The organism is Dinghuibacter silviterrae (assembly GCF_004366355.1).
GTDB classification, from domain to species: domain Bacteria; phylum Bacteroidota; class Bacteroidia; order Chitinophagales; family Chitinophagaceae; genus Dinghuibacter; species Dinghuibacter silviterrae.
This window is the reverse complement of the sequence record NZ_SODV01000001.1, coordinates 3,853,240-3,910,910: the sequence shown is the minus strand read 5'-3', so window position 1 is coordinate 3,910,910 and position 57,671 is coordinate 3,853,240. Positions and strand designations below refer to the sequence as shown.

General features: G+C 54.6%; 46 protein-coding genes, 1 tRNA gene and 1 pseudogene (2 of these 48 only partly in view). 27 read left to right on the top strand and 21 right to left on the bottom strand.

The window, feature by feature from the left end; translation table 11 throughout:
- Together EDB95_RS16865 and EDB95_RS16860 are read right to left on the bottom strand one after the other, a co-directional pair.
- A protein-coding gene (locus EDB95_RS16865; RefSeq protein ID WP_133994969.1) for a TonB-dependent receptor crosses the window boundary here: on the bottom strand, window positions 1-777 show its 5' portion. Its footprint begins 1,617 nt before the window's first position; 777 of the gene's 2,394 nt are visible here — the first part of the coding sequence; the start codon lies at window positions 775-777; the stop codon falls past the left edge of the window.
- Complete coding sequence (locus EDB95_RS16860; protein WP_162852640.1) at window positions 774-2,933, bottom strand: PQQ-dependent sugar dehydrogenase; 2,160 nt, start codon at window positions 2,931-2,933, stop codon at window positions 774-776. Before EDB95_RS16860 ends, EDB95_RS16865 begins: the two co-directional genes overlap by 4 nt.
- 183 nt (window positions 2,934-3,116) lie before the next feature.
- On the opposite strand from EDB95_RS16860, the gene EDB95_RS16855 reads away from it, so the two are divergent.
- Together EDB95_RS16855 and EDB95_RS16850 are read left to right on the top strand one after the other, a co-directional pair.
- Window positions 3,117-5,456, top strand: a complete 2,340-nt coding sequence (locus EDB95_RS16855) for an ABC transporter permease (RefSeq protein ID WP_133994967.1) — start codon at window positions 3,117-3,119, stop codon at window positions 5,454-5,456.
- Between the two features lies 1 nt (window position 5,457).
- Window positions 5,458-7,845, top strand: coding sequence for an ABC transporter permease (locus EDB95_RS16850; protein WP_133994966.1), 2,388 nt, complete (start codon window positions 5,458-5,460; stop codon window positions 7,843-7,845).
- Here EDB95_RS16850 and EDB95_RS16845 read toward each other — a convergent pair whose 3' ends face one another.
- Complete coding sequence (locus tag EDB95_RS16845) at window positions 7,846-8,070, bottom strand: hypothetical protein (protein ID WP_162852639.1); 225 nt, start codon at window positions 8,068-8,070, stop codon at window positions 7,846-7,848.
- 1 nt (window position 8,071) lies between these two features.
- Here EDB95_RS16845 and EDB95_RS16840 point away from each other — a divergent pair, with 1 nt between their 5' ends.
- The gene (locus EDB95_RS16840; protein ID WP_133994964.1) at window positions 8,072-10,483 is read left to right on the top strand and encodes an ABC transporter permease; all 2,412 of its coding nucleotides are present in this window, start codon (window positions 8,072-8,074) and stop codon (window positions 10,481-10,483) included.
- A gap of 20 nt (window positions 10,484-10,503) precedes the next feature.
- Window positions 10,504-11,937, top strand: coding sequence for a hypothetical protein (locus EDB95_RS16835; protein WP_133994963.1), 1,434 nt, complete (start codon window positions 10,504-10,506; stop codon window positions 11,935-11,937).
- Between the two features lie 10 nt (window positions 11,938-11,947).
- Here EDB95_RS16835 and EDB95_RS16830 read toward each other — a convergent pair whose 3' ends face one another.
- On the bottom strand, window positions 11,948-13,069 hold the full coding sequence (locus EDB95_RS16830; protein ID WP_133994962.1) for a hypothetical protein: 1,122 nt from the start codon (window positions 13,067-13,069) through the stop codon (window positions 11,948-11,950).
- An 86-nt stretch (window positions 13,070-13,155) separates the two neighbouring features.
- On the opposite strand from EDB95_RS16830, the gene EDB95_RS16825 reads away from it, so the two are divergent.
- Window positions 13,156-13,665: a hypothetical protein gene (locus EDB95_RS16825; protein ID WP_133994961.1), complete on the top strand. Its 510-nt coding sequence runs from the start codon at window positions 13,156-13,158 to the stop codon at window positions 13,663-13,665.
- A gap of 110 nt (window positions 13,666-13,775) precedes the next feature.
- Here EDB95_RS16825 and EDB95_RS16820 read toward each other — a convergent pair whose 3' ends face one another.
- The 4 genes from EDB95_RS16820 to EDB95_RS16805 all read right to left on the bottom strand — a co-directional run bounded on the left by EDB95_RS16820 (window position 13,776) and on the right by EDB95_RS16805 (window position 20,818).
- Window positions 13,776-14,687, bottom strand: a complete 912-nt coding sequence (locus EDB95_RS16820; protein WP_133994960.1) for an RpnC/YadD family protein — start codon at window positions 14,685-14,687, stop codon at window positions 13,776-13,778.
- 143 nt (window positions 14,688-14,830) lie between these two features.
- The gene (locus EDB95_RS16815; RefSeq protein ID WP_133994959.1) at window positions 14,831-16,348 is read right to left on the bottom strand and encodes a RagB/SusD family nutrient uptake outer membrane protein; all 1,518 of its coding nucleotides are present in this window, start codon (window positions 16,346-16,348) and stop codon (window positions 14,831-14,833) included.
- A gap of 10 nt (window positions 16,349-16,358) precedes the next feature.
- On the bottom strand, window positions 16,359-19,433 hold the full coding sequence (locus EDB95_RS16810) for a SusC/RagA family TonB-linked outer membrane protein (RefSeq protein WP_133994958.1): 3,075 nt from the start codon (window positions 19,431-19,433) through the stop codon (window positions 16,359-16,361).
- A 113-nt stretch (window positions 19,434-19,546) separates the two neighbouring features.
- The gene (locus EDB95_RS16805; RefSeq protein WP_133994957.1) at window positions 19,547-20,818 is read right to left on the bottom strand and encodes a hypothetical protein; all 1,272 of its coding nucleotides are present in this window, start codon (window positions 20,816-20,818) and stop codon (window positions 19,547-19,549) included.
- A gap of 108 nt (window positions 20,819-20,926) precedes the next feature.
- On the opposite strand from EDB95_RS16805, the gene EDB95_RS16800 reads away from it, so the two are divergent.
- From EDB95_RS16800 to EDB95_RS16790, 3 genes are read left to right on the top strand one after another with little or no spacing between them, the layout of a single operon-like run.
- Window positions 20,927-23,926 (top strand): sensor histidine kinase, encoded by a 3,000-nt coding sequence (locus EDB95_RS16800; protein ID WP_133994956.1) that lies wholly within the window; start codon window positions 20,927-20,929, stop codon window positions 23,924-23,926.
- Entirely contained in the window at window positions 23,859-24,578 is a 720-nt protein-coding gene (locus EDB95_RS16795; protein ID WP_162852638.1) for a LytR/AlgR family response regulator transcription factor, read from the top strand. The genes EDB95_RS16800 and EDB95_RS16795 overlap by 68 nt, the downstream gene beginning before the upstream one ends.
- Window positions 24,579-24,638: 60 nt before the next feature.
- Window positions 24,639-25,343 carry a hypothetical protein gene (locus EDB95_RS16790; RefSeq protein WP_133994954.1) on the top strand — a complete coding sequence of 235 codons (705 nt, stop codon included), beginning with the start codon at window positions 24,639-24,641 and terminating at the stop codon, window positions 25,341-25,343.
- On the opposite strand, the gene EDB95_RS16785 is transcribed toward EDB95_RS16790, so the two are convergent.
- Window positions 25,327-25,818, bottom strand: coding sequence for a hypothetical protein (locus EDB95_RS16785; protein ID WP_133994953.1), 492 nt, complete (start codon window positions 25,816-25,818; stop codon window positions 25,327-25,329). The genes EDB95_RS16790 and EDB95_RS16785 overlap by 17 nt on opposite strands.
- Before the next feature lie 50 nt (window positions 25,819-25,868).
- On the opposite strand from EDB95_RS16785, the gene EDB95_RS16780 reads away from it, so the two are divergent.
- Both EDB95_RS16780 and EDB95_RS16775 read left to right on the top strand, forming a co-directional pair.
- Window positions 25,869-26,300 carry a GNAT family N-acetyltransferase gene (locus EDB95_RS16780; protein ID WP_133994952.1) on the top strand — a complete coding sequence of 144 codons (432 nt, stop codon included), beginning with the start codon at window positions 25,869-25,871 and terminating at the stop codon, window positions 26,298-26,300.
- Window positions 26,297-26,590: a DUF1330 domain-containing protein gene (locus EDB95_RS16775; protein WP_133994951.1), complete on the top strand. Its 294-nt coding sequence runs from the start codon at window positions 26,297-26,299 to the stop codon at window positions 26,588-26,590. Before EDB95_RS16780 ends, EDB95_RS16775 begins: the two co-directional genes overlap by 4 nt.
- A gap of 9 nt (window positions 26,591-26,599) precedes the next feature.
- On the opposite strand, the gene EDB95_RS16770 is transcribed toward EDB95_RS16775, so the two are convergent.
- From EDB95_RS16770 to EDB95_RS16760, 3 genes are read right to left on the bottom strand one after another with little or no spacing between them, the layout of a single operon-like run.
- A complete protein-coding gene (locus EDB95_RS16770) occupies window positions 26,600-27,808 on the bottom strand; it encodes an RNA polymerase sigma factor (RefSeq protein ID WP_211352111.1) in 1,209 nt (402 codons plus the stop codon).
- On the bottom strand, window positions 27,789-28,139 hold the full coding sequence (locus tag EDB95_RS16765; protein WP_133994950.1) for a YciI family protein: 351 nt from the start codon (window positions 28,137-28,139) through the stop codon (window positions 27,789-27,791). The genes EDB95_RS16770 and EDB95_RS16765 overlap by 20 nt, the downstream gene beginning before the upstream one ends.
- A complete protein-coding gene (locus EDB95_RS16760) occupies window positions 28,136-28,693 on the bottom strand; it encodes an FMN-dependent NADH-azoreductase (protein ID WP_133994949.1) in 558 nt (185 codons plus the stop codon). The genes EDB95_RS16765 and EDB95_RS16760 overlap by 4 nt, the downstream gene beginning before the upstream one ends.
- A 450-nt stretch (window positions 28,694-29,143) precedes the next feature.
- Here EDB95_RS16760 and EDB95_RS16750 point away from each other — a divergent pair, with 450 nt between their 5' ends.
- The 3 genes from EDB95_RS16750 to EDB95_RS16740 are packed head-to-tail and all read left to right on the top strand — an operon-like array spanning window position 29,144 to window position 31,111.
- Window positions 29,144-29,911, top strand: a complete 768-nt coding sequence (locus EDB95_RS16750; RefSeq protein ID WP_133994947.1) for a hypothetical protein — start codon at window positions 29,144-29,146, stop codon at window positions 29,909-29,911.
- A 34-nt stretch (window positions 29,912-29,945) separates the two neighbouring features.
- Window positions 29,946-30,395 (top strand): GNAT family N-acetyltransferase, encoded by a 450-nt coding sequence (locus EDB95_RS16745; protein ID WP_133994946.1) that lies wholly within the window; start codon window positions 29,946-29,948, stop codon window positions 30,393-30,395.
- Window positions 30,392-31,111: an SMI1/KNR4 family protein gene (locus EDB95_RS16740; RefSeq protein ID WP_133994945.1), complete on the top strand. Its 720-nt coding sequence runs from the start codon at window positions 30,392-30,394 to the stop codon at window positions 31,109-31,111. Before EDB95_RS16745 ends, EDB95_RS16740 begins: the two co-directional genes overlap by 4 nt.
- A gap of 30 nt (window positions 31,112-31,141) precedes the next feature.
- On the opposite strand, the pseudogene EDB95_RS16735 reads toward EDB95_RS16740, so the two are convergent.
- Window positions 31,142-31,252: pseudogene (locus tag EDB95_RS16735) on the bottom strand (YidH family protein); the annotation flags it as partial.
- Between the two features lie 38 nt (window positions 31,253-31,290).
- Here EDB95_RS16735 and bluB point away from each other — a divergent pair.
- Window positions 31,291-31,962: a 5,6-dimethylbenzimidazole synthase gene (bluB, locus tag EDB95_RS16730; protein ID WP_133994944.1), complete on the top strand. Its 672-nt coding sequence runs from the start codon at window positions 31,291-31,293 to the stop codon at window positions 31,960-31,962.
- Between the two features lie 52 nt (window positions 31,963-32,014).
- Window positions 32,015-32,536: a hypothetical protein gene (locus tag EDB95_RS16725; RefSeq protein ID WP_133994943.1), complete on the top strand. Its 522-nt coding sequence runs from the start codon at window positions 32,015-32,017 to the stop codon at window positions 32,534-32,536.
- Here the strand turns inward: EDB95_RS16725 and EDB95_RS16720 are convergent.
- The 3 genes from EDB95_RS16720 to EDB95_RS16710 form a co-directional block, all read right to left on the bottom strand.
- On the bottom strand, window positions 32,533-33,462 hold the full coding sequence (locus EDB95_RS16720; protein ID WP_133994942.1) for a DUF2268 domain-containing putative Zn-dependent protease: 930 nt from the start codon (window positions 33,460-33,462) through the stop codon (window positions 32,533-32,535). The two genes, EDB95_RS16725 and EDB95_RS16720, sit on opposite strands and share 4 nt — an antisense overlap.
- Window positions 33,463-33,536: 74 nt before the next feature.
- Window positions 33,537-34,757 carry a hypothetical protein gene (locus tag EDB95_RS16715; RefSeq protein ID WP_133994941.1) on the bottom strand — a complete coding sequence of 407 codons (1,221 nt, stop codon included), beginning with the start codon at window positions 34,755-34,757 and terminating at the stop codon, window positions 33,537-33,539.
- A 13-nt stretch (window positions 34,758-34,770) separates the two neighbouring features.
- Window positions 34,771-35,982, bottom strand: coding sequence for a hypothetical protein (locus tag EDB95_RS16710; RefSeq protein WP_133994940.1), 1,212 nt, complete (start codon window positions 35,980-35,982; stop codon window positions 34,771-34,773).
- A 206-nt stretch (window positions 35,983-36,188) separates the two neighbouring features.
- On the opposite strand from EDB95_RS16710, the gene EDB95_RS16705 reads away from it, so the two are divergent.
- From EDB95_RS16705 to EDB95_RS16695, 3 genes are read left to right on the top strand one after another with little or no spacing between them, the layout of a single operon-like run.
- Window positions 36,189-37,496 carry a cytochrome P450 gene (locus EDB95_RS16705; protein WP_133994939.1) on the top strand — a complete coding sequence of 436 codons (1,308 nt, stop codon included), beginning with the start codon at window positions 36,189-36,191 and terminating at the stop codon, window positions 37,494-37,496.
- 4 nt (window positions 37,497-37,500) lie between these two features.
- Window positions 37,501-38,238, top strand: coding sequence for a methyltransferase family protein (locus EDB95_RS16700; RefSeq protein ID WP_133994938.1), 738 nt, complete (start codon window positions 37,501-37,503; stop codon window positions 38,236-38,238).
- A complete protein-coding gene (locus EDB95_RS16695; RefSeq protein WP_133994937.1) occupies window positions 38,235-39,491 on the top strand; it encodes a glycosyltransferase in 1,257 nt (418 codons plus the stop codon). Before EDB95_RS16700 ends, EDB95_RS16695 begins: the two co-directional genes overlap by 4 nt.
- Here the strand turns inward: EDB95_RS16695 and EDB95_RS16690 are convergent.
- Together EDB95_RS16690 and EDB95_RS16685 are read right to left on the bottom strand one after the other, a co-directional pair.
- Window positions 39,466-40,224: a hypothetical protein gene (locus EDB95_RS16690; protein WP_133994936.1), complete on the bottom strand. Its 759-nt coding sequence runs from the start codon at window positions 40,222-40,224 to the stop codon at window positions 39,466-39,468. The genes EDB95_RS16695 and EDB95_RS16690 overlap by 26 nt on opposite strands.
- The gene (locus EDB95_RS16685) at window positions 40,221-40,823 is read right to left on the bottom strand and encodes a hypothetical protein (protein WP_133994935.1); all 603 of its coding nucleotides are present in this window, start codon (window positions 40,821-40,823) and stop codon (window positions 40,221-40,223) included. Before EDB95_RS16685 ends, EDB95_RS16690 begins: the two co-directional genes overlap by 4 nt.
- A 76-nt stretch (window positions 40,824-40,899) precedes the next feature.
- Here EDB95_RS16685 and EDB95_RS16680 point away from each other — a divergent pair, with 76 nt between their 5' ends.
- Entirely contained in the window at window positions 40,900-41,946 is a 1,047-nt protein-coding gene (locus tag EDB95_RS16680; RefSeq protein ID WP_133994934.1) for an SBBP repeat-containing protein, read from the top strand.
- On the opposite strand, the gene EDB95_RS16675 is transcribed toward EDB95_RS16680, so the two are convergent.
- On the bottom strand, window positions 41,947-43,971 hold the full coding sequence (locus tag EDB95_RS16675) for an arabinofuranosidase catalytic domain-containing protein (protein WP_133994933.1): 2,025 nt from the start codon (window positions 43,969-43,971) through the stop codon (window positions 41,947-41,949).
- Window positions 43,972-44,154: 183 nt separating this feature from the next.
- Here EDB95_RS16675 and EDB95_RS16670 point away from each other — a divergent pair, with 183 nt between their 5' ends.
- From EDB95_RS16670 to EDB95_RS16650, 5 genes are all read left to right on the top strand, one after another.
- A complete protein-coding gene (locus EDB95_RS16670) occupies window positions 44,155-46,908 on the top strand; it encodes a T9SS type A sorting domain-containing protein (protein ID WP_133994932.1) in 2,754 nt (917 codons plus the stop codon).
- A 112-nt stretch (window positions 46,909-47,020) separates the two neighbouring features.
- Window positions 47,021-49,768, top strand: a complete 2,748-nt coding sequence (locus tag EDB95_RS16665) for a T9SS type A sorting domain-containing protein (RefSeq protein WP_133994931.1) — start codon at window positions 47,021-47,023, stop codon at window positions 49,766-49,768.
- 17 nt (window positions 49,769-49,785) lie between these two features.
- A complete protein-coding gene (locus EDB95_RS16660) occupies window positions 49,786-50,349 on the top strand; it encodes a hypothetical protein (protein ID WP_133994930.1) in 564 nt (187 codons plus the stop codon).
- Between the two features lie 143 nt (window positions 50,350-50,492).
- Complete coding sequence (locus EDB95_RS16655) at window positions 50,493-52,964, top strand: FtsX-like permease family protein (RefSeq protein WP_133994929.1); 2,472 nt, start codon at window positions 50,493-50,495, stop codon at window positions 52,962-52,964.
- A gap of 184 nt (window positions 52,965-53,148) precedes the next feature.
- On the top strand, window positions 53,149-54,342 hold the full coding sequence (locus EDB95_RS16650; protein WP_133994928.1) for an IPT/TIG domain-containing protein: 1,194 nt from the start codon (window positions 53,149-53,151) through the stop codon (window positions 54,340-54,342).
- A gap of 280 nt (window positions 54,343-54,622) precedes the next feature.
- On the opposite strand, the gene EDB95_RS16645 is transcribed toward EDB95_RS16650, so the two are convergent.
- A tRNA-Pro gene (locus EDB95_RS16645) sits at window positions 54,623-54,696 on the bottom strand.
- Window positions 54,697-54,778: 82 nt separating this feature from the next.
- Here EDB95_RS16645 and EDB95_RS16640 point away from each other — a divergent pair.
- The 3 genes from EDB95_RS16640 to EDB95_RS16630 are packed head-to-tail and all read left to right on the top strand — an operon-like array spanning window position 54,779 to window position 57,519.
- Window positions 54,779-56,056: a dihydroorotase gene (locus tag EDB95_RS16640; protein ID WP_133994927.1), complete on the top strand. Its 1,278-nt coding sequence runs from the start codon at window positions 54,779-54,781 to the stop codon at window positions 56,054-56,056.
- On the top strand, window positions 56,043-56,558 hold the full coding sequence (locus EDB95_RS16635) for a DUF4199 domain-containing protein (RefSeq protein ID WP_133994926.1): 516 nt from the start codon (window positions 56,043-56,045) through the stop codon (window positions 56,556-56,558). Before EDB95_RS16640 ends, EDB95_RS16635 begins: the two co-directional genes overlap by 14 nt.
- 19 nt (window positions 56,559-56,577) lie before the next feature.
- The gene (locus tag EDB95_RS16630; protein ID WP_133994925.1) at window positions 56,578-57,519 is read left to right on the top strand and encodes a glycosyltransferase family 2 protein; all 942 of its coding nucleotides are present in this window, start codon (window positions 56,578-56,580) and stop codon (window positions 57,517-57,519) included.
- Here the strand turns inward: EDB95_RS16630 and EDB95_RS16625 are convergent.
- Window positions 57,514-57,671 carry the 3' portion of a PKD domain-containing protein gene (locus EDB95_RS16625; protein ID WP_133994924.1) on the bottom strand. It continues 181 nt past the right edge of the window, so 158 of the gene's 339 nt are visible here — the last part of the coding sequence; the start codon falls outside the window, past its right edge; the stop codon is at window positions 57,514-57,516. The genes EDB95_RS16630 and EDB95_RS16625 overlap by 6 nt on opposite strands.

The following is a 57,671-nucleotide window of genomic DNA, read 5'->3' as shown; positions in this document are numbered from 1 at the left end:
ATACCGTTGCTGGTCATAGTTGCCCAGGTCGGCTTCCACAAAAGCTTTTCGTTCGCCGGTGGGCGGGCGTGTGATGACGTTGATGACACCGCCGAGTGCGTTACGCCCATAAAGCGTCCCCTGCGGCCCTTTCAGGACCTCGATCCGGTCCACGTCAAAAAGCTGGGGGATATAGCTTTTGAGGCTCATGGCGCTTACGCCGTCCACATAGGTGGTGACGGCGGGATCATACGACGTGCTGGTGACGCCCCGGATAGAGATCACATCTCTTCCATCGCCGGGCCCCGCAGCGTAAAGGTTCGATACCTCGTCGCGCAGGTCTTCCATCGCCCAAAGGCGCTCCGCTGCGGCGGCGTTCAGGGTGGTGAGGCTCAGGGGAAGGTCCCGGGAGTTTTCTTCCTTTTTCCCTGCACTAACTACGATATCATCGAGTTGCCGGATGGCCGGGGCCAGCGATATATCGAGCGAGTCGCCGGAAACGATACGGGAGGCGTAGCCCGGAGCAGTGACATAGAGGGTGAGGCGCGCGGTCGAAGCCGCATCGCGTCGGGCGGCGCCATCCGGAGGCGCTTTGGCGGTGCGCCCCACGCCCCCCGCAGCGGCGCCCACGGCCAGCGTGAACCTGCCGTCCGCCCCCGTAGTGGCCTCCACGACCGTATTCAACACCCGTACGGTGGCCCCCGCCACAGGCTCGCCATGCGCGCCGGTGACGCGGCCATGCAAGGTCTGCGCGAAGCACACGCGCAGCAGACAGCATAACAGCAACGCGTACCTCATTTGCCCCCCTTCTTTTCCCCCGACAACGCGAGAATGTACTGAATAACCTTGTGGAGGTCGTCCTTGTTTATATCAGGGTGGGCCGCCATCGCTACATCACCCCAGACACCGCTGCCGCCCCGGATGACCTTTTGGGTGAGGTAGGTGTCGACGTCGGTGTGATCCGCATACTTTTCGGATACCTGTAGGAACGAAGGGCCGATGGACTTGCCGTTTTCCTGGTGACAGCTTTTGCAGTCGAGGTTTTGGACAAGCGCTCGGCCCGTCTGGATGACCGGGTTGTTGCTGGCCAGGGTACCGTCCGGGGACGCGACGTCGCCGGTGGCGCTAAAAGAAGTATCGTAGTCAAGCCGGTAAAGCCCGGCATCGGGATTTTTTGTAAACCACCCCGTCCCATATTCCAGCATGTAGAACCGCCCGTCGGGCCCCACTTCGAGGTCGATGCAATGGTGTATGGGCAGTTTGGGCAAAAAGGGCTCCATTTCCATGAGGTCACCCTTATCGTTCATGGTGACGGCCATCATCCAATCGCGCATCCATTCGTAGATAAACAATTTGCCGTCGTAATACGAAGGATAGCGGGTTTCTTCGGGGTAGTCGTCGCAGTGGTACACCGGTCCGGCCATGGCGGTCCGGCCGCCGTTTCCGACTTCGGGGAATTCGGGGGAATTCCCGTAAGGATACCAAATAAACGCGTTTTGGGCGGGAGGCAGGTCCGTCAGACCGGTATTGTTGGGGGACGTATTCCGGGGGTGTTGCGGATCGAAGGCGGGGCCGGGAACACCGTTGGTATAATCGTAGGCGTGGTACGCCAGGTTGTTGCCGACAAAAAACGGCCAGCCAAAGTTCCCGGCGGCGCGGGCCTGGTTGTATTCGTCGTATCCCCTGGGGCCGCGGGTGCCGAGGCTGTCGCTGCCGGCGTCGGGTCCGACCTCGCCCCAGTATAGGAAGCTGTTGGCCTGGTCCACGGAGATCCGGTAAGGATTGCGGTCTCCCATGACATAGATCTCGGGCCGGGTATTGGGCGTGCCCGGTTTAAAAAGGTTTCCTTCGGGAATGGTATAACTGCCGTCATTGTGCACACGGATGCGGAGGATCTTCCCGCGGAGGTCGTTGGTGTTGCCGGCCGAACGTTCCGCGTCGTATTGCTGGTCGCCGGGAACCTGGTCCAGCGGGGCAAAACCATGGCTGACAAAACGGGCGCCGCCTTTGTCAAAGGGCGTGGAATTGTCCCCCGTGGACAGAAAGAGCAGGCCGTCGTGGTTAAACGCGATGGATCCACCCGTATGGCAACATATATCCCGGGTGGTATGGACCTCCAGGATGGGTTTTTCCGTCGCGGGGTCCAGGGTATCGTTTGCAAAAGTAAAACGCGACAACCGGTTGAACGGGCTGTCGAGTACGCTGTAGTAGATGTATACCCAGTGGTTCTCCGCATAGTCGGGGTCTTTGCAAAGCCCGAGCATCCCCTCTTCCACGTTCACGCCGGGTTTGTCGGTATGGAAATAGACGCCCAGGAGTCCCGCCTGTTTGAGCTGGTGGGTGGCGTTTTTGTACAACATCACTTCACCCCTTCTTTGAAGGAAAAGAACGTCCAGATTGGGCAGGACCGTCATTTCCGTGGGTTCGAAGATCTGCCCCTGGACGAGGGGCACCTTTTTGAAATGGGCTTCGACCGGCGGATACACCGTGGTCGTCCTGCCGTAGTTCAGCCCGTCCACCGCATGGAACACGCGGGCGAGGCTGTCTCTTTTGAAGAGGGTGTCAGCATTGTATACCCGGTCCCCGTAAGGATGGTCCCCTTTAATGAGGCGTTTGTACCAGTTCCAGTCGTAGTCCGTGACGCCATTATGGCCGAGGCGGATTAACCCGCCTCCTGCTTCCAGGAAACGCTTCAGGGCGACACGGCTGGCAAAGGGCAACATGTCCCCGTCCGCGTCCAACAGCACGACGGCGGTATAACGGGTCAGGGTACTGTCTGTAAAGCGGGTGGGATCGGTGGTGGTGTCCAGGCGGACCTTCATCGAGTCCAGGGTCTTGATCAGCCGGACGCTGTCGGGATGTCCTTCGGTTTGGGAAAAAGATAAGATCAACACGCGGGAGGGTGTGGTGTGGCAGGCAGCCAGCAGCAGGAACAACGGCAAGTATCGCTTCATAAGGGGGGCAAGATATTGAAAAAGCAAGGCGCGATCGTGACCGTTGGTCCCGGAATTCCAACGTTTGCACACTACCGAACAAACGTTGTATCGAAAGCGGGCACCTTTTTCACCGGTCCGCCCCTCAATCAGATGATAGTCAGTCACGTATAGGTCCGGCATGGCTTTCGCTCCCGACCCCGTATGCTGCGCACCCTTTTCAAAACCGCCGTCCGGAACCTGGCCCGGCACCGCGTGTTTACCCTGCTCAATGTCGTGGGTTTGTCCACCGGCTTGGCGTGTTCCCTGCTGATCTGGCTTTGGGTCCGTCACGAGCTGAGCTTTGACCGCTATCCTGACGTCTACCGGGTCACCGCCCGCGTACTCGACCAGGAATATCCGCTCACAGGGGCCCCGCTGGCAGAGGCATTAAAAACACAGGTCCCGGGGGTGGTCGAAACCGCACGCATAAAAGGCACCTTCGGGGGATCCACCGTTTTTACAGTTGGTAACAAATATTTTGAGGAAAAAAGGGCGTTTTTCGCGGACCCCAGCCTGTTGAGGATGTTTTCCCTGCCGCTGGTATCCGGCGATCCGGCCACCGCCCTGGTGGCGCCGGATGGTTTACTCCTCACGGAACACATCGCTAAAAAATACTTCGGAGACAAGAACCCTGTCGGCGAGACCATTCGTATGGGGGACAAGGACGTGTTCAAGGTCACCGGTGTGCTCAAAGACATGCCCTCCAACACCCATTTGCAGGTGGACATTTTATTACCCATGTCGTTTGACGCCAAAACGGACGGCGACATCCTGAACCATCACTGGGACAACCTCAATTTCTATACCTATGTGCAGCTCGACCCGGCAAAAGCCCCGGCGCTGCAACGACAGATCAATCAAATCTACGCTGAGGCAGACGCGAGTTTTAAAGCGGACATCGCCCTGCAACCGGTGGACCGGATCCACCTGTATTCCACTTATCCTTATGACATCACGGGTCACGGGGATATCCGGTACGTGCGCATTTTTTCCTTGGTGGCCTTGATCATTCTCCTGGTCGCCTGTATCAATTTTATGAACCTGGCCACGGCCCGGTCGGCCCGGCGGGCAAAGGAAGTCGGGGTCCGCAAGGTGATCGGCGCCCCGCGCTGGCAACTGATCGCGCAATTCCTTGGAGAATCAGCCGTGGTCACGTTCCTGTCTCTTTTGGCGGGTCTCGTCTTGCTTTTTGTAGCCCTTCCTTTTTTTAACGACGCCCTGGGCACGACGCTGTCGGTAGACTTTGCCTACGGCTGGATACTGCTGGGGGTATTCCTGCTGACGGCGCTGGTGGCGGGTTCCTACCCTGCCCTTTTCCTGTCGGGTTTCAAGCCCGTCAAGGTGCTAAAGGGCACAGCCACCCCCGGGCAATCGTCCACACTTTTTCGGAACGGCCTGGTTGTTTTCCAGTTCGTCGTTTCTATCGTCCTGATGGTGGGGACCCTCGTGGTGTATAGCCAACTGCGGTATATCCGGGAACGCGACCCGGGTTTTAACAAAACAAACCTGCTGTACGCGCGGCTTAAAGGAGACCTGGGGCGACATATAGACGCGCTCGCCGCGCAAATGAACACCAGCCCCCGTCTCGGGAAATACACCGTGGTGTCCGAGATACCCGTCAACCTGAGTATGGGCACGGCCGGGGTTCATTGGGAAGGGAAAGATCCCAACAGCCTTCCGATGTTTTCGGTCATGGGCGTGGATACCGCCACCATTGATGTCTTCGGCATGCACCTGGTCAGCGGGCGCAATTTTTCGACGGCTTACCCTACCGATTCGCTCAACTATATCGTCAACGAAAGCGCGCTCAGGGTGCTGGGCTGGGACGCCCGGACGGCGGTGGGCAAACCGTTGCAGGTATGGGACAATAAGGGGGTGGTGATCGGAGTCATCCACGATTTCAACTTCAAACCGGTTCAGTCCGCGGTGGACCCCTTAATCTTCAAATACAACCCCGGGCCCAAAAACGACTGGCTCAGAAGGATGGTCGTTGTCCAAACCTCACCCGCCGGCATCGGCGACCTGCGCGCCGTCATGACCCGGCTCAACCCCAATTACGACGCCGACTATGGTTTCGTCGACCAGCAACTGTCGGCGCAATACCAGGCGGAACAACGGCTGGGTTTTCTGTTCAACACGTTTGCGGTGCTTGCGATTTTCATTTCCTGTCTCGGGCTGGGGGGCCTGGCGGCCTTTACGGCGGAACAACGCACCAAGGAGATCGGGATCAGAAAGGTCCTCGGCGCTTCCGTGCAGGGCATCGTTGCCCTTTTGTCCCGCGGGTTCCTCCGGCTGGTGGGCGTATCCTTTGCCCTGGCCGCGCCCATCGCCTATTATTGTATGCAACGATGGCTCGGGGACTACGCGTTCCGGATCCAACTCAGCGCCTGGTTTTTTGTCGCGGCGGGCGGCGCCGCAGTCCTGATTGCCCTGGCGACCGTGAGTATACAGGCCGCGCGGGCTGCCATTGTCAACCCTGTCAAAAGCCTAAAGAACGAATAATATGTTTGCAAGCTATCTGAAGACGGCCTGGCGGGCCCTTCTCCGGAATAAGACCTCTTCCCTGGTGAATATCGGCGGCCTGGCCGTCGGTATGGCGGCGGCCATGATGATCGCCCTTTGGATCGTGGACGAGCTCCGGTTTAACCGCGGGTTCGAACACTATGACCGGATTGCCCAGATCTATCAGCACGAAACCGAAAACGGGAAGGTCGAAACCTACAAGGGGTTGCCCTTGCCCCTAGACAAGGAATTGAAAGAGCACTATGGCCGCATATTCAAAAACATCGTGATCACTGCCTGGCCGTTGGATGCGACGGTGGCTTATGGGAACAAGGTCCTCTCGGAGTCTGGTCATTACATGGGCGCGGGTACGCCGGAATTGTTGTCGCTTCGAATGATCCGGGGAACGAGGGATGGGTTAAAGGACCCTCATTCCATCTTGCTGTCGGCCTCGGTGGCAAAAGCGTTTTTTGGGGATGCGGACCCCATGAACCGGATGATGAAGCTCCAAAACGAAGAGGATGTCAAAGTTACCGGGGTATATGCCGACCTGCCGCAGAATTCGGATTTCAGCGACCTGCAATTTATCGCCCCCTGGGACCTCATTGGTTCCAGTCCATGGTTACAACGGAACGCTTCCGTCTGGGACAACAATTCCTTTCAGATCCTTGTCCAACTCGCTGACGGGGTGAGCCTGGCTGAGGCCAATGCCGCCATCGCCGACATCAAACACCAACACGATCCTCCGGAGGAAAAAAAGTACAACGCCCGTCTTTTCCTCCACCCCATGCGCGACTGGCATTTGCGCTCGAACTGGGAGAACGGCGTCCAAACCGGCGGCGCCATCGAATCCGTTTATTTGTTTGGCCTGATCGGCGTCTTCGTTCTTTTGCTGGCGTGTATCAATTTCATGAACCTCAGTACCGCCCGTTCCGAAAAACGCGCCCGGGAGGTGGGCATCCGGAAAACCGTGGGGTCGCCCCGGGGGCAACTGATCTACCAATTCTACATAGAATCGTTTTTGGTGGTTGGATGTGCCTTTGCGGCAGCGCTCCTGCTGGTACAAAGCAGCCTGCCGGCCTTCAACGACATCGCGGCGAAAGATATTGCCATTCCCTGGAGGGCACCTTGGTTTTGGACCGCGGACCTGGCCTTTGTCCTGCTGACGGGGTGTATTGCGGGGAGCTACCCGGCGTTATACCTGTCGGCCTTTAAGCCGGTAAAAGTGCTCAAAGGCAGGGTCCGCCAGGCGTCCCTGCCAAGAAAGACGCTGGTGGTGGTACAGTTTTGCATCTCCTTACTCCTGATCATCGGAACGGTGGTCGTATACCGGCAGATCGGCTTTACAAAAGACCGGCCTACGGGATATGACCGGTCGGGGTTGATCATGGTTGAAATGAAAACCATGGACTTCCAGGGCAAGTTCGACCTGATGCGAACCGAACTCAAACGAACGGGCGCAGTGACAGAATTTGCGGAATCCTCCAGTCCGCTGATGGAAATCTGGCAGAATGACGGCGGCTATTCCTGGCTGGGCAAGGACCCGAACGTGGAGGGGGACTTTGCTCATTTCTACGTCACCCACGAATTTGGCCAGACGGTGGGTTGGCAGTTTGTGAAGGGGAGGAATTTTTCCAGGGCGTTCGCCTCCGATTCCACCGCCATCGTCCTCAACGAAGCAGCCATCCGTTTTATGGGGTTGCACGGGGATCCCATAGGCATGACCGTTACCTGGGGCACGGGAGTAGATGCTATCCACTATCACGTGATCGGTGTGACCCGGGACATGGTCATGGAATCCCCGTATGAGCCCGTCAAACAGGCGATTTATAATATGGGTTACCGGGACACACACTGGATGATCATGCGCCTCTCCCCACAGCAAAGCACTGCTGCGTCTCTGCAGGCGATTGAAAAGGTGTTCAAACAATACATCCCCTCCGCCCCCTTCGATTATCGGTTTGCCGACCAGGAATACGCCGTCAAGTTTGCCACCGAGGAACGCATCGGAAAACTGGCGGCATTGCTGGCGTCCCTGGCGATCTTTATCAGTTGCCTGGGTTTGTTCGGGTTGGCCAGTTTTGTGGCCGAACAACGGACCAAAGAGATCGGCGTACGCAAAGTACTGGGCGCTTCGGTTTTCTCCCTGTGGCGGTTGCTGACGGGTAGTTTTGTAGGGTTGGTGCTCGTGGCCCTCTGTATTGCCATCCCGCTTTCCTGGATGGCCATGCACCGCTGGCTGGAACAATTCCCCTACCATACCGGGATCGACTGGTGGATCTTTGTGGCGGCCGGCGCGGGGACAGTGAGCATCACGCTGGCCACGGTGACCTGGCAGGCGCTACGGGCGGCCCTGGCCAACCCGGTGCGGAGTTTGAGGGCGGAGTGACTAGCTGCGCCCCAAAAACCAGTTCATGACCCGCAGCAGCTTGTTGGACTCCGGCTGGCTCTCCCCCAAAAGCTGCTCGCGTTTCAGGAGCAATAGCCCCCGTTGTTCGTCGGTCAGGTTGCGCCGTTCAAGTTCGCCGGCCGCCGCCGCCCGTATGTCGGGGTCGAGTTTGCGGTTCGAGGACAGTTCGAAGAGTTGGTAGTCAGATAAACCGGATACATCCATCATGCGAATATACATCAATCACTTCTCGCTGGCCTGCCGCAACCTGATCCGCAGCAAGGTCTACACCGGGATCAACGTCCTGGGCCTGGCCCTGGGACTTTGTGCATGCATCACCCTTTTTGTGGTCATCCACTACGAACGCAGCTTTGATACCTTTCACCCGGACGGAGACCGGGTATACCGCGTCATCGGCAACGTCCGGGAAAGCACCGGGGACGTTATACACCTGATCAAGCTCCCGACAACCGTCGCGCGCTCGGCCCGGACGGAGCTGGCGGGTGTCGAAACCGCCGCAGGGATCATCCCCATCAGGGCCAAAGCGGACGCGGGTGGCCAGCACTTCGACGCCCAGGGCGCGGCGATTACGGAGGGTCAATATTTCGACATCCTTCCCTATACCTGGCTGGCAGGGGATAAGGAAACCGCCCTGGCGGCGCCCTATTCGGTGGTCCTTACGTCCAGTGCGGCGCGGCGGTATTTCGGGAACCTGGACCCCTCCGGTTTTATCGGCCTGTCTCTGGTGTATGACGACTCCGTCCCGGTCCATGTCACCGGTATCGTCGAAGACTGGACCCAGCCGACGGACCTGGGCTTTAAGGAGTTTATTTCGTATGGCACGCTGCAAAACACCTTTTGGGCCGCGGGCATCCTCCCGGACACCTGGGATCAGGGAACCGTATCCACCTGGACTTTTGTAAAGCTCGCCCCCCACGTGGGCCCGGCGGCCCTCAACGCCGGTTTGAAGGGCCTGGTGGACCGGCATAATACAGACAAGCTCCGGCTTTCGCTACAGTTGGAACCTTTGCGCCGGATCCATTATGACCGGGACCTGATAGAAAACCCTACCCGCACCGCAGATATGACCACCCTGTATGCATTGATGGGGATTGCCTTGTTTATACTGCTCCTGGCTGTCGTCAATTTTGTCAACCTGGCCACCGCCCAGTCCATCCGGAGGGCAAAGGAGGTCAGCGTCCGGAAAGTGCTCGGCAGCAGCCGCACCAGCCTGGTGGTCCGGTATCTCATCGAGACCGGCCTGATGGTGGGTCTGGCGCTTTTGCTCGCGGTCGCCCTGGTCACCCCGGTGCTGACGGTGTTCCGGGACTTTTTGCCCGGTGGTGTCCGCTTCCACCCCTCACAGCCTGCGGTCCTCGCCTTCCTGCTGTGCGCCGGTGTGGGGACGACCCTGCTGGCGGGTTTGTACCCCGCCAGGGTCATCTCTTCCTATACTCCTGCCCTCCACCTCCGCGACGCCGGCGTGGAGCGGGGCGGCGAAAAATGGCTCCTCCGGAAGGGACTCATCGTTTTTCAATTCACGGTTTCCCTGGTGTTCATCATCGGCAGCATCGTCATCGCACATCAGCTCAAATACGCGCGCGAAAAAGACCTGGGCTTTGCCTCCGATGCCGTCGTGACCATCGGTACACCCGGGGCCGACAGCCTGTCCAAGATCGGCGTGCTGGCGGAGCGTTTACGGGGAATGCCCGGCATCAGCCGGCTTGCCGTGCAATGGACGCCCCCGTTGGAAAGCAACGGCCGGGGTATGCGTTTGCGGTTTACCCGCCAGGACGTGCTGGAAACCGGTGTCGCCCAAATAGCCGCCGATACCGGTTTTATCCCCTTGTACCAGGTACGGCTGCTTGCCGGCCGGAACCTGCTCCCCTCCGACAGCACCCGGGAGTTTGTCATCAACGAGACCCTGGCGCGGGTCCTGGGGGTGACCAAACCATTTGACGCCCTTGGGCGGATGTTGTACTGGAACGGCCGGCCCTACCCCGTTGTCGGCGTCGTGGCCGACTTCCACGAGCGGTCGATGCACGACCCTATCCTCCCCATGTGCCTGTTGCACCGGGTCGACAGGGAGCGCACCCTCGTCCTCAAGCTCGCCACGAAAGGAATGGGCCCCGGTGCTGTGCAGGCCCTGCTCAGCCGCATCGGGACGGCCTGGAAAGAAGTCTATCCCGACCAAACTTTTGCCTACCAATTCTACGACGATGCCCTCGCCCGCCTCTACGAAGAAGATCAAAAAACGGGCTGGCTTATGAACACCGCCATGGGCGTGGCCATCCTCATTTCCTGTATCGGTCTTTTCGGCCTTTCGCTGTTCACCGCCGAAAAACGCACCAAGGAAATCGGCATCCGCAAAATCCTCGGGGCCCGGGTTACAGACATCATGCTCCTGCTCAACCGCGAATTCGTGGGGCTCGTCCTGGTTGCCCTCGCGGTGGCCTCCCCCATCGCGTGGTACATGATGCACCGCTGGCTCCAGGGGTTTGCCTACCGGATCGGCATCAGTGCGTGGATTTTTTTGCTTGCCGGTCTCGCCGCCGTCGTCATCGCGCTCGGGACCGTGAGTTATCAGGCGCTGCGCGTGGCTTTAAGGAATCCTGTTAAAAGTTTGCGGACGGAATAGTTTTTTTATATTTTAACAGGGTGCAGAAAAATGTTGCCCATCAGACCCGTGTACCTTCCATCGCCGCAGCCAACCGGGTAAGTGCCGGGGCCGCCAAAGCGATGCCTGCGGTTTCCCGCCCGCCGGTAGCACAACGCGTATTGGACGAGGATGATACCGACCGGCTCCGCGGTTTGATTACCGAGTTTTTCGATTCGATGGCTCACCCGCCGGACCAGGACCTTCAAAATGAATTCTTCGACGAACTGGTCGCGGGCTACGATGCCATTGAGGAGGTTCCTATGCCCTTCGATGAAGCGTATGCGCAATTTATGTCTGCCCGCGTTACCGCTCCCGCTCCGTCATCCTCCTCCTCACCTTCCCTAACAACATTCTCATCCTCAACCTCATCCACCTCCTCTGTAAAAAAAGAACCAAAAGAAAGTAAACAGGAAGCCTATGCAATAAGTGCCGAAGATGAAGCATTGTTTAGCAGCATGGATCTTTCGAGCTTCGGACGGACCACGGATGCCACGACGACAACGTCTTCGTCTTCCTCCGTACTTGTGTCGCCTGCCCCTGCCCCGGCGTATACATCGGTGGTGGAGATGCAGGCCGCCCTCAACACCGGGTTACGGGGCCAGTTAAAGTACAAAGAGTTGAAGGCTGCGGTATTGGAAGCCGCCGAAGCGATCGTCAAGAAAAGCAAGGTGGAGCCCTTGCCCCGGGAGGCCATTGCGGAATTATCCGCGGCGACCGGGGCTTTTTTGGATGCCAATGCAGAAGGACAGCGTATCGCGGGGCAAAAGGCGCTACCCAACAAAAGGAACCTGGAAGCCGCCGAAAAGGACAAAATGCAGGCGGCCATCGACCAGTTTAGAAAAGTGTTAGGCGTAGAGTTTAGACGGCCCGTGGATATGCTCGAAACACCGGGCGCCACCGTCACCAAAACAGACGCCCAGGGCGGCACCCACACGCTGGGTACAAACAACACGATTGTAACGGGCAAGATAGGGGCTGCCAAGGGAAGGGACGCCCATACGATGAGTGCATCGATTTACCTGACGAAGCAGTATGGACTGACCGGCCATAACGCATTCGTCGCAGGACACCTGGTGACAAAAGGCGCCGGGGGAAAGGACAATGACGAAAACCTGACCCCCATCGCAAGCGGGTTCAACCAGGGAGGTCTCCGGACCCCCGAATCCGAGGCTGAAAAGATGATGCGGGCGAACAAGGTCCTGTCCTATGCCGCCACGGCCAATTATGGCAGGGCCGGAAAAGACGGAAGCCTCGTCCCCTTTGCGGCCAAAGACCTGGAGATGATCCCCACTTCTATTACAGTCAAAGTGGTGGAAAGAGGCTTGCGGGCGGGAGGCGATCCGACCACTATCGTGGACTGGTCGGAAGAGCTCCGGGTGGCTTTCAATGAACCGGTCCCCTTTTCCTTACGAGACGTCCTACCTTCGTTATAGGCGGTCCCCCTCAACAATAAAACGACGGGTTAAAAAACCCTGGCCCAAACTTCCCTTCTTGTTTGGCCCCGCTAATCACGATCGTCGCCTTCCCCTTGGAAAACCCCGTCGTCGCGATCTCATACCCCGCGGGCGCGTTGTCGAAGTGCACCGGCCCCGGATGAACCCGGTCGATCGTACCCGTAGACACCACGCGCCCCTGGTCATCCTTAAGGGCGATATGAACAAAGTCTTCGGCGGAGCTCCCCCCGCTAAACGTGACCCGCACCTCCGCGGGACTTTGGATAGGCCCCTCGGTCAGGTTGCTCCCGGGCGTGACGTATTTGCTGATGACCCGTCTCCAGGTCTCGGAATGGTACAACGAGGCTTCTTCCACCCCCTTTTGGATGTTTTTATATTTCCGGGCGGCGACGGTGTAGGCCTTTTGCTGGTTGGGGTTCCGTGTGAGGCGGTCGACCTGGCTGCGAAGGCTTTGCCCGCTGTTCATCATCCCCGCCAGTGGTTTGATCAGGGGTGCATCGTTAAAACGGGTCTGCTGGTACCATCCCCGGGAGACAGGGTCCTGCCAGCTCAGGTAGCCGTTTTTGAGGACCTCGCAGGGCTTGGTAATCGCCCCGGTAAAGCTGTACCGGACCCCGGGCGCCACCTGCGGATCGAAAAAGTTGGGCGTATAAAAATCGCACACCAATATCCCGTTGATGCTGTACGCGTAAGAAGCGTCCTCGCACGGATCGCAGACCTCCACGAGGTAGTGCACCTTCCCTTGTTTGGGATCCAGGCTGCCTGCCGCCTCCAGCCTATTGCCATAAGGATCCACCAGCATCTCGCACATCTCGTGGCTGCACGTCATCTGCCAGCTGTTGTCCGCCTTGACCAGGGCATAAGGCTGGTTATGGTGGTCGTTATGGTATCCTTCCGAGCTGGGGTCCTTCATGTTTTCGGTGATGATGATGGGCCAGTACCCCAGCGGCACGCTTTTAAGGTCGGGGAAACTATCGACCGAGGCGGAAATGCCCCAGATCGGGCCAAGGTCGCGCAGCACTTGTTTTTGCAGGGCCGCAGAGGCTTGCGCCAGTTCGGCAGGAGTAATGTTTTTGGAAAGGCTGACTAAGGCAATATGGTTCACCAGCATGAGGACATATTTGCCCCCAAGATAGGCAAATGGTGTACATTTAGAACATATGCAAAAACTCGTAGGCATCGTCTTCGTAGTCAACCTTGGCATATTGGTGGTCGCCGGGCTGGTGGACAAGTTCACTCATCGCCATAATCCCCGCGATCATCGTCTATCAATCCTTAACAACGACGTATTTCCCCCGGCCCATTCCCAACCGTCGGTTTGTGGAGGACGTCGCGAACCAACAAACCGAAATACCCGACTCTGCCTTTAGACAAGGCCTGGAAGCGCTGGAGAATGAGTTGGACAGTCGCGACGGTTTTACCTTAACCGAGGTCGATTATTTCCGGTTATACACCTCCCGCTTCGCCAAGTGGGGGCCGATGTATGTATTCGGCTTCTTCTACACGACCAAAGACGATGCTACCTATTTTAGACGGGCTAGTGTATGGGGAGATTCCACGATCCTGGAGCCCCAAAAGGCCGTGCCGCCCGGTCATGGGCGTCCCGGTATGGAGTTGTGGTCAAACAAAATGGATGACCCGGATACCGATACCTCGACGCAGCAGGCCATGAGGATCGCCGATTCCATTATGCGGACGAATCCCTAATCATACCCCGGTGTCTGCACTGGTGTATTGGTACCACAAAAGAAAAACCGCCTCTTAGGGCGGTCCAATATCATCAACAGCAGGCAGCAGGAACCCTCTCGGATTCAGATCTACTTTGTAGCTCGCCGCATTTTCCTTACAAAGGCTTCGGATACACCGGCGAGGTCGGCAATCTTGCTATCAGTAAAATGAGTAGCCACGATAAGATTCCTGACCACTTCCGTTTCCTTTTCGGTCCGGGCCTCCTCTTTAGCCTTGTCAATCCTCATTTGCTTCACTTGCTCAATGATGTCCATAGAATGGGTTTTACCGTAAATGTGATCAATTTCGTCCTCGAAAATACGACTTGTTTCCGATTTCTCAAACTGTACATAGTTATTTAAAAACGACAATATGCCGTTTGTCTTCGCGTCGCTATACCCTCTCTTTTTCAACAATTTAGCAATTGCCAGCTTTTCCTTCAACAAAATTTCGTCCAGGTTCTTTCCTTTCAAAAGCGCTTTTTTTGCCGCCAACATGACCAGTGCAAAAGGATTCCTTTTTGCCGCCAAACTACGGTCCTCATAATCCAGGATACAAAGCGTATTATACTTATACGTCAGCTCCGCCCCCACATACTTCCTTATGTACATGCTTGGCAGTTTCTTCCCGTCTTTCCCGGTAAAAATAGCTATCGCCGTCAGCGGCCTGTCATACCGGTCGAAAATCCGTGCGTAATATGTAAACATTCTTTTTGCAAAATCCTTGTCATTCGTTCCCTGAACCTCGACGTGACAAAGGATCCATTCCTCGCTGCCGTCCCGCAAGAAAACCTTCACTAGCTTGTCCACGAACCTCGTATCCGACTTCCTGCCCGGCATGGGGTTCATCGCCCCCAATTCCTTGTCAAGGAAATCAAAACCACGCCCCAAATCAAAAACACGATCCGCGTGGGGGAACACAAACCGAAGTAAATCATCGAAGACCCTTTCGAGCATCCCCTTCCATAAAATATCATTCTGCCGCCGATTCTTCTGCTCCATAGCCAAATTTTCACCGCAATAAAAGTCCCATCCGCCGCACGCAAAAACCGTAGGCGGCCAACACGTTTGACTAGTGGTAGAAATTTGACTGGAAAGTTGCGAAGGACTCCTGCAAAGGTATAAAAAATCACATCGGCAAAAAATTAATCATACCCCGGCGTCTGCACAAATCCCGTATTCCCATACGTCTTCGCCAGATCCATCTCCGATTGCGGCACCGGCCAAAGCGTATCCCGCAGGGGAAAGGTACGCATAGCCCCGCTGGGGTCTTTCACCGTCGGCATAACAACGCGGTCGAGCCGCCACCGTTTAAGGTCGAAATACCGCTGCCCTTCGAGGGCAAGCTCGATGCGGCGTTCGTGCCGGATCAACACCCGCATGGAATCCTGTGTCAACCCCACGGGCAGCGGGGGCATGCCGACGCTGGGCCGCGCGCGGACCAAATTGACGGCATTGTAGACGGTGGGGTCCGGACCGGCAGCCTCGTTCTGGGCTTCCGCGTACATCAGCAACACGTCGGCGTAGCGGAGGTAGACCCAGTCCTGGTCGCTTTGGGTGCCGATGACGGTGGCGCGGGTGGAGTCGACGCCTTTTTTGTTGAGGAAGCCGGCGGAGGCGCCGATGGCGGCGGGGCTGAAGGGGATACCGCCTTTGTAGAGTACGCCGGGCACGAGGATGGTGGCGAGGAGGCGGGGATCGCGGTTGGCGTAGGGGGTGGCGGGGTTGTATAGGGGAGACGTAGTGATGGGTTTGCCGTCGATGCAGTAGTAGTCGTCGACGAGGTAGTGTACGGGCTGGAAGCTGGAGCTGTAGGTGTATAAATAGTCAGCGGGACTGTAGGCGCTGGGGACCTGGTAACGGCCGGAGAACATGATTTCGGGGTTGCCGTTCTGACCGGGTTTTAGAAAGAGCCCGCGGTAGCCGCCGGTGTAGAGGCTGAACTGGCCTTCGCTGATGATGGTGGCCGCGGTGGCCGCGGCATTGGCGAACTGACCAAGGGCAAGATAGACTTTGGTGATATAACCCAGTGCGGTGCCCCGGACGACATGACCGGAATAAGGGGTATTGGGGAGGTGTATAGCGGCAAAGGTAAAGTCAGCCATGACCGTGTCGATCACGACGGCCCGCGGCGTGCGGGTGAGTTTATAGCTGGCGGAGTCCTTCCCGAGCGGGCGGAGCGTGAGGACGACGTCGCCATAGAGCTGGGCAAGCAGGAAATAGTAGTATCCGCGGATAAAACGGACCTCACCGATGTATCGGTTCATGGTGCCGGTGTCGAGGGGGATGTTGGTGACGTTGGCCAGAAAAATATTACAGGCTTCGATGGCTTTATAGGGGGTATTGTAGGCATCGGACTGGATCGAGCCGGTGGTGGCTTCGATGTCGCCGGTGGCGACGGTGCCAAAGGCGCCGCTAAAGGCGTTGTCGGTAAGGCTTTCCCAATAAGGGGTGCCGGAGCCCCATCCCTGGCCGGTGTTGGTGGAACTGGTGTAGTTGTATCCCTGGATGAGGTAGCTGTAGACGGCGGTGAGGCCCTGGTCGGCGTCGGCCTGGGTTTTCCAGAAGTTGGCGGAGGACAACGCGTCGGTCGGGTTGCGGTTTAAAAAATTTTTCCCACAGCCAAAACAAACGACAGCAAGCAACAGAAAAATGCGTTTCATCTTGAAAGTTTTAAAACGTGGCTTTGACACCAAATGTGAATACCTGGTTTTGTGGATGGACGACAAAACGGACGTTGCCGCTTTCGACGGCCCTTTCGGGGTCGAGGCCGGGGAACTTGGTAAAGGTGTAGAGGTTGTCCCCCGTGAAATAGACCCGCAGCGCGTTCATGGCGACGTGTCTGGCCAGAAACGCAGGCAACGTGTACCCGAGCTGAACGCTTTTGATCCGGAAAAAAGAGGCGTCCTTCAAATAGTAGGTGGACGGGGTATTGATGTTGCTGCTGGCGTTCCCCTGGCCGAGGATATAGATCAGGGGCATGGTCGTGCTGTGGTTGGCGGGGGTCCATGCATTCTTCCAGTCAGACGGAGGAGGCGAGCCCTGGTCGAAGGGTTGGAGCCCCCAGCCGCTGACGTATTGTTTCTGCCCATAGGAGCCGTAGAAAAACATGGACAGGTCGAAATTTTTCCAGGCCGCGCTGGCGTTGAACGAGTATTCGAACTTTGGGAAAACCCCGGGCACGATGACCCGGTCGTTGGCATTGACCGTATCGTTGCCGTCGACATCCTTGAATTTCATATACCCGGGTTGCGGGGTGTATTGCTGGACGGGGGAATTCTGAACGTCTTTGACGGATTGAAAGATGCCGGCAAATTCGTACATATAAAAGCTCCCGAAGGGTTTTCCTTCTTCGTTGATCGTGTTGTTGGCGGTGATCTGGGGCGCGCCGAATTTGACAAGGGTGTTTTTGTTGGCCTGGAGCTGGCCCCCTACGGAAAAGTTCACCTGTCCTGCTTTCCCGGTATACTGCGCGGATATTTCGACGCCGGTGTTGCGCATCCTGCCGTTGTTGATGGTGGGCGCCGTAAGCCCGATGTAGGCGGGTATGGCGGGTTGGAAAAGGATGTCATAGGTCAGTTTGTTGTACCCGTCGACCGTCACGTTGAGCCGGTTGAACAGGGTGACGTCGGTGCCAAAATCCACGATCCGCGTGGTTTCCCACTTGATCTTCGGATCGGTCAGGGCGTTGTCCGCGACGCCGGAATTCAAGGTGGTGCCGGAAAAAGAATACGCGTAGTAGGTGCCCGTGTTGTACGCGTTCGCGCTGGTATAGACGTCCTGGTAGGGATAGTTGGAAATGTTCTGGTTCCCGAGTTTCCCCCACGAACCCCGGACCTTCCATTGAGTCAGCCAGTGCACGTCGCTCAGGAAATCCTTGGTGACGACCCACCCGCCCGATATGGACGGGAAAAGCCCCCACCGGTTGGAGGGCGGGAAGCGCGACGAGGCGTCATACCGGGCGTTGGCTTCGAGTAAATATTTTTCCTTGTAATCATAATTCAGGCGGCCGTAAAACGACCGGAGCGCCCATTGGGAAGACGTGCCCGACGCGAGTTGCGAACCGGCGGGACCGGCATTCAACTCCTGCGTAATGTTATTGGCGAAAGGGGTGTTCCTCGACCCGACCAACGACTGGCTTTGGTTGTATTCAGCTTGCGTGCCGCCCAGGAGTTTGAGGTCATGAGCGCCAAAGCTGCGGGTGTAGGTTAGTTGGGTATACCCCACGGGATAAAAGCTGTTGTTCTCGGTGACGATGAGCCCCTGCCCATTGACGTCCAGCGTCCGTTCGGGCGGATCGGTGGGGCCCGCAAACCAGTTGTACTGGTTGATCACCGGTTTGAAATCATAGATCTTGTTGAAGTCGAAATTGAAGCCGCCGCTGGTGCGCCAGTCCAACCCATTCAGGAGGCGGACATTAACGTACATATTGGTTTGCATGTAATAGTCCCGGTTGTTGACCAGGGCGTTCTGGGCAATGGCGACGGGGTTTTTGTTGGGCGTTTGTACGCTGGGATAGACCGAGTTGGTATACCGCCCGCTGCCGTCGGGTAAGATCGGGCCGTACATGGGCGACTGGGAAAGATCGGACAGGAACTGGTCCTGGCTGCCCCGGGAGGCATAAAACCGTTGGCCGTAGTTGAGGGTAAGGCTGCTGCCAAAAGTGATGTAGCTGTTGACCCGGGAATTAAGGTTAAACTGGAGGTTGTATTTTTTGTAGGAAAAACCAATCATAATGTCCGGCTGGTCGACGTATCCCAGCCCCACGTTGTAGGTCGTCCCGTTACGGCCGCCGGTGATCCCGAGGTGTACGTTTTGTACCGAAACGGTGCGCATCAGGGCATCCAGCCAGTTGTAATCGGGGTAAAGCTTTTTGTTCCGGGTCGGGCTGGTGTAGTTATCGATCTGCGCCTGGGTAAATTCGTTGGGATACCCCGAGTGGTTGGCCGCGGTATCCCAAAGCACCATGTACTCCGCCGAATTGTAGACGAGGTTTTTGGGCAGGGCGGTGGCCCGGGTAATCCCGACGCTGTAGTCCAGGCTGAGCTGGAGCTTCCCGGCCGTACCCTGTTTGGTCGTGACGAGCAGGACGCCGTTGGCCGCGCGGGTGCCATAGATGGCCGCGGAGGCCGCGTCCTTAAGCAGGGTGACCGACTCGATGTTTTGGGGATCCAGCGCACCCAGGCTCCCCGGAAGGCCGTCCACGATGACCAGGGGATCGCTCCCCGCGGAGCTGTTGGTACCCAGACCCCGCACCCGCAACACAAACGCCTCGTTCCCCGCCTCACCCGTTCCCTGTGTCAGCGACAACCCCGGGAGCTTCCCCTGGAGCAACTGGGTCGGGTCGGTGGCGACGCGTTTGTTCATGTCCGCCCCCGTGACCGCCGCCACGGCCCCGGTAAGATCCGCTTTTTTCTGGGTGCCGTAGCCGACGACGACAACATCGTTCAGGCTGCTGGCCTGCACCCGCAGGACTACGTCCCAGGTCGTCCGCCGGCCGATGATGTCGTCGACACGTTCATACCCCGAAAAGGTAACGACCAAAGCGCTTTTGTCATCCGGAACGAAGAGCGTATAACGCCCCGCGGTATCCGTCAGCGTGCTGGCGCCCGTTTTTTTCACCATTACCGTAGCACCCACCAAGGGTGCCCCGCCTTCATCCTTCACCGTGCCGGTGACCCTGAAGGACTGGCACCACGCGTGTGCCATGGAAAAGCAAAGGACAAGAAGCAGCAGTCCATTTTTCATAATGCAATCGTTTCGCGGACAAATTGGAGATTTTTAGCGAACTCCAAAGCCGGAGGATTAGCATTATTGTAAGCGATTTTAACAACCTGATTAGGACTGCTGCTTCTTGTAGTTTAGTATACGACCGAGTAAACACCGTTGTTGTTGGCCTCAATGATCGTCACCTGGTTCTGGCCTGCCGCGTAGCAAAGAATGGAGGTCGGGCCGTCGACCCTTCCGGTACCGTTAAATACGACGAACTTGTCGCCGATATAAGAGGGACCATCGGTGATTCCGTTGTATTGCATCGGGTAGCCAAAGAACCCGCTTGATCCGGTATAGGGGTCGGTGCTGCCGGCAAGTCCCTGGTCAATACCGACAGATCCGCCGCTGCCCGGCCTGTACCAAAGCTCTGTTCCGGCATAATACGTCGCATCATACTCCAGAATCCTGTCTTGTGGCTGGGAAAGGTCGATGCCGCCAGGCTCCCCGCTGGTGGACGCCACTGTCCTGGTAAAGGTGCTGGAATTGGCCGTATGCGTGAATTCCCAATAGATACTGCTGCCTGGGCGATAACAGATCAGCGCCAGGTTAGGCTCCTGCCCCTCGGCAAGAATCTGGTCGGTGGTCCCTCTAAGGTCATAAGAGACAGGCCGGCCGGTACTGGCGTCAAATCCGGGGACACCGCTGGTGCTCTTGACCACGGCTACATAATTGGGGGTAACCCCAGGGCCGAAGTTGGCGGCTTGTTGCTGGATAGCATAAAAGTTCCCGGAACCGGGGCGATAACAGACCAGGGAGTTCCGGGTGCCGTTGCCCATGTCATAGGGGATGATCTTGTCATAAATGGACGTCAGGTTGTAACCGCCAACGCCGGTTTGGGACCAAACAATCGTATTCCAGTGACCCGGGTTTCCATCAGACGAACGTTCGAGGATCTTGAAGTTATACCCGAGCGCATCACTGCCGCCGGGGGTGTAGATGATCAGGTGATCTGCCCTTCCATATCCATAATAGTCAAACGCGATGACGTGGTCACCGCCGAGTTCGGGGAAATCTTCGGTGGCGCTGGAGGTGGATACGGGTTGCCAGGGGTGGCCATCCTGCAAAAAGGGATAGGTCGTGATCGTGCTCCCGTTCACCTCGACGACCTCCGGATTAAAATTGTGCTCCAGGTCATACACCAGGAGACAGTTCAGCCCGGCCTGGTTGTCGTTGCTGCCGGATCCGTTGTCAAAAGCAGTGATCCTGGTGGACCCGTAACTCATCGGGATACCGGCGAGCGTGCTCTGATATCCCTTGGCCTGCCCGCCCACCTGTACGCTGGAAGGCTTAAGACTTTTGCTACAGGCAGACGCCAGCAGGAGCACTGCGGGCAGCAGCGCGGCATAGACTTGTTTTTTCATGACTGTTTGATTTTTCTTTGGCGATAAAACTAGGGGAAACAGATAAGTATGGATGACGAAATATACATTCGCGGCTTAATCGTTATATTCGCAGTAATCAGGAAATAATTGCGTATTTTTTTTCTGCTTATACTCCTTTTGTCCTTCGGGAACGGGGCCGGTGCACAGGAACTGGCGCATATCCAGTATGCAGTGACGGATGGGTTACCGAGTTCGGTGATCTACCAGTGTCTCCAGGATAGGAACGGGTTTATGTGGTTTTGTACCGACCAGGGGGTCAGCCGGTTTGACGGACGGGTTTTTCGGAACTTTTATAAGGAGGATGGGCTGCCGGACAATGACATCCTGAAGATGTACCTGGATTCCTACGGGAATGTGTGGTTTATATCCCTCCTGGGCATTCCCTCGGTCTGGTATAAGGGGCACATCCGGAAAATGGAGGACTGTCCCGGTGTCTACGCCATCACCGAAGACCATCTCCATGGGACCATTGTGCTGCAGTGTAATAATGTTTTGGAAAAAGGGCATGTCTACTTAGGCAACTACACCTCACCCAATACGCCCGGGCACTGGCGTTTTACACCCTCGACCTGCGATATGGCGCGCGAAAGGGAGGGCCTGGGTCCCCCCACCCTCCGGGCCTCGTCCGCCAGCTGTAATTTCCTGTTCAACTATGTGGAACCCCATATCTTTTCGGTGGGGATCCAGAGAGCGGGCGGGGCGGTGTGGCGCAGCCTGCCCCTGGACATCCACTGTGCCTACGTACCGGAATGCGCGCGCTCTTTTTTCACCGTCATGCCCGACCAGCGGTCTTTCTTTTTCACCACGGACACCTTTTACCGCGTGGACAGCGCGGGGATCCATAAGGGCATCCCCTTGAGCAGGCTGGGGGTCACGATCGGCAGCGTGAACGACGTCTTTTGCGAGAACGACAGCACGCTTTGGGTGTGTACCACCAACCGCGGCCTGATCCGGGTAGACCATTTCTGTAACGGGCCGGTGACCCTTCGTTATTATTTCCCGGAGGCCTATTGCACGTCCATCCGAAAGGACAGGGAAGGAGGGTATTGGCTGACGACCCAGAATGACGGGGTATATTATATCCCCGACCTTGATGTGCGCTACCTGGGCGGGACGGTCCTGGGCAAGGACGTCAAGTGTATCCGGGAGGTAGGTAAGGACAGCCTGGTGGCGGGTTTGTCGAACGGCAACTTCGTCCTGGTGACCGATAAAGGTGCCCATCTGCGGTCGCTCCTGCCCTTGAATGTATGCAACCGGAACGACCGGTTACTGGACGTGGTCTGTTGGAAACCGGGCCAGTATATTATGGCCACCGACCGGGGGTTGATGAGCGTCACGGCCGGTGGCATCGGATTCGTTGCAGACAGCGGACACGGCGTCAAAGGCGTTTACCTGTTACCGGATGATTCTCTCCTTTTTGCCGCGTCAGATGGTCTTTTCAAATTGTGGCGTCAACCACCGGTCAACCAAAGATTATGGACGAGCAGGTGCACCTGTATCAACGGACTGGGTGACCGCTACTACTGGGGCACCTTGCGGGGTTTGTATGAACATGATGAGGACGGTACCCATTACCTGGGCGACTTGCTTCCTCCCCTTGGCGGGGTCATCAACCACGTCGATATCGCCCCGGATTCGACCGTATGGGTATCCACCCAGCAGGGGGTCATTCTCCTGAGACATGGACAAGCCATGGCGATTGGCGTCGCCCAGGGCCTGCTGAGCAACCTGTGTAAAAATGCCGCCTTTTCCGGGGATGTGGCCTGGATATCGACGGACAAGGGGATTTCCAGGATACAGTATGCCTGGGTTGACAACCGGTTGGCCTTTACCGTGGGCAACATCACCGAAATGGACGGCCTCCAGTCCAATAACGTCAGCCAGACCACGCTCTCCGGCGGACTCGTTTGGGCGGCAACGGCCAATGGCATTTCCCTTTTTCCCGCAGATTATATCCCCCACCCGACCCAGGAACCCCTGGTGTATATCAACGACCTGGATACCGGCGCCGTGACCATCGACTATAAAGCGAATAAGCTGGTCGTGGACCTTTCCGGGATCTCGTTCCGGAGCGGGCAAAAGATCACCTACCAGTACCGGTTGGCGGACCTGGACAGCCACTGGGTCCATACGGACAACCACCGCCTGGAATTTACCGCCCTCCCCTATGGCCGGCATACCTTCGAGGTCCGGGTTTCCGACCGCTGGGGCTGGACGGGCAGCCAGGTCAAACGGATCGTTCTCAACGTCGTCCCTCCCTTCTGGAGTACGCTCTGGTTTACGATCCTGGTGTACCTGGCGGTGAGCGTGCTGACCGGTTTTTTGATCTTTGCGTACTTCCGTTGGAGACACCGGGATACGGTCCGGGAATTTGACATGGCCGACCTGGAAATGAAGGCGCTCCGGGCGCAGATGAATCCGCACTTCATTTTCAATTGCCTGAGCTCGATACAGTATTACATCCTGGACGCCGACATCCGGAACGCCAACCTTTACCTGCATAAGCTGTCCACCCTGATCCGGAAGATCCTTCAGCACAGCCCGGATACCTATTCCACGCTCAGCGAGGAATTGTCCGTGCTGGGGCTTTATATGGAAATGGAAAAGCTCCGGCTGGCGGGCCGCCTGGAGTATCGCATCGAGGTGTCCAAAGACATCGATCCGGCCAGCGTATTGTTGCCGACCTTGTTCGTACAACCCTTTGCGGAAAATTCGATCATCCATGGGATCGTACCGCTACAAGACCGCACCGGTACGGTACACATCGATTTCCGCCGGTCGGGCAATTACCTGTTGTGCACGATCGCCGACAACGGCGTCGGGATCAACACGGCCCGGAGAAAGGCGCCCAAGGAAGGCCATACCTCCATGGGGCTCCACAACCTTACCGACCGCATCCGGATCATCAATGCCCTCCGGAAGGAGGACGTGCTGCTCAAGATCGTCGACCGGTCAGACACCGAGGCCGGCGGACAGGGAACCGTTGCAGAGATTTTTTTCCCACTATACAATCAAACCTATGTCTATACAAACCATTATTCTGGAAGACGAAGAGCGCAGCCTCAAGGTGATGTCAAACCTAATTGAACGGTATACCAACGACATTGCGCTGGCCGGCTCTGCAGGGTACGTTGACAAGGGCGTGCGGCTTATTTCGGAGACGCAGCCGGAACTGGTATTTCTGGACGTCCGGCTCGCGGACGGCACCGGGTTCGATGTGCTCAAAAAGCTTCCCGAGCGGGACTTCGAGCTGATCTTTGTCACCGCGTATGAAGAATACGCCGTGGACGCTATCCGTGCTTCCGCTTCCGACTACCTGTTGAAACCCATCGGTATCCCTGAATTCGAACAAGCCGTCAGCCGGGTCAGGGCAAAAATTTGCGAGAAAAAGAAACGCTTGTCCTTCCCGGACCGTAAGATCGGTGTCGCCACCCAGGCCGGCTATGAATTTATCGAAACAAAAGACATCACCTGGTGCACCGCGGAGGGCAGCTATACCCATTTCTATATGCAGGGAGGGCTGCGGATGCTCTCCACCCGGAACCTGGGTTTTTATGAAGAACTGCTGGACGCCCAATATTTTTTCCGGATCCATCATTCCACCATCATCAACCTCCGTTTCCTGAAAAGCTTTATCAAGGGCCGGAACAGCTTTGTCGTTTTGATGGATGGGACCAAGCTGGAGATTTCTCAGCGGCGGAAGGCGGAGTTTCTGGATATGTTTTTCCCGGAAAAATAAACGTCTTATAATAATATTGCCGTCCAGGCCCTGTTGAACGGGCACGACACGCTTTCTTTGATGCTCCACACCGCCGAAAGCGGTCTGACACTCACGGAGGAGACCACCGCCCGTTTGCACGACCTTCGGTTTACCGGGACCGTGAGCGGTGTCAAAAGCTGGGGCGGCAATGCCAACAACGCACGGTATGGCAAAGGCTCCCTCCAGATCGGCGGCCTCCGCTGGGACAGCCTGACGGTCTGGGAAGACCAAAGATCCGGGCATTTTACAGACGGTAAATTCGGGCTCGATCTTTTTGCCCATTGGGTCGTGGACGTCGACTTCGCCCGCCGCGTGATCGTTCTCCGGAAACACCTGCCCGACACGAGCGGCTTCCAAAAGCTGCCCCTGAGCGGCACCGGGTCGGAGCATTTTGTCAACCTGGGCTGTGACACCCTGACCCACCCATTCCTGATCCATTCGGGCTATTCGGGCGCGTTGCTGCTGGACGATGCCTTTGTCGCCGCACACGGGCTCGACCGGACGTTACAGGTCGTGGGCGAAAAAGAGCTCAAAGACTCCTTCGGCCATGTCCTGAAGGTCCGGACGGCCGTGCTGCCCGTGTTGCACATCGGAACGGATACGCTGCGGGACGTACCGGTGGGATTCTTCCAGGGGGTCATCGGAACGCAACGCATCAGCCTGCTGGGCGGAGACATCCTACGAAGGTTTCACCTCCTCTTTGACGCAGACCGTCGCTATTTGTGGATTACTCGCACAAGCTAAGGTCGTCCGTACCGAGCGTGCTCATCTGGATCAGCTTGACCCGCCCCGCCGCTCCGGCCGCGGTATAGTGCAACACCAGTGTCCCATACTGCGTTTCGTAGGCGTCCCAAAGCGCGTCTTTCACCTTCGGGTTGCCCAGGTATTTGAACAGGATATTCCGGGGAGCGCCCAGCACCCGGAGCGTCATTTTCCCCTTGAAATGGGGCCCGATTTCAAAGTATTTCCGGTCGGCATAAAAGGCAACATCCTTGTCTTTGTAGTAGATGACGGCGCCACATTTACCGGCAGGGTCCGAACCCGTGCTACAGGGGACCGTCTTTTGGAACTCCGCAAACCCGTTGTTGGGCTTCATCCCATTGATGGTCCCGTTCAGGAGGTCCACCGTAATGTCACCGCAGGTGACTTTTGGCCTGAGTTGGGCCTGGCTGACGGCGGCCATTAAAAACACACATGCAAACAAGGTCAGACGTTTCATAAAGGGTTGTTTGACCGGTGCTATAGCAAATTTCTTGCTAAATTGGGTAAATGGAGATCAAAATGTTGTCTGCGCGGGATTTGTCCATGTTTTCCGACCTGCTGGAGGTGTTGGCGGAGGCGTTTGGCGGGCCCTTTGGTGGCTCGACCGGTTCCGCTGCCTTGTTGGGCAAGCCCCATTTCCTGGCGGTGGTCGCGCTTGATGGTCTCCGCGTCGTGGGAGGCCTGACGTCGTATATGCTCGAATCCTATACGTCTTCCCGGCCGTTGTTGTATGTCTATGACCTCGCGGTGGCCTCCGCGTACCGGCGGCAAGGAATCGGGACCGGGCTGATCCGGTTTATAACGGCGTATGGCCGTGAAAACGGGTTTGAAGAAATCTTCGTACAAGCCCACCGGGCCGACAGCTACGCACTGGATTTCTACCGGCGGGCGGGCGCCACCTCGGAAGAGGACGTGGTTCAATTTTCTTTTTCGTTATGATCTATATCACCCAGCTCATCTATCTGCACCCCGGTGAGGAGGCCTCTTTTGACGCCTTTGAGGCCGTTGCCATCCCCCTCATCGCGCGGTATAACGGAACGCTTTTGTTCAGGATCCGGCCCGCTTTTATTGAAGGCGACGCACCGCCTCCCCATGAGGTCCACCTGGTGTCTTTTCCGACCGAGGCCGACTTTGAGGCTTTTGGAAAGGACCCGGAGCGGAAGGCGGTGCTTCATTTGAAGGAGCGGTCGGTGGAGCGGATCGTGCTTATCAAGGGGAATGCTTTATAGCGGCCGCGTTTAAACGCTCGCAGCAGCTTGTAACCGCTCCAGGTTCTGGCGCTCCTCTTTGGAGGCCGACAGCTCGATGGCCTTTTGATAGTGATGTATCGCTTTGCCGGGTTGGAGACCGGTATACAAAAAACCCAGCAGTTGGTGGTAGGTGCCCATCTGGTCTAGCCCCAGCTTTTCGGCCGCGGGTATGGCGGCGGCGTGGCCGTGGACTTTTGCGAAAGCGAAGGTGCGGTTCAAGGCGGTGATGGGGGAATATGCCAGGGTCAGCAACTGATCGTAGAGGGAGAGGATGTGGGGCCATTTCTGGCTGTTGTCCGCAGTCGTATGCCAGTACGCGATAGCGGCTTCAAGGTGATAAGTGGACACCGTGTCCCCGGTGAAGGCGTTGACCAGGTAACTGTTGCCCCTGTCGATCAACGATTGGTCCCAAAGGCTTTTATCCTGCTCGTCAAAAAGAACAGTCTGCCCCTCGTCATCCGTCCGGGCATCGAGGCGCGAGCTTTGGTAACAAAAGAGCGCCATGAGCGCATCCGCCGCCGGTGTGCCGCTCAATAGATGTGTCAGCCGCATGGCTTCCATACAAAGGTCTTTCCGGATGAGCCGGTCATGGGTTTTCGAGAAATACCCTTCATTAAACAACAGGTAAAGCGTTTTGAGTACGGCGTCCAACCTTGGGCCGGTTTGTTGAGGTACCGTTATGCTGAAGTTGACATTCCGCAGCTGTGCCCGGGCCCTTTGCAGGCGTTTTTTGATGGTCTCCGGTTTGGCCAGGAAAGCACCCGCGATCTCTTCCACGCCAAAACCGCAAAGCACTTGTAATGCCAGGCAGATCTGGGCGCTTTGAGGAATCACCGGGTTGCACACCGCGAAGATCATCGCCAGCTGGCTGTCGTGGATGGATTGGTCGCTGAACTCGACCTCCGGCTCCGCTTCGTCTGTTTTAATAGCGTCCCGGACCTTTTGCTCAAAGATGGCCGTGTGTTTGAGGTAATCCCTCGCCTTGTTTTTGGCCACCGTATACAACCAGCCCGTCGGGTTGTCGGGTATGCCGTGTACCGGCCAGTACTCGGACGCTTTTAAGAATGCGTCGCCCGCGATATCCTCTGCCAGCTCGATGTGCTTCAGGCCAAAATGACGGCACAATACGGCCGTCATTTTGGAGAACTCCAACCGGAAAAGGTTGGGCAATAAGTCGCTATAATTGCTGGTGGACATAGACCTGCATGACCTCACGGACCTCCACGCTCCCGCCCACTTTGAGCAGGGGGCTCGCCTTGGCCAGCTGGACAGCCTCGTCCAGCGTTTCTGTTTTGACGACGATGTACCCGCCGATAAATTCCTTGATCTCCGTAAAGGGCCCGTCGGTGACGACGTCGCCCGCTTTTACCGTTCGCGCTTCGGTGACCGAAAGGGTATTCCCCTTGTTGGCCAGTTTGCCGGCCGCGACAATCCCCGCCAGCCAGTTCATACGCTCCTGTATCTGCTGGGGTGATGGCTTGGCCATCGCCGGATCGTTCAGGTGGAAAATGAGTGCATATTCTTTCATTGAATCTCTTTTATAAGGTGATCGACGTCTTCCTGCCGGATCTCTTTCTGAAGCGTCCCCTTTAGCGTCAGCACGGTTATGTCTGTAAGCCCCACTTCGGCCAATATCGCTTTCAGGTAGGGGCCCACAAACCCTTCCGGGTTGATCAGCCGGCCGGAGGCGACCGCGACGTATACCTTTTTTTGTTCGAAGCCGCGCCCGCCTTTTCCACACGTTGCTCCCGGCCGCACGAGCTGGTCGATCCACGCCTTTAACAACGCCGGAATCGCGAAATTATGCACCGGCGTGCCAATAACAATAATGTCCGCTTCGCGGACTTCGGCGATGACCGTGTCGGAATAACGCAGTAGGGCTTTTTGCGCGGCTGTCCGTTGCGTTGGATCCGTGTAGACCACGTGTATGTAGGCCTTGCTCACAAAGGGAGGGACGTCCTCGTCGAGGTTCCTGGTGGTTACGTCGCCGGGCGGGAGCTTTTTTAAAAGCGCGTTGGCAACCTTAACGCTTTGGGAATCAGCGCCGCTTGGACTGGAATTGATGTAAAGGATCTTGTTCATGTGGTAATGACGATCGAGGGGCGTTTTGGGGGACAGGAATTTTACCTTTTTTTTGCCCTATGCCATCGCTTGTCACGAACTAGGATTTTTTGATATATTCGGTTATATGGACTCAATCAGGATCAGATGCCCCAAATGTGCATGGGAACCCGACGGAAAACCCTACTGGAAGTGTACCTGCGGACACCGGTGGGATACATTTTCTACCGGTGGCCGGTGCCCGGCCTGCCAAAAAGTTTGGGAGGATACGCAATGCATCCCTCATGCCGGAGGCTGCCATAAATGGTCGCCGCACCTGGATTGGTATGAAAACCTGGACAACGTCGTGGATGAAATAAAGCAGGAAATTGAAGCGCCCGCGCATTCTTCGTCGAGGCGTTTGGTTTAAACAGCAGGACCAATCGTTGAAAAAATAACCAAGCCGCCCGGGTTGCGCATACCTTGTTGTCTATGACGACATCCCTGGTAAACTTTGCCCGCTACAGCTTTGCCCTCGCCCTGGTCGCGTTTGCCCTCCAGCAGGTTCAGTATGACTCCTTCCGGCCGCTCATATTGCCTTGGCCGAACGGGAATACCATCGCCGTTTACCTGTCCAGCGCGGTGATGATCGCCGCCGCCGTCGGGCTGGTCGTCGCGCGAGACCTCCGGTGGTTCGCCTCCCTCCTGGGCATGGCCACCCTGGTTCTGTTCCTCGCCGGGCACCTGCCGTACGAATTGACCCACAACCTGTCCTCGATAGGACCCTGGACCAATACGTTCAAGGTCCTTGCGTTTGCCGGAAGCGCCTTTATCCTTGCGGCCGCCTACCCGGTGAAAAAGGTAAGCAAAGTCCAGGAAGCCCTTATTCCCTTCGGTCCCGCGATGCTGGGGGTTTTTCTTGTCGTCTGCGGGATCGAACACTTTGTCTACCTACCCTTTGTCAACACGCTCGTCCCCTCCTGGCTCCCCTGGCACAGTTTCTGGACCATTTTTGCCGCCATCGCTCTCCTGGGGTCCGGTCTGGCGCTGATCTTCCGCATACAGGTCCGGCTCGTGGCGGCCCTGCTCGGGATCATGATTTTTCTTTGGGTATTTATGATCCATATTCCCCGGGCGTTCGCCTACCCCGATCTTTTGGAAGGGAATGAGATCACCAGCGTTTTTGAAGCGCTTGCGTATAGCGCGGTCGCGGGAGCGTTGGCAGTGACCGCGTCCCCGACGCTACGCCTCGCGATTTAACCTACACACGCTGGTTTTTGCCCTATATTGTGGCATGCACCAGGTCTCTTTCCGGCAAGCCACTGCGGACGATATTCCCGGTTTGGCAACAATCCGCGCCGTCAGTTGGGGCAGTGAAACCTATTGGATAACCCGGATCACCGGCTACCTCGCCGGCACAGTGAATCCCCAAAAAGCCCTGGAACCCCGGATCATTTATGTGGCGCTGGTCGAAGACCAGATTGCCGGGTTTATCGGCGGACACCTCACCCAGCGTTTTGACTGCGACGGCGAGCTGGAATGGATCGACGTACTGGAGCCTTACCGGAGGCTGGGCATCGCGTCCCGGCTCATTACGAAATTATTCCAATGGTTTATTGAACGGGGCGCGTTCCATATCTGCGTCGACCCTGGAAATGACATTGCCCGGCAGTTTTACAAAAAAAACGGAGCGGAAATGCTCAATCAGCATTGGATGCATTGGCCAAATATCAACCACTCATGACACCGCTGGAACAGCTTAAAGCCTTGTTGAACGAACGATACGTCACCGAAGACGAAAACGAATACCAGGTCGTCCTCTCAGAAGGATTGACCGATGAGCAAATCGACCGCCTGGCCGCGCAACTGCCCCAGTCCCGGATCCCCCCCGACATCAGGGAATTATTGCAGTTCGCTGCCGGTTTTGAGTTCGACCCCGTGGAGCAGGTCACCTTTGATGGTGTCGGTCAGTTCGGGCTTGAAAATATCTTTCCCCATTCCGTGCAATTGGCCGGCGACGGATACGGCAATTTCTGGATCCTGGACGTCGACAAAGAAGGCGAATGGGGGAATGTCTTTTTTGTGGGCCACGACCCTGCGGTGGTGGTGAAACAATCAGAAAACCTCACTGAATTTATCCAACACCTGGATGAATTTGGGAAAAAAGGACCTGCCTCCAACCTGGACAGGGTGCACGAAGAGATCTGTCCGCGGATATTTCACAAAGAAGACGGCTTTATAGATGTCGTACCGGCCCGTGCGTCCGGCGATCCCGTCCTGAAAGCATTCGCCACCGGATTACCCGACCATTTTGTGATCGCAGACCTGAGGGGCAAACCGAACCACTCCGGTTTTGCCTGGGGCAAATACGGGCCCCACATCGAACACGCCGTCCGGCATGAGCATGAGCTGCTTTGGGGATTTGAGAAAAAGGGGGGGATTTTTAAACGTTTCCGATAAGATACACCATTTTACAAAAAGCGAAAACTTGACGACGACAAAGCCAAAGGCCATGATGCCAATCGCGGTGCGGATCCAGGCCAGGAAGGTGCGCTCGTTGGCGAGGTGGTCGCTTAGATGAGGATTTTCCTGCGTGCTCATGTTTTTTAAAGGTACTTGAATTTCCCTATCTTTCCCCCATGGAAGCCCCCCGCTCAGGCAAGCTCTACTCAACCACAGAAGCCGACATTCTCTACGACATCATCCGCAACCGCCGGGACGTCCGTGGCAACCGTTTCCTGAACAAACCCCTGGAAGAAACGGTCGTCCGGCGCGTGATGTCGGCGGCCTTGCATGCCCCATCGGTGGGCTTTTCCCAGCCTTGGGAGTTCGTTCTGATCCGGGACGCGGCGGTAAAGCGGGCGGTGTATGACAGCTACGTGGCGGAAAAGGATAGGTCGGTGTCCCTTTTCGCGGACGACAAACAACAAACCTATCAGCAACTGAAGCTGGAGGGTATCCTGGAGGCGCCGTTGAATATTGCTGTTTTTTACAAACCTTCTTCGGGCCCCGTGCTGGGACAAACGGCTATGCAGGAGGTGGGCCTGTACAGCGTTGTTTGCGCGGTTCAAAATATGTGGCTGATGGCCCGCGCCCTGAACATCGGGCTTGGGTGGGTCAGCATCCTGGACCCGGAGCACGTGGGGCGCATCCTCGGGGCGCCGGAGCAGAACCGTCTCGTCGCCTACCTGTGCCTGGGGTATACGGATGGCTTTTATACGCAGCCGGAGCTGGAATTGTTGCAGTGGGAAAAGCGGAAGCTGGAGGAGGCGGTCATCCTGGAAGAGGGATACGGTCGAGGGTTAGTTTGATCAAAGGTTTTGGTATATTTATACCACCGAAGGTATTTAAAATCCCTACTCCATGAAATGGTCCCTCTTACCTCTAATGTTGCTCATTGCACTTGCCTCCTGCAAGAAAAAAAGCAACGACACCCTCGTCACCTTCTCCGTGAACGGCACGCCCTGCAGCTTTTCGGGGGACGGTGGTAACGCCGCCTACGTGGCCTATACGAGCGGCACGATAGACAGCTACCTCTTTACATTCAACGGATCACACGGCGACAATCTTAGCTTTGCCTTTTATTCGGTGGTGGGTTTCCAGCCGGTAACGGGTTGGGCAACCGATTCGCTGATACCGGGGAATGAATATCAGGAGCGGTCTACCTATTACAGCACCCCGGCGCAATTGCTGTCTGTTGAAGTGACGCCCACGGCGACGTGGCATATTTATTTGACCATCACCAAAAACGATGGCAAAACCCTGGACGGGACGTTCTCGGGTCTTATCGTGGGAGAAGACGCCCTAGCCAATGACAAAAGTGTAACGGATTCGATCAGTAACGGCGTGTTTAAGAATATACCGATTTCACGAACCTTTGACTAGGGATGGTCATACCCGGACCGGCGTATAAAATCATCCAAGAAAGCGGTGTCTTCCAGCGGCAGGGTCAGTATGTCGTGGAGGGCCTGTTGTTTGTCCGCGCTTCTTTCGTAATAGGATTTGCATATAGCGTAGCCCATATAATAGCCAAGGTCAGAAACGGCTACCGAAGAACCCATGTTGTAGAGCCAGCCGCTGATGTCCCGGCCGTGCATCTGGGTTTTGAACAATGTCCAGAGTTCGCGGTCGTGCTGCAGGCCGTACGTGATATAGGGTTGTGTCAGCGGCTTTTCCAGCAGGCGTTCGGCCATGAAGTCGCACATCCCCTCCGCCAGGCAAAACCCGAGAAGGTTGGTGGCCCTCCGGTCTTCCATATCGCCGCCCTGTTGTTGGGTGTGGGTCAGTTCGTGGGCAACCAGGTAGGGAATTCCCCGGTTGGTTTTGTAAAACTTTTGAAGGACGGGGTTGAGTCCTTCGGCATCGACGGTGCTGTCCCCGGAGGCAATTTCCGATCCTATCAGCACCCTTGTTTGCGTGGTGGTGCCGCCGGTACCAAGATAGCCAATGACAAAATAAACCTCCGGCTCGCGGAAGGAGGGATATAGTTTCCGGTACCGTTGCATAAGCTCCCGGATCCGGGGCGCCTCTTCAGGAATAGCCAGTGTTTTTCCCCGGATAGAGGACCAAAAGGCGGGGTGGGCATCGATGCTCATTCGTATTCTCGCTGCCGTCCAGTGACGGATGGCGCTGATGTCCTTGAGCCCGGCGCTTCCCTGGTCGAGGTACAGGCGTTGTATAAAGCTATCCTGTGCGACCGTGTCCGTTACGGTGACGACGCTGTCATAGGCTTTCCAGAAGTGGGTAATGTCGGTGGTGCTGACCAGTGGCCATGGGCGAAGCAGCAATGAAAAAAGGGCGAATGTGAGCATGCGCGGGGAAGGTACCAAGAATGCCGCGCCTGAACAAATTCGCCCCGCCGCTTTTAAGAGCCTGGCGGCAGCCTTTAATAGGCATCCGACCAGCTAAAGACAGGTCCCTCCTCGATGAGGGCCACCTGGTTCGCCCCGCCGGCGTAGCAGGCCATGGAACTTTGACCCATGCCCGACCCGTCAAAGGAGATGATCTTGTCGCCGATATAGGAAGGGCCGCTTTGCCCGTTGTACTGCATGGGATAGGTCAGGAAACCGCTGTTGCTTACCCAGGACGGCCCCGTAGTAGGCCCGACATAAACGCCATTGTAGGTAAAATAAACCGACTTTACCGTGCCTCCGTTCCCCGGCCGGTAGCAGAGGAGATAATTCCCGTAATAGAGATTATTCCCGGACCAGGGGACCATCCGGTCCTGGACCTGGGAAAAATCGAGGATGCCCGGGATACCGGAACGGCTCGTCCAGTCTGCTTCGAAGTAGTCATAGTAAGGGGGATGCTCCAGGTACCATACATACCCGTACCCGGGGCGGTAGCAGACCAGGTCCATCCATCCCGCCTCATCAAAGAGCGGTACGATCTGGTCATTGACGCCTTTCAGGTCAAAACCGCCGATACCGGAAGAGCCAAAGTCGACCGCCACCCAGTTGGGGTTTGCGGTGGATGTGGGTTCATTCAAAATGACCCAGCAGTAGCCGTTTCCAGGCCGGTAGCAGATCACGGAGCTCATATAGCCGGATCCGAAGTCATACGCAATGATCTTATCGGTCGTACCGTGCAGATCGTAGCCGCCGATACCCCCGCCATGACTGTCCCAAATGACGTTCCAGTCGCCGGGGGTTCCCGTACTCGAATGTTCCAGCACTTGTACCTCCCCGGTTCCGGGCTCATACATGAGCAGGTGATCCAGGTGCCCGGTACTGTTCATGTCAAAAGCCGTGATGTGCGTACCGCCGAACTCGGTGTAATTATTGGTGGCGGCTGTAAACCCATAATAGGGGCTTCCGTTGATGGTAAACGTGTAAGAGGGCATGGAAGTACCCTTGATATTATATACCATGGGCGTCGTGCTGTTGTTGCAGTCGTACGCCAGGATATAGCTCATCCCCGTTCCTGTGGCCAGGTCAAAGGAAACCAGTCTCGCCCCGGGTGAACTCATGGGAAAATTGGGCAAACCCGATTGAAGCCCCTTTGCCGAACCCGTCAATTGTACGGAGGAAGGGTTGAGGGCCTTTTTACAACCGGCGCCCAACAAAAGGGCGGCCGCCGCAACGATGTACATTTGGTGGAGTCTCATAAGAAAGGTTTTATTAATAAACGCGTGTATAGCTGTTTGATCCGTTCAGGTCATAGATCTGCGCCAGACTCGTCCCGTTCTGGTAACCGATGAGGGTACTCAACCCCCAGGAAGGACCATTCCCCTGAAAACTGATCAGGTGATCACCGATGCCACCCCCGGGATAAGGATTGGCGTTCATGGGATAACCAAAGGAGGAACCGATCGCGCCTCCCGTACTGTAATAATTGACCACCGTAAGACCGGGATTGCCCGGGCTATAACAAAGCAGGTGATCCTGCAGACCCGAACCGCCGGGATCATAAGCAATGATCCGGTCCCCCTGGTGCGTACCGGTGAAGTCTCCAAAGCCGCTGTGGGTTGTATATACAGCAGTGAACGTGGTGCTGTTGCTGTTGTGGTTCAGGATCCAGATATAGCCATAGCCGGGACGAAAACAAACCAGGCCTTCATTCCCCGCAGCCGGGTTCGTGTCAAAGGTGATGATCTGGTCGGAAGTTCCCTTCAGGTCGAACCCGCCAATCCCAGAAGAACCTTTGACCACGCCGACCCAGGTGGGACTCTGGGCAGTACCCTGGTTTTGAATCACCCAGCAGAACCCGTTGCCGGGCCGGTAACAGATCAGACCGGTTTTTGGTCCGGACCCGCCTATTTCGAAGGGAATGATCTTGTCCGTCAGACCGGCCAGGTCATACCCACCAATGCCAGGGGAAGTGGAGTACCAGTATTGGTGCCATATCCCCGGTGTAGCAGTGGGCGCCAGCAGGGCCGCAAAACTCTCTCCCGGGATATAAAGCAACAGCCAGTTGGGATGTCCCGATCCCGTAGCATCATAAGGGAGAATATGAACCCCGCCTATCTCATTATAATAATCCGTGACGGGCGGCCCTCCCTGGTTAAGGGTATAAACGCCGCCATTGTCCAGAAGCACTCCCTGGGAGCTCCATAAATTGTTGATGGTACCTCCGGTCACCTGGCTCAGCTCCACCACACCCGTGCCATCGTCATAGCTCAGCAGACAGCTCAAACCCTTCCCATCATTTTGGTCATACGCGACTACCCTACCGGTCTCGTAGGGCAATAAAAAACTGGGCTGGTTTAAGGGCCCGGGTGATCCCGCCCGCGCCCCGGTTTTTAAAGACAAAGAAGAAACGGGGTCTTTTTTACAACCTGTCGTCATAAGCAACAACAGAACGATGCCTGAGCATAAAAGATTGATTTTCATAAAGATATTATTGAGGAGGGAAAAAGAAGGGGGCGCCCGCCAAACTACTCAATTTGCTGAAGTAAGGAGTCGGTATTATACATCTGCCCTCTTCCATCGATAACTGCAATACGTCCGGCAACAACTGCATTTATGCACAAAAAACGCCTTCAGAGCTTGCCAGACGTGAGGAATACGTTTATATTCAACATACATTCCCACTTATTGTGACATCTGCAAACGTCCTTCCTCCCAAAGCAACGTTCAGGAGTGCTGTCGGCTCTCTTTTTGACCCGATCGACTTCTTTACGGCCAACATGCTGAAGCATGACGCCATCTTTCGTTCCGGGTTGTTCAAATTCTCGGCCTACGTCCTTCATGACATCGACCTGATCAAACATGTGTTGCAAGACAACAACCGGAATTATGTAAAAAACGACAAGTATAGTTTTCTGATCCTTTTGGGGAACGGCCTGTTTACCAGCGACGGTGAGCCCTGGCTCAAACAAAGAAGGATGATCCAGCCGCTGTTTCACCAAAAAAGCATTGTCCATTCCATGGAGATCATGATCTCCGAGGCGTTGAAGTTTGTCCATACTATCCGCGAGGAAGTAGACATTACGGACGAGATGGGCAAGCTGACCTTGAATATCGTAGGGAAGTCGCTGATCGGCGCGGAAGACACAGAACAAACCATTGGCGTCATCAGGGAAGAGCTGATCAAGTGCCAACGCACCGGTAGCGTCTTGTTAAAGCTTCCATTGAGCCGGTACCCGGAATGGCTGACAAACACCGTCTTCCTGCGAAAGTTCAAGCGATCCATGGATACCCTGGACAGTATCGTCACCAACATTATCGAACGGCACAAGACAGACACGGAAAGGATCAACATGCTGGCCCTCCTCCTTAGCGCCGGCATGACCGACAACAAGCAAATAAAGGACGAGGTCATGACGCTGCTGCTGGTGGGGCACGAAACCACGATGCTGGCGCTGACCTGGACTTTCTATCTCCTTTCGCAACATGAAAATATCAAACAAAAACTCTATGAAGAAATAAACGCCGGGATCGGGCGCCCCGAAAACATCACCTACGAAGGGTTGAAAAAGCTGACTTTTCTGGACTGCGTGGTGAACGAAAGCATGCGGCTTTATCCACCGGCTTATGTCTTTGGGCGTAAGTCGGTTGATGAGGATTGGCTGGGGGAATACTATGTCCCGAAAAATACCGACATCGTCATCAACGTCTGGGGCCTGCACCGCAATCCCAAATATTGGGCGGAGGCGGACACCTTCGATCCGTCCCGGTTTGAGGGCGTTGATGCTTCCAAAATGCCGTTCATCCCCTTTGGCATCGGCCCCAGGATGTGTATTGGCGCTGCCTTTGCCTTTTTGGAAATCAAAGTCATCCTCACCGCCTTTCTTTTGGCGTATGATTTTTCGGTGGTCAATACAACCGTCTATCCGCACCCCCTGATCACGCTTACCTCCAATCAAAACATCCGGTTGCGTCTGTTCAAAAGAAATAACCTATAAAGCCATGAATCAGCTTCTAAACCACATTGAGAAAAGGGTTTGTCTGAAAAACAAACTCCTGGTCTGGGTCCTTATGTCGCTTGCCATCCTGATCTGCCTGATTTTGCCGTCCATCCCCAACCTGTTCCTGGGAAAGTATGAAAGCTCGCTGGCCGTCGAGCAGCTCCTCTTCTGGCTTGCCTGGTTTGTCTGGCACGGCATTTTTTTCGCCAGGAACCGGCTCCGGTATATGAAAAGCAAGGTCAACCCCTACAAACATGCCTTTTACAGGGACATCATCTGGGGCGTGGCGTTCGGGGTCTCCCAGATGTTGCGTCCTTTCTACTATTGCCTCGTTTCCGGTTCTTTTATTTTCCATTTTCTCCGGTTCTTTGGGGGCGGCGCCCTGATCTTCCTCGGGCTGGGTATTATGCTGGCAGGTTTCCAGGTCATCGGTCTTTCTAGGGCGGGGTTTATTGATGAATTCATACATATCCATCAAAACAGTATATTTAAGACCAGCGGTATCTATTCCTACGTCCGCCACCCCTTGTTTTCCGGGGCGATATTTGCCTCTTTGGGCTCGGCGATGCTGGCGGAAAACCGCTATATTATCCTGCTGGGCGTGATCAACTGCCTGATCCTCCCGGTCTATGCTTACCTGGAAGACACCCGCCTTTGCAGGATATGGGGACATCCGTATAAAGAATATCTTCGTCAGACCAATGCTTTTTTCCCAAACCTCAATAAGCTGTTTTCTTGAAGAAAATCGTCATCAGTACTTTTGGCTCACTGGGAGACCTGCATCCCTACCTGGCGCTTGGCGTGGAGCTGACACGCAGGGGTCACCAGGTCACCATTGCCACCAGCGACATCCATGAGGGCAAAGTATCCGGCGCCGGTTTGCACTTTCACCCGGTACGGCCCTCCATCAGCTTTATGGATGTAGCGCTTGCCAAAAGGGCCATGGACCTTGTAAAAGGACCGGAGGTCGTGATGCGGGAGCTGATTTATCCATATATACAGCAGACGTACGAAGACCTGTTTGCAGCCTGTGTGACCGCCGACCTCCTGGTTAACCACTCGATCAGCTTTGCGGGGCCCATCGTGGCCGAAAAACTAAAGATGCCCTGGGTATCCTGTGTGTTGTCGCCCAATGCCTATTGGTCGGCCTATGATCCGTCGGTAATCTCCGTTTCTCCCATGCTGGCGAACCTGCCGGAAAAAGGCCGGTTGATCAATTCCCTGTTTATCCGTTTGACGAAGCAGATGGTCAGGAGCTGGAGCGCACCCGTGTATCATCTTCGGGCCAGCCTGGGGCTTCCCAAAGGGAAAGACCCTATTTTTTATCAACTCCATTCGCCCTTTCGGACGCTTTCCCTTTTTTCTTCCATTTTTGCACAAAAGCAAAAGGACTGGCCGTCCAATAACCTTATTACCGGTTTTTGTTTTTACGATGAGCCGGAGGTCCACGACCCGTCGTTGCGGGATTTTTTATCGGCGGGAGAGGCGCCTATCCTTTTTACGCTGGGGTCCGCCGCCGTTGTTGCTGCCGGAAACTTCTATGAGATCTGTGTGGAAGTGCTTCATCGTATGAAACGAAGAGGGATCCTCCTGGTCGGAGACGGTGCTGTTTTTAAAGACACAAACATCTTTGCCACCCCGTATTTGCCTTATGGCCAGGTCTTCCCAAAGGCTGCCCTCATCGTCAATCAAAGCGGCATAGGGACCGTAGGCCAGGTGTTGCGCGCCGGGAAACCGATGTTGGGGATCCCCTTTAGCCACGACCAGCCCGATAATGCGGCCCGGGTGAAACGCCTGGGTATGGGGCAGTTGATCTACAAACAGCATCTTACGGTGCAAAAAATGCAGAAAGCGCTAACCGCTCTTTTAAATAACCCGGTATACTTTTCACGGGCTGCCGCTGTCGGGGACATGGTCCGGCAAGAGGACGGTCCTGCGAGCGCTGCCGACGCCATAGAAAGGGTTTTTACTGTTCCGTCAACTCACCGGTAAACTGGCCGCTGACACCACTGTCCGTGTCGCCCGCCTCTATACTGCAGAAGGAGATGCGCAATTTCCCATTCACATGGGACACGTATACTTTTTGCCCGGGGTTGCTTTGAAAATAATAGAACCCGTCGAAGTTACAGGCCATGTTGATCACGTCTGCATCCTGATCCGGTTCAAAACTGGGAATAGACGTGGTATAATAAATGCCATCCTGTGGCTCCGTATTACCGTTGTAAGAATTGAAAACAAAGTCATATTCCGGGGCCCCCACTGCCTGAAAGGCGTGCAAAACAATCGCATTGTACGAGAGATCATACGTTTTTGTAACCGTGACCGCGCTAAAATCCGGAATCCCCGTCGTAGACGTCACCTGGTTGTTTGTCAGGCTGCAGGAGGGGGTTCCCTGGGCATACTTGACGCGTATGTACACGCTATCCGTAACTGCCGGGCAATCCACCTCGGAAGCTGTACAGTAGTACCACCCGCTTTGTTTAAGCTGAATCCCGGCCAGGGTGATACCGTTCGAACCGGTATAGGATTGATAAAAGAAATTGTCAGGGCCGGACCAATTGTAATCCATGTTCAGATGGTTGGCATAAATAACAACTGTATCCCCCACCACGGGCGTCGAATCGTTGGGGGTGAGTCTTAATCCGGCAGGACAGCCGGTGCCCTCCTTTGACTTCTGGCAGCCAAAGCAAAGCGTGGCGATAAAAAGGAAATACAACTTTTTCATAAGGGTATCATTGCGGACAAACGGAGGTTGGTCAAAATGTTGGAATTATCGTCCACCAGGGGCTTAAAAACAAAGTCCAGGTTCCCCCTCAATTCGATGATGACGGGTTGAATACAGTATTGTATGCCGGTATTCAATTGAAGGCCATAAAGCATCGAACCATGGGCACCGCTACCGGCGTCATAGGAGGGCTGGTAAGAGGTCCGCTGCTGCGCATATATAAAATCGAACCCGCCGCCGACATAAGGGTTGATCTTTTTCTCGTCGGCAGTTGTCACCAGCAGTATTTTGGACCCTATCACATTATAGACATAGGAAAACCTGGTGTTTACCGAAGCCTGGCCTTGCGGAACGCCATTGCGGTCGTACACTTCGGTTGTTCCTTGTGACATGGTTTTTTCGAAATAGGAGGCATCCAGGTACAGGCTGATCCTCTCGTTCTTTTCAATATATTCACATCTGAACGTGGGGCCGAAACCTCTGAATTTTTCGCTGGCCCCGGGAACGTTGAAGGTGCCATATCCCCCGCCCATAAAGACCTGTGCGCGAACGACTGTATGCATCAGGGTACAGACAAGGAGGGCAAAAGGAAGACGCATAGGGTGAGGTAAGATTGGTGGCCCGCAAGATAGGGAATAGTCTCCTCCGTCGAAACATCATTAAACAAGTGCACGCATGCGCCAACAGATGCGGATATTGGCCCATAACCGATGCGGCACGGGCGAAGCTTTTTTTGTGACGCTCAACGGACAGCCGTTCAAGATCATCGCCGCCTGTTCTGACAGCGTCCGGGCGGTCGTTCCTCCCATGGCCGGCTCGGGGAACATCGTGTTGTCTTTCGGCAACGATACCTTCCAGGGCCCGCAGGTCAATTACCAATATGTGGTCACCGTATCCACCATCGCCGGCACCGGCGCGGTGGGGAGCGATAATGGACCCGCGCTGTCCTCCTCTTTTTACTGCCCCTGGGGCATCACGACCGACGCCAACGGCGACCTTTATATCGCAGACAACTATAACCGTCTTTTGCGGAAATACACCGCCTCTTCTGCGACCGTTTCGCAGATCACCATTCCGGACACGTTGCCATTTTATTCTCCCTATAATATCGCTTTGGACCGGAAGACACACAACCTGTACGTCACGGACTTCAACGTACACCTGGTCAAGGTCCAGCCGGACAACAGCTTTACGCTGATATACAACGGTACGATGCCCACCACGGGTATCGCTGTGGGTCCCGATGGCTTTCTCTATATGTCCAACAACAACTATGGCACTGTGACCCGCCTGGACACTAACGGTAACAACCAGACGCTTTTTGGCAACAATATCCTCACCCCTCGTAACCTCACCTTTGACAGGGACGGCAACCTCTATGTCGCAGCCTACGGCATCTACAGGATAACACCCGGTGACGTACAAAAAGAGATTTACCTGGACACGGCCTTCAAGGGATGGGAGATCGCACGGGATGCGTTTGGGAACATCTACGAAGCGGATCACTTCAACAACAACCTCCGGATGATCGAGGCGTGCAGCGGGAAGGTCTTCACCATTGCGGGAAGCGGTGCAGCGGAGGACGTCGATGGGATCGGGCTAAACGCCAGTTTCAACGGGCCGCAGGGCCTTTGTATCGATGACCGCGGAGTGCTGTATATGACGACGTTTAATTATGGGACGAATGGAGGGAATAAGGTCCGGAAGATTACGATACGGTAATTATTCCTTCACCACCTTCCCTACCCCCACAACGCCGCCCTGTATCACCTGTACGATATACATCCCCGGCGACAACCGGCTCAGATTGGTCAGGGTAAACACATTTCCCCCTTTTGTCGCGGTATATTCCTGGCGCAGTAAAGTGACCCCGGTGATCTCCAAAAGCCGTACCTCCACCGGACCGCCATTGGGTACGGTGGCGGTAATGTCCAGGTTGTTTTTGAACGGGTTGGGAACGATTTTGTACACCTGGGGGGAAGTCGTATTGATACCCGCCACAACGACGTCCGAAAAGAAATACTGCCCGTTTTTATACACCAGCTTTAACCGGTAGTAATTGCTTTGGAGCGGGCTACTATCGGTGAAGCTGTAGGACGTGGCATTCTCGCTATTCCCTGCCGCGTTGACCTCCCCTATGGCTGCCCAGGTCTTGCCATCGGCACTGCGATCGATCTCAAAAAGAAGGCTGTTGTTTTCCGACTGGGTTGTCCAGTTGAGCAGCACAGCGTGGTTTGCCGGTACGGCGGTAAACGGATTGATGACGATGGGCAGCGTGATGGGTGTAGCGGACACGATATAGACCCCTGTTCCCCCGGAAAAGCTGGGGACGCCATCGAACTCCGCGTAGTTAACGCCATTTTTTGTCCCATATACGGGCGTCAACGGAAGGATCGGGCCCTTTATATAAGGGACGGGGGTTGCCGTCAGGCTGTCCTGGTTAAAAGGACCGCCCACCGTTTTAAACCATTGGAGGTTGCTCACCACGTTAGACCCCGTTTTGAACGCCAGCGCCGCATTGAGCGCGGCCGTCGTGTCTGTCGGGTTGAAGAAGAAGCGCACATCGACGGGGCTGGTCAGCGGCGTATGAGTGAATACATTCCAGTAGCGGCCCATGGCGAAAATGCCATTTGTCCCGGATGTGACGGAATAACCCGCCGTGGCTGGATTGGGGGCAACGGTGAGGTCGATGGAATCGATCGCAAACGTGGCATTGGCCCCCGTACTACCGGGGTCTTTTGCGATACCGAACAGCAGGTTCAACGGGTGGGCGGGATCATAATAATACGCCCATGGGCCATCCTGCGTACAGGCATACAGTGCTTTGCTTGTCGCATTATTCGGGGAGAGGGCGGCCGCCGTACTGCTGCAGGGATCAAACCCGAGTGAATAATACCAGTTCTCGTTATAATTGATGGCCTGGCGGTCCGCATCCGACAGTACGGAGTTAAACAAAATGGTTTCTGAAAAAGCGCCCTGCCCGGCAGGGCTTACCGCGTAGTCAAACCGGACACCGACAAAGCCCATCACGGGTGCGCTGAAAGGCAAAATAGAGGCTGTCGTAGACCCAAGCAATGCCGTATTCAGATACATCAGCGAATTTCCGTTGTTCCTCACCGAATTGATCGACATAAGTGACTGTGTACTGCTTACGGTTCCCGTGGCAACGATATTGTTGTCTTCGAACTGTACCCATATTGCTGCCGGGAATAGCTGTAGATCCAGCTGGTAGGTACCCAGCCCCTCTGATATGGAAAGGCTGCTATTGTCGCGGGACCTGCAAACTTCCATGCGCGTGACCTGGTACGTCCCGTTTAACTGGCTTACGGGCCCGTAGCTTAGAAATGCGCTCATGGACGTGTAGAGGGAAGGCCAGCCGTTGTCCCTGTTGATCGAGCCGCCCACCATGATGTACGGCATGGTGGAATCTGCGGTCGGCGTGGCGTTGTAACCATTGCCGCTTTGGTCGTACCATACACTCACATAACCGGTGTCCGTGCCGACAAAGGCCTTCATCGTAGCCGTATCCAGGTCGCCGGCGCCCGTAAACCCGATATTGGCCGTAGCCTTGTCATGGCTGCGACACACCTTGAGGTCGTACCCCGTATACGCCGAACTTAACTGACGCACGCTAAAGGCGACAAGCGCGGTCGCCGTCGGATTGCCGGTCTTATCCAATGTATTTCCCGCCAATACGCTGTTTGCAAAGAGGCAGGCAAGTAGAGTTGCGGATACCTGGATTTTCATTGTACGGATTTTAGCTACGCTGGAATACGGATACGAAGTTACACCGAGGGTAAAATTTACCTTGACCAATAAAGTGGATTATAGTGTAGCGGAAGTTCGAACTCCAAGTATTACGACAGTTTCATCGTATCGATTAAAATACCTTTCGGTCAGTATCCCTCCGTCCTCAGAAAAACCTTTGCAATGTACCGTATCCTGCTTTGCGTGCTTTTTGTCCTTTCGTGCGCGCTGACCTCAGAAGCCCAATGTCCTGCCGCCACGCCCCCGGCCATCAATTCCGTCGCCGTCACGCAAAGCCGGTGCGCGGCTTCCGGCACCGCTACCGTGTCCGCATCGGGCGGTTCAACACCTTATACGTACAGCATTACGGCGGGCCCCGTCTTAGCCTCGCCCCAATCGTCGAATATATTTAATGCGCTGTCTCCCGGTACCTATACCGTACAGGTAACGGATAATTGCAACACGTCTGTGACGACGACTTTTACGGTGACCGGTACGTATACCGTCCCCACATTGTCCGCCACCATTGTCAATCCCAGCTGTCCCAGCAGCAGCGACGGCTCCATTACCCTGACGGTGACCAACGGCCGGGCGCCGGTGACGTATGCCCTGGTCAGTCCTTCCCCCGTGATGGTGGGGCCGCAGGCAGGCAATGTATTTACCGGCCTGCCCGCCGGCACCTATACCGCTCAGGTAAAGGATTCCTGCGGTAATATCCAGACACAGACCGTCACCCTTGCCGCCGCCCCCAGCTCAGTTACCCTTGTCAGTCATCCATACATAAGCTATCTGCAATACATTGCCTGCGATTCTTTTGCCGTTTATCTGACCTTCAATATCACCAATTACAAACCTCCTTATACCGTTACAGCGACGCTGCCGAATGGCTCGACGCTAACGCAGGTGCTAACCGCTCCCGTTGTCAACGCCGGCTCCTTTATCGATACGATCTATATCCGGTATAACCACGTCACGGGCAATACCGATCTGTTGCCGATAACTGTTACCAACCAATGCGGCGTTTCTTCAACAGGTAGCATCACCCTGTCGACCGGTATGGATTTGACGCCCGATAGCACGGCCTCATCGGTTTGCGGCAAGGGGTATTCCTATACGTTTGATAATTTCCCCAATTTGCATTGCAGCACCGTTACCTATTCCCTGGTAAGCCCCGCCGGTGTCGTGCTGGTCACACAAGCCTCTTCCACGTTTATCGGTTACACACCCGGCGTCGGTTATAAAGTGATCCGGCACGATTGCTGTCGCACGGATACCCTGCAATTTACCTGGTCTGTACCACCTCCATTTCAAATCACCTATTCGCTAAATGTAGCGTATGCCACTTGCAAGGAGAACACGACAAGCCTTTATTTAACCTATAACTACAACGACCTTGCCTATGCCGTGCTGGTGTCCGGCCCGCCCAGCATTACGCTTGCCAACGGCACGGTGTACACCTATACCTACCCGGATACTGCTTACAATTTGTATTATGAATCCGTCATCGGCTATTTTGGGCCCGGCACCTATAAGATGTACGTCATCGACACCCAATGCGGGCAAAAAGACAGCCTTACGCTGACCATCGGACCCGGGGATGTACGCCATACCATTTTCACCAACACGCTGGAAAAAGGCTGTAATAACGCCAATAAAATCCTGCAGAGTGTCGTCAATAACAATTGGTGGACACCCGGCACGGTCACCGTCAATTCCACCACCGCCCAGCTCTTTAGCCAGTACGACGAATCGTCGGCTACGTCTTATAGCGATTCGGTCCAGAATCTCCCGGCCGGCACCTACTACACGGCCTACCAGTACTCAAATATCTATGGCCTGACCTATTTCAAAGGAATGAGTACCTGGGCCTGCGATGTAGATCATGACACGATCGTCATCCCCCCGTATACAGACCCATTGTTTAATACCACTCCTGCCATTGCCATTTGCGGGGTGACCAGGGAAGTGGCGCTGGTGCCCGACACAACCACCGGTGTGCCGCCTTACCAATACCAGATCACCGCCGGGCCAACCACCACCGCGCTCCAATCCAGCCCCGTGTTCACCGGCCTTGCCGCGGGCACGTATACCTTCCAGATGATCGATGCCTGTGACAACAGTTATTCCCACAGCCTATCCATCAGCACGCTGGCAGTACCCAGCGTCGTCACCACCGGCAGTACCTGCGTCGGCAGCGACGTCCTGTTCACCCTCCCGTCCAGTCCTTTCTTCACGTATACCTGGCAGTACCCCAACGGCACCACCAGCAGCGGGAACACGCTTGCCCTCAATCCCATTACGACCGCAGACATCGGAACCTATACCGTATCGCTCACCAGCACCATTGCCGGCTGTACCAACACCACCAGCAGCAGCTTTTCGCTGAACTCCTGCCAGGTACTCGCAGAAACCCTGTTGCATTTCCGCGGGCAGTGGGTAAACGGCAACATACAACTGAGCTGGCAAACTACGGATGAAACCAATACCAGCTATTACATCGTGGAGCGGAGCACCGATGGCATCGGTTTTATGCCGGTACAGCAAGTAGAAGCGCTGGGTGGCACCCAGAACAACTACTCGGTGACCGACGCGCATGTCCCGCCGGGGATTGTTTACTACCGGTTACGGATAGGTGACAAAAGAGGCTCCTACAGCTATAGCAATATTATTTCGCTCCACAGCGGCGATGCCCGATCGTTCAATGTATATCCCACGCTGATCACAGGCAATGTACCGGTAACGGTCACCGGCCCTGCTACCAGTCACACCTCCTATATACGGCTGATCAGTGTCGATGGCAAGGTATGGAAAAACATCCCCGTCGCCGCGGGGGTTACCCAAACCAGCATCGACGTGTCCGGACTGGCACCGGGGGTTTACTTTGTTGCGTTCACGGGGGATGACGGGGTGTCAGCGGCCAAGGTTTTGAAAGAATAGAAGGGGGTGTCGTAGCACAGCCTACTCAACTTCCAAGTTTTTCGACGTCTCCGCCGTGCCCAAAAAAATAACTTGCAGCTGGTAACCCTCCTTGTCCAGAAAAACCATAGCGATGTACCGTATCCTACTTTGTGTGCTGTTTGCACTTTCGTGCGCGCTGACCTCAGAAGCCCAATGTCCTGCCGCCACACCGCCGGTCATCAATTCAGTCACCGCCACACAAAGCCGCTGTCAGGCTTCCGGCACGGCTACTGTATCGGCATCGGGCGGCTCAACGCCCTATACCTACAGCATTATTGCAGGCCCTGTCTTAGCGCCCTCCCAATCGTCCAATATATTTAATTCACTGTCCCCCGGCACCTATACCGTTCAGGTAACCGACAACTGTAACACGACAGTTACAAAGAGTTTTACCGTTACAGGTACGTACGCGGTTCCCTCTTTGACCGTTACCTCTGTCAATCCCAGCTGTCCCAGCAGCAGCGATGGCTCCATCACCATGAGTGTGACCAATGGCCGTGCACCGGTAACGTATGCATTGATCAGCCCTTCGCCCGTTACCGCGGGTCCGCAGGCGGGCAATGTATTTACCGGCCTGACCGCCGGTACCTATACGGCTCAGGTAAAGGATTCCTGCGGTAATATCCAGACCCAGAACGTCACCCTTGCCGCCGCCCCCAGCTCGATGCTTGTTGTCGGCAACAACGGCGTCAGCATTCTGCAATACATCTCCTGCGATTCTTTTGCCGTGTACCTGACCTTCAATTACACCAATTACAAGCCTCCTTATACCATTACGGCGACGCTCCCCAATGGCTCGACTTTAACGCAGGTGCTGACCGCTCCCGTTGTCAACAACGGTTCTTTTTACGACACGATCCGTATACGGTATAACCACATTACGGGCAATACCGACCTGTTGCCGATCACCATTACCAACCAATGCGGCGTTTCGTCATCGGGTTACATTACCCTGTCGACCGGCATGGATATGACGCCCGACAGTACGGTCGCGTCGGTTTGCGGCCGGGGGTACACGTATACATTTGATGAGTTTCCCAATTTGCATTGCAGCACCGTTACCTATACACTGATAAGCCCCTCCGGTGCCGTCCTGGCCACACAAACCAATAATTCCACGTTTGTCGGTTACCCGCCAGGCTCCGGTTATAAAGTGATCCGGCAGGATTGCTGCGGTAAGGATACCCTGCAATTTAACTGGGGCGAAACGCCTCCATTTCAAATAACCTATACACTGAGTCTATCGTATGGCACGTGCATAGAGGGGACGTCAAGCCTTTATATAACATTTAACTACAACGACATTGCCGATGCCGTGCTGGTGTCCGGCCCTCCAAGCGTGACGCTTCCCGACGGCACGGTGAAAACCTATACCTATCCGGATACCGCCTATGATGTGTATAATGGAGGCTTCATCGGCTATTTTGGGCCTGGCACCTATGAGATGTACGTCATCGACACCAGCTGCGGGCAAAAGGACAGCGTTACGCTTACGTTCGGACCTGGAGATGTACGCAACACGGTCTTCGGAGCCACGCTGGAAAAAGGTTGTAATAACGCCAATAAGATCCTGCTGAGTGTCAACAATAACAATTGGTGGATGCCCGGCACAGTAACCGTCAATTCCACCTCGGCCCAGCTCTACAACCAGTACGACGAATCGTCGGCTACGTCCTATAGCGATTCGGTCCAGAATCTCCCGGCCGGCACCTACTATGCGTCCTACCAGTATTCCAATATCTATGGTGCGTCCTACTTCAGAGGCCAGTCCACCTGGCCCTGCACGGTTGACAATGATACGATCGTCATCCCTCCTTATACAAATCCTTTATTTAACTCCACTCCTGCCTTAGCCATTTGCGGGGCAACCAGGGAAGTGGCGCTGATTCCGGACACGACCACCGGTGTGCCGCCTTACCAATACCAGATCACTGCGGGACCAACCACGACCGGTCTCCAGTCCAGCCCCGTGTTTACCGGCCTTGCCGCGGGTACCTATACGTTCCAAATGATCGATGCCTGTGACAACAGCTATTCCCACAGCATTTCCATCAGCACGCTGGCTGTACCCAGCGTCGTCACCACCGGCAGTACCTGTGTCGGAAGCGACGTCCTGTTCACCCTCCCGTACAGCCCCTTCTTCACTTATACCTGGCAGTACCCCAACGGCACGACCAGCAATGGGAACACGCTTGCCCTCGATCCCATTACGACGTCAGACATAGGAACCTATACCGTATCGCTCACCAGTACCATCGCCGGTTGTACCAACACCAGCAGCAGCAGCTTTTCACTGAATTCCTGCCTGGCGCTGGCGGAAACCCTGTTGCAATTCAGCGGTCAGTGGGAGAACGGCAACATACAACTGAACTGGCAAACCACCGATGACATCAACACAAGCTATTACATCGTGGAGCGGAGCACGGATGGTATCCGGTTTACGCCATTACAACAGGTAGAGGCAGTCGGCGGCAATTATGCCGTAACCGACGCGCATGTCCCGCCGGGGATGGTGTACTACCGGTTAGAGTCGGTGGACAAGAATGGCACCTATGGCTATAGCAATGTCCTTTCGTTCCACAACGGCAATACGCAACCGTTCTATGTATATCCAAGCCTGGTCACAGGCAATGCGTATGTGACGGTGACCAGTCCCGCTACCGGCCATATATCCTATATCCGGGTGGTCAGTGTCGATGGCAAGATATTGAAAACCATTCCCGTTGCCGCGGGGGTTACCCAAACCAGCATCGATGTGTCCGGGCTGGCGGCAGGAGTTTACTTTGTGGTGATGAATGGGGATGAGGGAATGTTGGGGGCGAAGATGTTGAAAGAATAAGCATTTATACACGCAGGATGCCAAAGGGAAATGAGCAAGAAAAACGTAACTTTCATAGGTCAATATACAGCGGCATCACCTTAAAAGCAATGGAGACCCTAAGACTTTCAGATATAATCGGACAAGAAATACTCGAATTGAGATATCAATATGACCCGGATAACGAGTGGGGCTTTCAGTCATTTAATGCCTATATAAAATTGGCTAGTGGCCGCATCATTGACATTCCAAATTTCGATCACGATGAATATCTGTTACTGACACAAGAAAACCTTGACTATTTTCAAAAACGCTTTGACACGGGTAGTAATGATCTTTATGCCCCTGCCAGGGGACACCTGATAGGACAGAAAATAGTTGACTTTTTATTCTGTTATTGTGCCGATGAAATCGATCATGACTATTCCGCTTTTATACAATTGTCGAATGGCTATTATTTGACGGAAACAACGCACGGCCAAATAGGCACCGGCAGCGCTACTTTATACCTATTTGATGAACAGCAGTTTTTGAAGAGAAAGGACGAGTTAAAGAGAAGGCTGAACATCGATATTCACTCATTTTATGGAAACACTTTATGAACATGCGGGCGGTTGGGACGCCCTGTACCGTCTAAGTGACCTGTTTTATCACTCCTTTTTATGCCCACCATCCAATCAATTGTGTAACCTTTCCGTAATTCCGCGGTAACCAAAATGTTATCCATGCCTCAAAACAAGACCGCATGCTCAAAAACCATGTCAAAAGCGCCTGGCGAAACATCGTTCGGCATAAGGGTTCTACCGCTATTAACATTCTCGGCCTTTCCATCGGTATCTGCGCCAGTTTGATCATCTACCTGATTACCAGCTTTGAATTTAGTTTTGACCGCTTTCACCCGGACAAGGAACGTATATACCGCATCGTTGGGTTCGAGAAAGACGGTCTGGGGAACAAGGAGGAGAAAGGCTTTGCAATAAGACCGCTGCCCCTCGCCATGCGTGATGAACTAACCGGCTTTGAAACAGTAACCGAATTTCACAACTATTATGCCCGGGTGATCGTCCCACAGGGAACAGGAGAACCGCTAAGATTCGAAGCAACAAAAAGGGGAGAGCAAGTATCCCCCATTATCATCGCTGAACACCAATACTTTGACATCTTCAGATACCAGTGGTTGCAAGGGAATGCAGCGACGGCATTGAACGAACCGTTTAAAGTCGTGCTCTCCGAAAAAGAAGCCTACAATTATTTTGGCCGAATACCGCTTGAAAAAATCGTCGGCAAACTGGTATTCTATCACGATATCTACCTAAATGACTCTCTGCCGCTCACCGTATCCGGAATTGTAAAAGACTGGACTAATAACACAGACCTGGCTTTTAAAGATTTTATTTCATTTCCCACTATCGGTCATAGCTTCTTAAAAGGGGAGATCCAACTAGACCACTGGGGGAACTGGAGCCCTACTACACAGGGATTTGTAAAGCTGGCAAAAGGCGTAACGCCGGAACAGGCGGTAAGACAATTTCCAAAATTTTTTGCTACCCATTTGCCGCAGTCTCCGGGGCATGAAGCCGGCATAACGCTTCAACCCCTATCCGATATACATTTCAACAGCGCATATAAAGACGATTTTACCCGCCACGCCCACCTTCCCACTCTTTATGCCCTTATAGGTATTGCTGCATTTATTTTGATTCTCGCCACTGCCAACTTTATCAATCTGGCTACAGCCCAGTCCATCGTCAGGGCGAAGGAAATAGGTGTGCGAAAGGTTTTGGGAAGCAGCAGGGCCAGCCTGCGTTGGCAATTTCTTGTAGAGACATTCCTCGTAACCTCTCTATCGGTGGTCATTTCCATTGCCGCCGTCTATCCGCTACTTCGTGTTTTTCAATCGATTATCCCGGAAAACGTCGCTTTCCATCCGGCGGACCCGGGCACTCTTCTTTTCCTGTTATTGATGACCATACTCACCTCTTTGCTGGCAGGTGTTTACCCGGCAATAGTCTTATCCTCCAGGTTGCCCGCTCTTAGTCTAAAGGGACATGGCGTGCAAAAAAGTGATCATGATGGCTTTTTACGCAAAGGATTGATCGTGTTTCAATTTGCCGTTTCCCTTTTGTTCATTATAAGTACCCTTGTCATTCGCAACCAGATTCGATTTATACAAAACAAGGACCTCGGCTTTAAAAAGGACCCCATCATCAGTTTCCGTACTGGCTGGAATAGCCCGATCGATAAAGTGAGCCTTTTCGCGGAACGGCTCCGGCAATTGTCGTCCGTGGAAATGGTAAGTACGCACATGGAAACGCCAGCTGCGAAAGTGCACCCCAGCACCCATCTCACCCGGGTAGATCAGCCGGAATTCGTGGCGAAAGACGCCTCCGACGAGATGGCCGATGAAAACTATGTACCCCTATTTGGCCTCACGATCATCGCGGGCCGTAATATACGGCACTCCGACACCGTCAGGGAATATCTGGTGAATGAAACCTGTGCAAATGCGTTGGGGTTTAGAAAACCCGGCGACGCCATTGGAGAAATCGCTCAGAACGGCATGAACGATGCAAAGGGAATGATTGTCGGGGTAGTAAAGGACTTTCATTCCCGATCGTTGCACGATCCGATTACTTCTTTCTTCATTAGTTCTGATAAGAACCAGGAGAGAACCATCAGCGTCAAACTCACTGCCCATTGGAGGAATCCCGCTGAATTTGCAGCAACAATCGCAAGGATTGAAGCGATCTGGAAAGAGCTATACCCTGACGAAAAATTTGAATTCAGTTTTTTCGACGAGACAATTGACCAACTCTATGCCGGGGAGCAGCGGACTGCAAAAATGATGAATACGGCGATGGTCCTTGCCATCTTCATCGCGTGCATGGGATTATTTGGCCTGGTCACCTTTACCGCCCGGCAACGCACCAGGGAAATTGGAATCCGGAAAGTGTTGGGAGCCAGCGTGACAGGAATCGTCGCTATGTTGAGCAAAGATTTCATCGTCCTGGTGGTTATCGCGCTGATCATTGCATCCCCCATCGCCTGGTATTGCATGCATGTATGGCTGCAAAATTTTGCATACAGGATCGCCATCAACGGGTGGCTATTCCCGATTTCCGGGTTCGCTGCCGTTGCCCTTGCACTGGTCACGATCGGTTACCAGGCCATCAAGGCTGCAATGGCCAACCCCGTGCGGAGTTTGAGAGGGGAGTGAAGTGTTTTACATAATGAAAAAATAGCAGTCATTTTGGTGCGCAAGGAGTACAAAACCTTTCGGAATAGTAGTTTAGCAACCCCATGCAACATCCAAGTATGTCTACAGGTTCATCACCGCAGAATAAATAACTTGCGCCACGAGTCGGGTTTTGAGGGAATCTTCTAACAATAAATAACCTACTATGAAGACTGGAAATGTAACTTTTATCCTGATGCTTGGCCTCCTTATCCTTTTTTCTATGTGTAAAAAAGATACGGTTAACCCGCCTTCCAATACAGGAGGGAATGGAGGGAATGGCGGCAATGGCTCAACCGCCAATGGCTTGCAGTTTATAAGGTTTTCCCCGGAATCAGGAGCTATTGGAGATACGATTAATATTTATTTTACCGGTGCCCCTAATGATATAAGCGTGAGCTTTGGCAATACACCAACAAACGTACTAAGTATAACCAGAACCGATACCAACAATGTACAAAACACAGTAATCAGGGTATTAGTGCCTGATATGCCTGATACAACAACAAAGATCAAGGTAAAGGTAGATACCGTGTTATTCACATCTGAAAAGAGCTTTACCAGGACATCTATTCCCCAATTTTCAGGATTTTCACCAGCTAATGGATTTATCGGAGATACCATTACTATTACAGGAGTATTTTATACAAATAACCCTACTGTTCGCTTTGGGGATGTTAATGCAGGGGTCATTTCGAAAGATAGTAAGACACTGAAGGTAGTAGTGCCGAATGAGATAGACAATGCAACACCTGCCATTACTGTTGTTGACGGACAAACCATGACGAGTACAACACTCTTTCATTTAAATGCGCCTGTAATTGACTCTATAACACCTAAAATAGCATATTTGGGGCAGGTAGTAAGAATAATAGGAAAAGGATTCCGTAATCAATATTCTTCCATAGCCAACAATGTGTACCTGGATAATTCACTTGGATACGCTGATGCCGAAAGCAATACGTCGATACGGATATATACAAAAAATGCCGGGCTCGGAATGCACGGTTTTGCTGTAGAAGTTGCCGGTTTGAAAACCCTGGCAAAAGATTCTGTGGAGCTGATTGCGGATGTTGCACCGGTAATTACTTCCACGACGGACACGATTTATTCAGGTGCCAATATTAGAATTACGGGGAGTCACCTGCTTTCTCCTTCTCCGGAAATACCTACAACCGTTACAACAGTTGATCAGGATGGCACTACCGCAAATTTTGTAATACAGTCTAATTCAGATGATGAAATCCTTGCAAAGGTTCCCTCATTAAGTAATAATGGAGGGACATATAAGATAACGGTAACCGTATTGAACTCGTCTGTTACGTATGCCACACCGGTTACCTATTATATAGGCTTCTAATAGTTTAAATATTAATCCAATTATGAAGCCCTTCAAATTCAATGATTTGAAGGGCTTTATTTGTATGGCCGGGATGACTGGATCACCGCAGGCGCCTGACGGCGCCTGCGGTGATCCATGAAGGGGGGGGCCTAAAACCCTACCACTTACTGATTAAATCCCCTTCGGGGATTTTTTTATGCCTGCGCACCGTCGTCGGAGCAAGCTCCGCCGCCGTCGCTCCGGCATAAAAAAGCCCACCGCATAGCGGTGGGCTTAATCAGTAAGCTGCAGGCTTTTGTCGGGACGACTGGATTCGAACCAGCGACCACTTGCACCCCATGCAAGTACGCTACCGGACTGCGCTACGTCCCGATCCCTTTTAAGTAGGGGTTGCAAAGGTAAGTTTTTATTTGAAACGACAAAATTATCTATCTTAGCGCAACGAAATTTTAGCATGAGGCTGTACATCCGGGAAGCGAAAGTGGTGGACCCACGGTCCGCGCATCATGGTCAGGTTGTCGATATTCTCATTGAAAACGGAAAGATTGCCCGGGTGGGCAAAGGGCTCCAGCTCCAGGAGGACCCCGCCGATAAAACACAAGTGATACACATAGAAAATCTGCACGTCTCTCCGGGATGGGTGGATACGTTTGTGCAGTTTCATGACCCGGGTCAGGAGCATAAGGAGACGCTAAAAACGGGTACGGATGCGGCTGCGGCAGGTGGCTTTACGGAGGTGTTGGCGGTGCCGAATACGAACCCGGTGGTGCAAGGGAAAGGGCAAGTGGAGTATCTGACAAACGGTTCAAAAAATCTAAAGGCGCGGGTCCACCCGATCGGCGCGGTAAGCCGCAACCTGGAGGGGAAGGAACTCGCGGAGATGTATGACATGCATACAAGCGGTGCAAAGGCTTTTGGGGATGGGTGGAAACCGTTGCAGTCTGCGGGCCTTTTATTAAAGGCGCTGCAATATGTAAAAACGGTGGACGGGACGGTGATCCAGGTGCCGGACGATACGACGATCGGCGCACACGGGTTGATGCACGAAGGCATCGTCTCGACGAGGATGGGGTTGCCGGGGAAGCCGCTGCTGGCGGAGGAGATTATGGTAGAGCGGGACCTGAAGCTGTTGGAATACACAAACTCATCATTGCACTTCACAGGCATCACATCGCCCAAAAGCATAGAGGCAATAAAGGCGGCCCAACAGAGGGGCCTGAACGTTACGTGCTCTGTAACCCCTCACCATCTATATTTTTGCGACGAAGACCTGGAAGGCTACGACACCAACCTGAAGGTGACCCCGGCCCTGGTGGACAGGAAACAGATGGAAGCCCTCAGACAAGCAGTCAAACAAGGAAACGTAGACATGATCACCAGCCATCACCTGCCACAAGACTATGACGCAAAGGTCTGCGAGTTTGAATACGCGAAGCCTGGCGCGATTGGCCTGGAGAGCGCCTTCGGGGCAGTGTGGTCGTTACTGGAAGGGCAGATAAAACTAGAACACTGGGTTGACATGGTATCCATAAAACCCCGCGAAGTATTCCACCTCGACAAGGCAGAGCTAAAGGAACAGCACGAGGCAAACCTGACCTTGTTCGTCCCGGGCGAAACCTACACCTTTGAAAAAACCTATTCGGCCTCCAAAAACAGCCCTTTCCTGGGCAAAACGCTCAAAGGGCGGGTAATCGGAACGGTTCTAAACCACCAGATCAATGTCTCTCAATAAGTTAGGTATCATCCTAGGGATCCTTTTCAGCGTCGTTTATGCGGCTTTTTCACTGGGAACCTGGCACGCCGGGGTGAACGCCTATGTGGCTTTTTTGCCGTATGCCACCTTTGTCTGGGCGCCGCTGACGGTGGTGCTGCTGATCGCGGGCGGGCTGACCATAAGAAAAGGACATTTACCCTTCGTAAAAGCACTCCAGTATGCTTTCCTGGCCTATATCCTCTATGAACTGGGGTACGCCGCAGTTAACATTATAATTTACAATGTGTTAGATAAGTCCTGGGGACACCAGGTCACGATGGTGTCGCTGCAAAACCTGGCGGCAAAATCGGCGAAGCTGGGATTGCCGATGGACCAGATCAACGACAGCCTGGCGCAGGAGCAGAAGACCCCGACGGGGCCTTTAACATTTTTGCAAGTATTGATCGGGCTGGGTCAGGGTTTGCTTTGGGACTTTGTCAAGTCGATGATCGTGGCGCTCCTTGTACAGAAAAAGGCATAATCCCCTATCTTCGCCTCCCATGAATATCTCTATAGTAGTCCCCTTATTCAACGAAGAGGAGTCCCTGCCGGAGTTGTGTGCCTGGATTGAACGGGTGATGCGGGACCATGGATACACCTACGAGGTTATCTTAGTGGACGACGGCAGCACGGATGGGTCGTGGGAGGTCATCGAACGATTGCATCAACAAAACGGACACCTCAAGGGGATCAAATTCCAGCGGAATTATGGGAAATCGGCGGCGTTGAACGAGGCCTTCCGCGCGGCGCAGGGGGAAGTAATCATCACGATGGACGCGGATCTCCAGGATAGCCCCGATGAGGTCCCCGAATTGTACCGGATGATCGTGGAAGATGGCTACGACATGGTGAGCGGCTGGAAAAAGAAGCGATACGACAACGCGTTTACAAAAAACCTTCCCTCCAAACTGTTTAACGGGGTCACGCGCTGGATGACGGGGATACCGCTCCACGATTTTAATTGCGGGCTGAAGTCTTACCGGAAAAAGGTGGCGAAAAGCATCGAGATCTACGGGGAAATGCACCGGCAGATCCCGGTCCTGGCGAAGTGGGCGGGGTTCCGGAAGATCGGGGAGAAAGTCGTCGTTCACCAGGCGCGCAAATATGGGGTCTCGAAGTTCGGCTGGGAGCGGTTTATCAACGGGTTTCTGGACCTGGCCTCGGTGATGTTCGTGGGCCGTTTTGGAAAACGCCCGATGCACTTTTTCGGGCTGTGGGGAAGCGTGATCTCCTTTATTGGTTTTTGTATCTGGACCTACCTGGGGGTGGCGAAGATCGCCTTTGCGCGGTACCGAATGACGGACCGCCCCATTTTCTATATCGGGCTGATCTCCATCGTGGTGGGGGTGCAGCTTTTCCTATCGGGTTTTTTGGGTGAGTTGATTTCCCGGAACGCGGCGGACCGCAATTTTTACCTGATCGAAAAGAAGGAAGGTCTATAAGGCCGTAACCTGGAGGGTATCGTAAGCGGAACCCGTGGCGCCCTTGTTGTCGGTGGCGAAAAGCTCGAAGACGTATGTACCCGGAACAAGACCGGAAACGGACGTCGCCGCTTGCGAGGGATGATCGATCATAGCACGCCGGGGCCCTGATA

Coding starts and splice junctions, on each gene's coding strand:
- EDB95_RS16860 (WP_162852640.1), bottom strand. CDS start 2,933: ATGAAGCGATACTTGCCGTTGTTCCTGCTGCTGGCTGCCTGCCACACC.
- EDB95_RS16855 (WP_133994967.1), top strand. CDS start 3,117: ATGCTGCGCACCCTTTTCAAAACCGCCGTCCGGAACCTGGCCCGGCAC.
- EDB95_RS16850 (WP_133994966.1), top strand. CDS start 5,458: ATGTTTGCAAGCTATCTGAAGACGGCCTGGCGGGCCCTTCTCCGGAAT.
- EDB95_RS16845 (WP_162852639.1), bottom strand. CDS start 8,070: ATGGATGTATCCGGTTTATCTGACTACCAACTCTTCGAACTGTCCTCG.
- EDB95_RS16840 (WP_133994964.1), top strand. CDS start 8,072: ATGCGAATATACATCAATCACTTCTCGCTGGCCTGCCGCAACCTGATC.
- EDB95_RS16830 (WP_133994962.1), bottom strand. CDS start 13,069: ATGCTGGTGAACCATATTGCCTTAGTCAGCCTTTCCAAAAACATTACT.
- EDB95_RS16820 (WP_133994960.1), bottom strand. CDS start 14,687: ATGGAGCAGAAGAATCGGCGGCAGAATGATATTTTATGGAAGGGGATG.
- EDB95_RS16815 (WP_133994959.1), bottom strand. CDS start 16,348: ATGAAACGCATTTTTCTGTTGCTTGCTGTCGTTTGTTTTGGCTGTGGG.
- EDB95_RS16810 (WP_133994958.1), bottom strand. CDS start 19,433: ATGAAAAATGGACTGCTGCTTCTTGTCCTTTGCTTTTCCATGGCACAC.
- EDB95_RS16805 (WP_133994957.1), bottom strand. CDS start 20,818: ATGAAAAAACAAGTCTATGCCGCGCTGCTGCCCGCAGTGCTCCTGCTG.
- EDB95_RS16795 (WP_162852638.1), top strand. CDS start 23,859: ATGTCTATACAAACCATTATTCTGGAAGACGAAGAGCGCAGCCTCAAG.
- EDB95_RS16790 (WP_133994954.1), top strand. CDS start 24,639: ATGCTCCACACCGCCGAAAGCGGTCTGACACTCACGGAGGAGACCACC.
- EDB95_RS16785 (WP_133994953.1), bottom strand. CDS start 25,818: ATGAAACGTCTGACCTTGTTTGCATGTGTGTTTTTAATGGCCGCCGTC.
- EDB95_RS16780 (WP_133994952.1), top strand. CDS start 25,869: ATGGAGATCAAAATGTTGTCTGCGCGGGATTTGTCCATGTTTTCCGAC.
- EDB95_RS16775 (WP_133994951.1), top strand. CDS start 26,297: ATGATCTATATCACCCAGCTCATCTATCTGCACCCCGGTGAGGAGGCC.
- EDB95_RS16770 (WP_211352111.1), bottom strand. CDS start 27,808: ATGTCCACCAGCAATTATAGCGACTTATTGCCCAACCTTTTCCGGTTG.
- EDB95_RS16765 (WP_133994950.1), bottom strand. CDS start 28,139: ATGAAAGAATATGCACTCATTTTCCACCTGAACGATCCGGCGATGGCC.
- EDB95_RS16760 (WP_133994949.1), bottom strand. CDS start 28,693: ATGAACAAGATCCTTTACATCAATTCCAGTCCAAGCGGCGCTGATTCC.
- EDB95_RS16750 (WP_133994947.1), top strand. CDS start 29,144: ATGACGACATCCCTGGTAAACTTTGCCCGCTACAGCTTTGCCCTCGCC.
- EDB95_RS16745 (WP_133994946.1), top strand. CDS start 29,946: ATGCACCAGGTCTCTTTCCGGCAAGCCACTGCGGACGATATTCCCGGT.
- EDB95_RS16740 (WP_133994945.1), top strand. CDS start 30,392: ATGACACCGCTGGAACAGCTTAAAGCCTTGTTGAACGAACGATACGTC.
- bluB (WP_133994944.1), top strand. CDS start 31,291: ATGGAAGCCCCCCGCTCAGGCAAGCTCTACTCAACCACAGAAGCCGAC.
- EDB95_RS16725 (WP_133994943.1), top strand. CDS start 32,015: ATGAAATGGTCCCTCTTACCTCTAATGTTGCTCATTGCACTTGCCTCC.
- EDB95_RS16720 (WP_133994942.1), bottom strand. CDS start 33,462: ATGCTCACATTCGCCCTTTTTTCATTGCTGCTTCGCCCATGGCCACTG.
- EDB95_RS16715 (WP_133994941.1), bottom strand. CDS start 34,757: ATGAGACTCCACCAAATGTACATCGTTGCGGCGGCCGCCCTTTTGTTG.
- EDB95_RS16710 (WP_133994940.1), bottom strand. CDS start 35,982: ATGAAAATCAATCTTTTATGCTCAGGCATCGTTCTGTTGTTGCTTATG.
- EDB95_RS16700 (WP_133994938.1), top strand. CDS start 37,501: ATGAATCAGCTTCTAAACCACATTGAGAAAAGGGTTTGTCTGAAAAAC.
- EDB95_RS16690 (WP_133994936.1), bottom strand. CDS start 40,224: ATGAAAAAGTTGTATTTCCTTTTTATCGCCACGCTTTGCTTTGGCTGC.
- EDB95_RS16685 (WP_133994935.1), bottom strand. CDS start 40,823: ATGCGTCTTCCTTTTGCCCTCCTTGTCTGTACCCTGATGCATACAGTC.
- EDB95_RS16680 (WP_133994934.1), top strand. CDS start 40,900: ATGCGCCAACAGATGCGGATATTGGCCCATAACCGATGCGGCACGGGC.
- EDB95_RS16675 (WP_133994933.1), bottom strand. CDS start 43,971: ATGAAAATCCAGGTATCCGCAACTCTACTTGCCTGCCTCTTTGCAAAC.
- EDB95_RS16670 (WP_133994932.1), top strand. CDS start 44,155: ATGTACCGTATCCTGCTTTGCGTGCTTTTTGTCCTTTCGTGCGCGCTG.
- EDB95_RS16665 (WP_133994931.1), top strand. CDS start 47,021: ATGTACCGTATCCTACTTTGTGTGCTGTTTGCACTTTCGTGCGCGCTG.
- EDB95_RS16660 (WP_133994930.1), top strand. CDS start 49,786: ATGCCAAAGGGAAATGAGCAAGAAAAACGTAACTTTCATAGGTCAATA.
- EDB95_RS16655 (WP_133994929.1), top strand. CDS start 50,493: ATGCTCAAAAACCATGTCAAAAGCGCCTGGCGAAACATCGTTCGGCAT.
- EDB95_RS16650 (WP_133994928.1), top strand. CDS start 53,149: ATGAAGACTGGAAATGTAACTTTTATCCTGATGCTTGGCCTCCTTATC.
- EDB95_RS16640 (WP_133994927.1), top strand. CDS start 54,779: ATGAGGCTGTACATCCGGGAAGCGAAAGTGGTGGACCCACGGTCCGCG.
- EDB95_RS16635 (WP_133994926.1), top strand. CDS start 56,043: ATGTCTCTCAATAAGTTAGGTATCATCCTAGGGATCCTTTTCAGCGTC.
- EDB95_RS16630 (WP_133994925.1), top strand. CDS start 56,578: ATGAATATCTCTATAGTAGTCCCCTTATTCAACGAAGAGGAGTCCCTG.